Raw genomic sequence first — 56,670 nt, forward strand, 5'->3', positions numbered from 1 at the left:
TTTAGGGATCGATCCACGCACCTATCTCGAACCATCTTCCTCTAGTTCGACGGGTGATCCTTATTGTCCCCAAGGTTTTACTTATACCTTTGCAATGGAAGCGATGGAAGATCCCCAAACCCATCAAGTTCCCTCATTCTATGCCCAACACGAACCTTATTACAGTTACGAACTCCCTCGGTTAGCCAGTTTTAATCTTGTTTTTACCTATCGTCGCATCTGGAGTCCAAAAGACGGAGAAAAAGAAACTTTTGGCGGTATTACATACGATAAACCCACTGTTGGCGATATTTCGATGCAGAACTGGACATGGGGCAATGATTATCGCCCTGGTACGTCCCAAGATAATTTAATCTATACTCGTGGACAATTACAAGCAACTGGACAACTAGACCCCAGTGGTTGGATGGGTGGACTGCGAACTGATACCCTGCGTAAAGGGGAAGAACACGCTATCGGATATTTCTACTGGTTAGTCACAGGTACAACTGACTCCCAACTCGGTGACGGGGTGAAAAAACCTGAACCCAATTATCGGTATTTAACGGGGTTAGATTCACCGATGGGTACTGGTCACGGTTTATCGAAATACCCATATATGCGAGAAGGACGACGCATCATCGGAAGACCTTCTTTTGCCTATGAAGATGGCTTTATGATTTCTGAAATCGATATTTCTCGACAAAATTATAAAGATACGTTTTATCAAAATAATCTTTCACCTGATACTTATCGCCGTTTAATGGCAACACTATCGGGGTTAGAAGGGTTTAAAGTATTAGAAGGGACGATCGCACCAGAACAAGTCCAAAAACGCAAACGATCCACAATTTACCCTGATTCTGTGGGAATTGGACATTATGCGATCGATTTTCACCCTTGTATGACTCTATCACCCCCAGAAGCCCCAGGCAATACAGAACGCGCTGGCGAACGTCAAGGGGCAGGTAATGCGTATCCGTTCCAAATTCCCCTAAGAGCCTTAATTCCCCAAGAAATTGATAATCTTTTAGTAGCAGGTAAAAGTATTGCAGTAAGTCATATTGCTGCTGCTGCTTATCGGGTACATTCCTTTGAATGGTCTGCGGGTGCTGCTGCGGGTATTACGGCTGTTTTTGCCTTAAAAGAGAATATTCTACCTTATCAATTAGTTGACTCTGATTTGATTATTCAGGAGAAGAAATTATTGGATTTACGCCGTATTCTCGATGAAAGTGGCAATCCGACCGCTTTTCCTGATACATCTATTTTTAATGATAATTGGGACACTTGGAAGTAGTCGCAGAGCAATCTATTTCTGTGATGGGACAGTATGATTATGAGTGCCGATTAAATCTTAATGGTCAATAACGAATATGCTATCTCCAGAATTAATTACTCTTGGACGCTATCTTGCAGGAGAATTCGAGAATCAAAAACAAGCTTTTGCAGAACCTATCTGGTATGTTCATCTTCATCTCTGGTTACGTCCTGTTCCCTTGTTTCCTGAAGATAGTTTGACGATTTTTGCAGAACAGGCAAGTATTGTTAAGTTAGATCAGCCTTATCGTCCTCGTCTTCTAAGATTACGCCAAATTCAAACCAGTCCACTTAAAATTGAGGTTCAGCATTATATGTTTAATGATCTAAACTCAATTGTAGGCGCAGGACGTAACCCACAACGTTTACAAAATATCTCACTCGATGAAATTACTGTTTTACCAACTTGTCATCTAGCGGTTGATGTTCAACACCTAGAAGGCGATCGCTTTCATTATAAGGCTTTTCCGACTTCTGATACCCCTTGTCGCTTTACTTACCAAGAAAATACCTTTCAAGTCTCTTTAGGGTTTGAAGTCAATTGTGATGAGTTAAAAACCTATGATAAAGGAATCGATCCGCAAACGGGTCAAGCTATTTGGGGGGCGTTGATGGGGCCATATTGTTATACCAAGCGTCAGGATTTTTCTCATGAGTTAGTAACTTAAATATCTGAATGAGTATTCATATGTTATACTAAAAATATCTGAACAGTGATTCAGATGTTGTTGAAGCTCATTATTACTGGAGTAATTAAATTATGGATTCACTAACGGTAAACTTAATGAAATGTGCTTGCGAATCTTGTCTATGTGTCGTTGACACCACAAAAGCAATTCAAAAAGACGGAAAAAACTATTGTAGTGAGATTTGTGCCAATGGTCATCCCAATGGTGAAGGATGTTCTCATAGTGGCTGTCAATGTCATGCTTAAATTTTGGGGTTATAGGTTGATTCCTGTAACCCAATTTAATGAGGAATTGACTTTGATGGGTCATAATAATAATCTACATCTTTAGTAATTAAGGATGATGCTGCTAAAGGAATGATGAGTTCTACCGTTGTTCCTTTACCCAAACCTGGGCTAAATAATGTGATATCTCCACCCATTAAAGCCATCAGATTTTTAGAAATTGCTAAACCTAAACCCGTTCCACCAAATTTACGAGTCGTCGTACCATCAATCATGACAAAAGGACGGAATAATTTATGTTGTTGATTGGGTTCGATGCCAATTCCTGTATCTTGAACAGTAATATAAGCTATCGTTTCATCGGTACTGGTGCTAATCGTAATACTACCTGAATCGGTAAATTTAATGGCATTGCTTAAAACATTTAATAAAACTTGTTTAAATTTAGCTGCATCAGCATAAATGATTACATCTGGCTGCCAATTTGAAAGATTGAAAATTAGTTTTTTCTTTTGACTATGAACTAATTGTAAATTAACTACTTCTGTTAAAACAGTTTTTAAATCGAGTGGTTCAGGATTAATCGAAAGTTTGCCCGCTTCAATTTTAGCAATATCTAAAATATCATTAATAATCCCTAGTAAGTGAACCGCCGCATAATCAGCTTGTAATAATAATTCTTCCTGCTCTTGTAAATCATCACAATAACCATCTTTAATAATTCTCAGACAACCGATAATACCATTGAGGGGAGTTCGTAATTCATGGGATGTTGTAGCTAGAAACTCATTTTTTAACTGATTAGCATTTTGCGCTTCTCTCCAAGAGGAAATTACTTCATCACTCCAAGTTTTAAGAGATTCTAGCATTGCTTCAAGAGAAGTTGCTAATTGATCTAACTCTTTAATATAAAAGTTTCGTGGAATCGGTTCTTGAGAATGAATACTATCTTTATTTAAAGCATAATCTCGAAGTTTTTCAATTGGACGAGATAATTCACGAGCAATATATAAAATCGCTAAAATATTGCCAATCATTAAAGTTAAAACCATATTGGTTAAAACATTTTTGATATCTCTCAATGGTGCCAGAGCATAATCAAGTGGGCTAACCGCTAAAACAATCCATTTTTGATTTTTTTCAAGTGTAATCGGACTAGGAATGGAACTATAACCAGCAACAATTTCTACCCCATCTTTTTCAAATGAAAATAAATGCAGAAAATCTCGCCTTCCCTCAATTGCACTATTAATCAGATTTTGTAATCTGTTGTAATCTTCTTCTTGATTGATATTGAGACCGATTCGTTTATATAAAGGATGGGCTAAAATTGTTCCATTTTGACTAATAACCACTGGATTACCTGATAAAGAACCAGGAGCCATTTTTTCTCGGTTAATTAAACTTGTTTTAAGACTTAAAGCATACCTAAGCTTACCTTTTTGATCATACACTGGAGCCGAAAAAAGTAAATTAAGTTGATGAACTCTATTAGAAAACTGAGTCTCATCAACAGCAGGCATATTTTTAATATAAACGTCAGAAGGATGAGTCAAAACTTTATTTTTCTGACTTGGCCACGAATCAAGCTTGACTGCCTGAAACATCGGTTCATTGCAAGTATTAATCGTCAATTGATTTTTTTGTAGGTCAACCAACTGAACACAATTATTAGCCAAGGGAAATGTATAAGCTAATTGTTCTAAGAACGCTTTTTTTTCAATAGAGTCATCAAGCTTAAGAATGACACTATCACTAGCGGTTGCTAAATTAATTTTTAACGCTTGGATTGAATGTTCTATACTTTCTCCATTTCTAATAGCACTTTCAGTCAGATTTTGACGAGCAGTTTCTAGAAAAGCTGAACGCGCTTTACGATAAGTGATATAGACACCCATTAATAAAATAGGAACACTCACTAACAGTAAACGAGTCAAAATAATGCTGCGAAATGAAAATTGTTTCCAAGGCATATAGTTTGATTTTTGGCTCATTAGCTTTTTAAACTCAACACAATATTAACCTAGTTAATAGAAATCGTCATGAATAGACCACAAACCGTAGTGATTTTGGCAATGTCAATCGATGGTAAGATTGCTGATATTAAGCGATCGCCTGCCCGTTTTCCCTCAGTCGCGGATCGAAAACACCTAGAAAAACAACTCGCTGCAGTTGATGCGGCTCTGTTTGGGGCAGGAACTTTACGGGCTTATGGAACGACTTTACCCATTACTAGCCCTCATCTTCTCCAATGGCGACAAGAACAAAATAAACCACCGCAACCCATTCATATTGTTTGTTCTGCTTCTGGACAACTTGACCCTAATTTACGTTTTTTTCGTCAAAAAGTTCCGCGCTGGTTACTAACGACGAAGACAGCATCGCAATTGTGGCAAGCTGATCCAAATTACTTTGAACGCGTGCTAATTTTAGAAAACTGGTTAACCGTCTTAGAACAATTTAGTCAATCTGGAATAGAAAAACTGGCTATTCTAGGAGGTGGGGAATTAATCGCCTCACTGGTAGCAGAAGATTTAATAGATGAATTTTGGCTTACACTTTGTCCAGTGATTTTGGGGGGTGTTGATGCGCCATCTCCAGTCGAAGGAATCGGATTTATCGCCAGTGATGCCCCTTTTTGGGAGTTATGCAGCGTTGAACGGATCGAAAATGAACTTTTTCTTAATTATCGACGCGTCAAAGCTAGTGCATATGATACAGCAACCAATCTGAGTTAACTTGTATTAAATATTTATTAACCCAAGATTTACATTTTAGGTGTTGCAAGCAGACAAACATGAACGCATCCGAACAAGCCAAAGGATTAGAACTCGCCACTAAAATTGCTTCAGTCGTTAGCCTATTTAAGTTAGCCTTTCCCGATGCTAGAGCAGATCTTAAACCCTGGCATAATGATCCAGATACTCGTGAATGGATCGATCCCCATTCAATAGATATTGGCTTTCATTTACCCGGTTGGAGTCCTCGCTTCCAAAGTCGTAGTATTCTGGTGCAAATTCGCTTTCACCAAGATTTAGATACTCAACAAGAACGGCTAATTGGGGTGGAAATGGTGGCGTTTAATCATCAAGGACAGGCTTGGCGAATGTCAACGATCGAACACTGGCAATTAGTCGGATCATATCAACCTGCGGCCGATGTGATAGACAAGCTAAAGCAATTTTGCCGACAGGTTTTTGAGTTATTTAATGCCTAAGTACAGGCAGTTTATCGACAATCATCATCTTTATCCCCCTTACAGTCGCTATTATTGACGAGAGTCAGAGAATTGATTTGATCGGTAGAATGGTTGCTAGGTGTTGCCATGACTTTTAGAGCAGTACTAAAACTCATGCCCGTCACAAGCAACAGAGTTAACATAGTGTTCTTCATGAAAGTTCCGTTTAATGAATTTGACGATTTACTTTTACAATAACTGTTTCATTCAGGGATGTCAGTCCCATTATTAATTACCTCCATATCATAGTAAGCTGTTTTTGTCAAGGAGAAAAAAGTAGAAAATAATCGATTTAACTTTGTATTTTTGGCACACCATGAGGAAGATCGAAACTAACCGATTGTAGCGATCGTCCAGTGGTTTCCACACGAAACAAGTAAGTCATCACAGAAGCTAGAACACAGATGACAGCAAGGATCACAAGTAAAATCGGTGTGCCAAAATCAATTTGTAAAATCGGTAAAGCAAACGCCCCTAAAACTGCCCCTGCCTTCGCTACAGCCGCCGCAAAACCCGCCCCACTCGCACGAATGGATGTGGGAAAAACTTCACCCGATAACAGAAATGTCGTCGAATTTGGGCCAGCATTCATCATTAAATTAAACACAAAAAATCCCAAGAAAACTAAGGCAATATCAAAATGGCTTCCATCATCTAAAATATCGGATGCAGCTAGAATTAAAAGTCCGACAGCCATCCCCAAAAAGCCGACAATTTGTAATTTAATCCGTCCGACACGCTCAATTAAAATTACAGCAATAATAAAACCAATAATCAGAAAAATATCGACAAAAGCCGCCCCTCTAGCCGAAGCAAGTTCCTTATCTAAAAAATCGGACTGATTTGCAAAGGCTAACGCACCAATAATTGCAGGGGTAAAAATTCCGATGCCATAAGTTGCAATATCTTGTAAAAACCAGGGAATTGTCGTTAAAAGTGTTCTCCTCAGATAGCGAGGCGTGAACAAAGTCCCATATTCTAGACTCGGTTCACGTTCAGGGGGATCGGTTTCAGGGGTAATTTTAATCGGTTCATTGAGTAAGTCTGAGGCAGATTTTGTCGCTGCTTCATAGTCTCCTCTAGCAATAAAATAGCGGGGACTTTCATGGAGAAAGCTAAGACGTAAAAATCCCACCAAAATCGCTAAAATTAGTCCAACGCCAAGCATCCAACGCCAAGCATATTGAATTGCAGGTAAATCTGAATCGGGATAAAATCTTTGGAACAGGTGAATCACCACTAGCCCCGTAATTGCCCCTAGAAGCGCACCAAAGGCTTGAAAAGTAAAGGCCCCGATCACCATCCGTCCTCGGAGTCGAGAGGGGACATTCTCGGTAATATAAGCCACACTGATGGGATAATCTGCGCCTATTGCTACCCCAACCAGAAAACGAAACACAATCAAAGAAACTGCATTCCAAGCAAAAGCGGTTCCTGCGGTTGCAAACACAAACAGTGCAACATCCACTAATAGCATTAGCTGACGACCAATTTTATCAGTTAGTGGGCCTAGAGTGAGTGAACCCACCAATGAACCCGCTAAAGCAGCCACCGCAACGGCACCTATTTCAGTCGTACTGAGTCCAAAATCTCGTTGTAGAAATGGTAGTGCTAATCCAATAATAAATAAGTCAAACCCATCGAGTCCAATTAGTCCAGCCGATAAAGCCCAGAGTAACCACATGGTACGGGTAATATTAGACTCATCTAAACGTTGTTCAAAGGATAAGGGTTTAGCCGTTGCGGTTGTTGTCATCAGATTTCTACCCTAAATTTATTGTTTTTAGTTTATTTTGACGGAAATTAGTTGGATCGAGGGATTAAAGGGGTTGAAAAGTCACAATTTGATTGACTCTTGGTTTACCAAAACGTCGCCATGCACTTCCACCCCGTAAAAAGAGTTCCATCGAGATCATTTTTGTTCCGTCTTGTTTTGTCCATCCCGAACTCCCAGGGGCAAACGCAAGGGTTCCTTCAGGTACCTTAAAGCTACCATCAGAATAAATTGCATCGCTGACAAGATCTCCGACTCTAACAATAACTTTGGTTTGAGTGGGTAGATTAATCGAACTCGCAGGAATGGTTGTTTTTAGATTACCGTAACCATCAACCCATGCAATACGGTCTGAGGGTGGATCTGGAATTTGATGGGGTGCGATCGCATCGCCTAAAATACTATCATCTCCTTTCATAATTGCTGCGGCAGCTTGGGGAAAAACATCTCTTGAACGAAATTGTGATCCCCCGCGAGACACATTTAAGTTATAAATTGTTGTCGCCTCGTGTTTAATAAAAGAAAGGCTATATCCTGCCCAAACACCGACTATTTTTGTTCCATTAGGCAGCAAAGCATACGTTAACCCTTCTCCTTCATTATTAATTCGTCCTTCGGGGTTATCCTGACGTGGAGCGCAATTATGATAGACTAAACGATCACTAGGCCCAGTATTTAAACCCAGTTGAGCCACCCAAAAACCAGTAGCTAGGGTACTAAAAGGGGCAACCGAAAGACAATGTGGAGTCGCATTGGGGAGATAGGTTAACAACCGTTGAACGACTTCAGCAAAGGCGGGGTCATTGTTTCCGTAGTCAGCAATAATATGAATTAACATAGAGCAAACCTGAACAGGAGAGACATTCAAACTATATCGCACTCTCTCGCTAGGCAGGGATAGGAAAAAAGATGTTCAAAAATTGTTAGGATCAATAAGCTCACGATTTCTTTTGTTTAAAAAATGTCCTTGATCGCACTTAATCCTGGTATTGGAGACGATGTTTTATATTGGTTTCTCATCGCTGTCATGATGGTTGGTGTTCTGGGTGCGTTATTACCCGGTTTACCTAGTTCTATTTTTATTGTAGGTGCTATCCTTGTTTGGGGGGCGGTTAAAGGTTTTTCGGTTGTGACGATACCTCTGGTTGTGACTCTCATCGTTTTGTTGTTGAGTACGGGAGTTGAATTATTAGCGACTTATTGGGGTGTCAAAAAACTTGGTGCAAGTAATTGGAGTCAAATTGGGTCATTAATTGGCTTATTTGCGGGATTTTTTGGTTTATTACCCGCTTTACCCATTGGTGGGCCGTTGATTGGAATTTTATTTGGCCCTATTGTGGGTGCCTTTATTGGAGAATTTCTATATCGCAAAGAAATGGAACTCTCGGCACGTTTACAACTTTCTTTAAAAGTGTGTATCGGTATTGTCGTTGGTTCAATTGTCGGGAATGTCATTAAAACGATTTTAGCCTTAGCTGCAGTAGGTACCTTTATTTACGTGACTTGGCCTACACTTGGAACCTAGAGCGATCGTTAATCCGTCTTGAGGAAAAACGACGATATTATGATATACTGTATCAAAAATTTCCATGAAACGGCGTAAATTTGTTAAATATGCGGGTCTTAGTTCAGCTAGTTTAATTATTTCTAGTTGTGCGGGTGTTCAACTGCCAACACCAAACCAAGAAGAAGATTTTAAACTGGATTTAAGCAAACTAGAAAAGAAAAATTTATCTTTAGCTTATGTAGCGAGTACAGATGCAGCACCGATTATTATAGCCAAAGAAAAAGGCATTTTTGAGCGTTACGGTTTAGCGGTTGGACTGAGACGACAAAATAGCTGGAATGAAATCGAAAAAGGAATAATAGACTGGAAAGTTGATGCGGCACAAGGTCTATTTGCTATGCCGATGTTAGCACAACTCGGTAAGCAAAAAACACCTCTCGTTTCTCTGATGATGTTGAATTGGAACGGTAGCGCGATTACATTAGGTCAAAAAGCATGGAAAGGGGGAATACGTCCTGCATCTGAATATAAGAATTTTTTAGAGTTTTCTAATAACTTTCGAGACTACGCCAGAAATACGGGACAACTTAGTTTTGCTACTGAGTCACCTGCTTCGATGGATACCTATTTACTCCGTTACTGGTTGGGTTCAATGGGACTTAATCCAGAAAATGAAGTCAAATTTACATCGATTAATCCGTCGCAATTAATCTATAAATTACAAGCAGGTTCGATTGATGGTTTTTCCGTTGCAGAACCTTGGAATCAACAAGCAGTCGCTCAACAAATTGGTTTTATTCCTTATACTAGCAAAGAAATATGGCAAGGACATCCAGGAAAAATTTTAATCTCGATGCAGGGTTGGGTGGATAAATATCCTAATACATCAAGGGCTTTAGTTGCCGCTTTAATTGATGCTAGTCGTTTTTGTGATAATACAGAAAATCGTTTAGAAGTGGCTCAAATTCTCTCACAAAGTCAATATTTGAATGTACCGCAGCCCTTAATTGAAACGTCTTTAATTGATAAATATATGTATGAGAACTGGGAGAATTTTAATAATGAAACCTTCAAATTTACAGATTTTAATCTCTATCATTTTCAGAATACAGATTATTTGAAAAAGCCAGATCATGTTAATTATCCTTGGCAATCCCATGGAGTCTGGTTATTAACTCAGATGGTTCGGTGGAATGATTTGGGTTTAACTGAATATCCGAAAGATGCAGATCAAGTGTTAGATAAAATGTATCCCATTAAGGTTTATGAGGATGCAGCAGAAATCTTAAAACTAGATTTACCTAAAGAGAGAGATAAAAAAGAATTAAAAACCGCATTTATTGATCAAAGAGAATTTGATCCGAGTCAACCAATAGCTTACTTAAACCAGTTTGAAATTAGAGCCGTATAATCTTCTCTAACTAATTCTAAAACGAACAAAAATAATCCCCATCCCTAACACTAACAAAACCTTTGTTAACGAATCTCCAAAACGAACATATAAAGTTTGTGTATTTCGTCGATAAATTGTTGCAGAATGAATTTGATATTGATTAATTTCTGATATCCAAAGTGTTCTCCCATGTGGATCAATAAAAGCAGAATAACCTGTATTTGTTGCTCTAGCCAGAAAGCGATCGTTTTCAATTGCCCTGATTATATCTTGTGCGTGATGTTGTGCGGGCATTGCTTTACTATAATGAGCATTATTCGCAGCAGTAATAATAAATTCTCCTCCATTTTGGATTTGTTTGCGAAAGTGTTCAGCAAAAGCAGACTCATAACAAATACCAACAGAAGTTATACCAAATGGGGTCTTAAAAATTTGATTAGGTTTCCCTGGAACTAAATGAGCATCCAATGGAGATAAACGATTAATTATTTTGCCGAAAATGGGTTCAAATGGAATATATTCACCCAAGGGAACAAGTTTGACTTTATCGAAACGGCTGATAATCTCACCGTTTCCTGTTACTGTAAAAAGACTATTTGTATAATTGCTTCCTTGTACCCCAAATGCACCTAGCCAAACGGGAACTTTTTCTTGGAGTATTGATTGATAAAAAGAACTGTTTTGTACAATATCATTCCAAAAATACGGTAAAGCAGTTTCAGGAGTTAGAACCACATCAACACCCTGACTCGCTAATTTTTGATATCCTGTTGTATAACCTTCGATCGCTTTCCTAAATCCTTCGGGATATAATTTGATTTCATTGGGTATATTACCTTGAATAATGCCGACTTTTATCGCTTTATCTGGTGTTTCACTCAAAGGTTGCTGGAATAGATAAAAACCTAATCCATGGAATAAAACAAAAAAAGATACTGCTAGAGTAAGTAAAGTATAACTTTGAGAACGGTTTCTCGATAAATAATAATTACTTTCTGCCAGTAATCCATTAACTGCTACAATTGAAGCCGTTACTACAGAAAAACCCGATAATTTACTTAATTGCAAAATCCATAAATTATCAGGACTTTGGGTATAAGATAGAGAACTCCACCAAAGCGGGGTATTACTCCATAACCATTCTAAACCACACCACAAAGCGACCCCTAGAATTATTCTAAATAAACTATCTTTTAGAGTGTTAGTATTACAGAGTCGTTTCACAAAATTCATTCCGAAAGACCAAACGGCAACTAAAGCAGCACCCCAAAGCGTAATAAAAATCCAACAAAATAACGCAATTAAAAGACTCGCGAACCAAGGTACACCCATCCATGTCATCGGATGTATTCCCGTGATCCAAAATAAGGCTACTCCATGAAAACCAATTCCCCAAACTAAACCTAACAATATATTTTGTTTAAGAGAATTTTTAGAAAAAATAATGTTACTCCACAGTGGAATTAAAACCAGCCACGCTAAATAAAAAACCGAATTTGGTGCGGGAGATAACCCCATTAAAAGACCACCAAAAAAAGTTAGGATAATTTGGTTCATTTCGGGTAAACTAAAAATATAATGCCAGTGTTATGAGCAAAATCGGCTATTCTAACAAAGGGAATACAACAACAAGGAACGATAAATCGGTGTTAGACCTTAAGCAGATTCGAGAAAACCCCCAAACAGTACAAGAACTCCTCAACCGTCGTAATGCTGCCTATGATCTTACCGCGATCGTTGAACTAGATCAGCAACAACGAGAAATAGAACTCAAACGAACTCAGTTACAAGCGCGTAGTAACGAAATTGGTAAACTGGTTGGACAAAAAATTAAAAGTGGCAGTCAACCGAATAGTACAGAAATTCTATCCCTCAAAGAAGAAGGAAATAATATTAAATCCCAACTTGCAGACTTAGAACCTCAAGAAAAAGAAATTAAAACGCAAATAGACACTCTTGTTTTACAACTTCCGAATATTCCCAGTGACACCACTCCCATCGGCAAAGATGAAACCGATAACGTTGAGGTTAGACGCTGGGGTGATGAATATATCCCGACAAACCCGAATATTCTCCCACATTGGACTCTCGGCGAAAAATTGGGTATTATTGACTTTGAACGGGCGGTAAAAGTCGCGCAGAGCCGTTTTGTTAATCTAGTTGGGTTAGGCGCAGCTTTAGAACGTGCTTTAATTAATTTCATGCTTGATCAGCAAACAGTAGCAGGTTATACAGAAGTTTTACCCCCGATTCTAGTTAATAGTAATTCTCTCCAAGGAACAGGGCAACTTCCCAAATTCGCCGAAGAAAGTTTCAAATGTGCTGATGATGATTTGTGGTTAATTCCGACTGCTGAAGTTCCCGTCACTAATCTTTATCGTGACGAAATTTTAGAATTAGAACAACTTCCGATTAAACATTGTGCTTATACACCTTGTTTTCGTAGAGAAGCAGGAAGTTATGGGAGAGATACTAAAGGTTTAATTCGTTTGCACCAATTTAATAAAGTAGAACTTGTAAAAATCGTTCATCCAGACACATCAGAAGCAGAACATCAAAGCTTAGTCCAAAATGCTGAAGCGATTCTACAAGCGTTAAAATTACCATATCGGGTGATTGAACTGTGTACAGGTGATATCGGATTTGGTGCGGCGAAATGCTACGATTTAGAAGTATGGCTACCGTCTTCAAAACAATATCGAGAAATTTCGAGTTGTTCTAATTTTAAAGATTTCCAAGCAAGACGGGCGGGTATTCGTTTTAAAGAAAAAGGAAAAAAAGGTACTCAGTTTGTACATACGCTGAATGGTTCTGGTTTAGCCATTGGACGTACGATGTCTGCTATTCTAGAAAACTATCAACAAAGCGATGGTACCGTTAAAGTTCCAGAAGTGTTACAACCTTATTTAAAACGAGATGTCATTGGGTAATATAGTGATCACGAATGCTCAGAAATCTTAGACTGATTTGATGTATCTGTTATTCCTTTTAGTTTAAATGAAACAAAATTATAACAATACAATGATGACAGACGACGAAATTAAACAACTAATTGCAAAAAATGCTAAAGCGATTGAAGCACTTTCCTCCTCTCTAGCGGCTGAAAAACAAGAAAGACAACAAAAAATAATCCAATGGGAAAAGGATAGAAATCAACTCTATCAGTATTTAAGTAGAATTGCTGCTGCCCAAGCTTCTTTTTATGAAGTGCAAGCTGATTATTATCATCAGTTATCTATTTTAGGCGATCGTCAAACTCAGATCAATGAAAAACAAGCACAAATGCAAGCTCAAATTCTTCAAATTCTCCAACACATGAACTTACCAACTGATCCCAATATAGAAGAGTAGGCAAAAAAAATCCATATTGTATTAATCAATTTAGGATAGCTTGAATCAATACAAGTATACTAAATTTTGTTAAATTCTGTGCTTTCTTTTCTAAACTTTGGGCATACTAACAGCAAAACGCTGTGAGAACTTTGCCCTATGAAAGCAACCTATACTCTAAGTCAATCGTTAATTGCGGTAAATAGTCCTGCTACAGTAGACTTAATTGTAAATTTTCAAGCAAGAGAAGCCGAAAAAAATAAAACTCGTTGTCCTCTTAATTTAAGTATAGTTCTTGATCGCTCAGGTTCGATGGCGGGTACACCTCTGAAGTATGCCATCAAAGCAGCACAGAAATTAGTCGATTTTCTCACACCCGATGATCTTCTTTCAGTAGTAATCTATGATGATCACGTTGAAACCATTCTATCGCCTCAATACGTGATCGATCCTAATGAAATTAAATCCCTCATTGGTCGAATTCGTGCGGGAGGATGTACGAACTTAAGCGGAGGGTGGTTGATGGGATGCAACCATGTCAAAGCAAACCTTTCACCCAATAAACTGAACCGAGTATTATTATTAACCGATGGATTAGCCAATGTAGGGCAGACTGATCCAAATCTTCTCACAAAAACCGCAAGTGAGCAAGCCGAACACGGTATAACAACCACTACTCTAGGGTTTGGTACTTATTTTAATGAAGATTTATTGATAGGGATGGCGAATGCAGGTAAAGGGAATTTTTACTTTATTCAGTCTCCCGATGACACAACAGATGTGTTTGCGATAGAAATGGAAAGCTTAGTATCTGTTGTTGCACAAAACCTAACCGTTACTCTTGAACCTGCATCTGGAATAAAAATAGAAAGTTTAAATAGTTATCGTTTTAAACAAAATGGCGAAAAAATAGAGATTTTTTTAGGGGATGTCTATGGAGTAGAAAGTAAACCTCTTGCGTTAGCAGTTACACTTCCTGCAGTGTCGAAAACAGGAACATTACCCTTACTCAATCTCACATATCAGTATGACACAGTAGTCAATGATAGTATCGAGCATATTAGTCAAGAATTGCCCATTACTATTTCAATTGGGGAAAAAGATCAAGCAAGCAAAGTACAACTAGATAGTAAAGTTATCGAGCAAACCAGTCAACTTAGAATAGCACAAGTCAAAGATGAAGCGATCGCATTAGCTGACAAAGGGAACTATCAACAAGCAGCTACAACCCTGCGTCAAATGACAGAAGCATTAAAACAAAAAGCATTAGAAGAATTTTTTACTATTGCCGAAGAAATTAGCCAACTCGAATATTATGCCCAACAAATCGAAAATCGACAATATTTTGCGGATATTCGCAAAGAGATGCGAGATCAATCATATCAAAGTCGTAGACGAACCAGAGAAGATTTACATCTTAGGGGCGTTACATCAGGTTCAGCAGATAACTTAGAATATGTAGAAACTCCCGATGGTGGCATACTCGTTAAATGCGATCGTATTGGCGGTAAATTACGGATACGAGTGATTAGTAGCGGATATGATAGTGATCTAAATGTACAGTTTCCGCGCAGTATTCGAGAAGAAGGCATTACTTATGTTGTTGATGAAATCATTCCCTCTACCAATGGTTCATTTTATCGCGCATCAGGAAATATTAAACGACTCGGAAAAGCCCCCGTTAGAACTCAAAACAATGGAAAAAACACTCAATATCAAGCTGTTAAATCAAGTTTAACTTTAGCAGACTTAGAAACAACCGATCGCGTCGGCAATGGTATTTTAATTCAATGTGTGCAAGATGGCAAGAAATTAAGAGCCAGAGTTGTTTCTGATGGCTATGATCCTAATTTTAATGTCCGTTTTCCTCGTGGTGTTAGAGAAGAAGGAATTTTATTCGTCGTTGATGCAGTCAAGGAAACAGGGCAAGGTGGTTCTTATATTGCGATGGGCAAAGTGAAAAAATTAGTACAATAGTTTTAAAAAAATTCCCCCAACCCAAAACTTAAGACATAGAATTTAAACCTAACTCTAGACAGTATCTCCCACTAAGTCAACTTGTTATTTTAAAAATGACAGTGAACGAGAAAAGCTGAAATTTCTATGACTTCATTTGATTTTATTATTGTGGGTGGGGGAACAGCAGGTTGTGTTCTAGCCAATCGACTGTCAGAAAATCCTGATCTAAGTGTATTAGTATTAGAAGTAGGTGGGGAAGTAACACCCGATTCAGAAGATGTACAGCAATGGTGTGATCTCATCGGAAGCGACATCGACTGGAATTATCAAACCATAGAACAGCCGAGCTTAAACAATCGAAAGATTAAGCAACCGCGAGGTAAACTATTAGGGGGTACGAGTAGCCTTAATGGGATGTTATATACTCGTCCATTACGCCACAATTTTGAACAATGGGCATCCGAGGGTGCGATCGGATGGAATTACGAAAATATAGTACCCTATTTACAGAAACTAGAAGATTTTGACCAAAGCGGCGATCCCATCTTAGGACATCACGGAATACTACACCTAACAACGCAAGAAGTCAATACTGACAAGCATCATGTATACAAAAATATACTAGAAACCTGTCATCATTTAGGCTATCCCATCTATGACAATTTTAGTGCTTCTGAATTTATTGAAGGCTCTGAGGGATTAGGATGGTTTTCGGCTAATATTAAAGATAATAAAAGATATGGAGCGGCTCAAGCGTATCTAAAACCCGTGATGAACCGTAGTAATCTTACAGTCATCACCCATGCACAAGCGACTCGTATACTCATCGAAAACGATCGCGCGATCGGATTGAATATATGTACCAAGGGCAGCTAAGACAAGCCGAAGTTAAGCGAGAAGTCATATTAGCAGCAGGTAGTCTTGAATCTCCGAAACTCTTATTATTATCAGGGATCGGGGCAGAAAATGAATTAAAAAAACATAACATTCCGCTAAAACTTTCATTACCTGGAGTCGGTGAGAATTTTCACGATCATGTGACCGTTTCTAGCCATTTCGTCCTAAAATCAGACGTTGAAGAACCAGTTTGTAATTTATGTCGTGTCGCACTTTTCGCTAAGTCTGATCCCTCAATGCCTGTTAGCGACTTAGAATATTTAATGATGGTCACAACCCAACACGATGAAACAGAACAAGAAGCTAAAGCATTAACGATCCATGTCTCAATTCAAGTCCCAGTTTCCAGAGGATGGGTTAAATTAGCTAGTAATGATCCCTTAGCCGATCCCTTGATCCATCCTAATCTATTAGGTGAAAAAGCCGATCGCGATCGTTTAATCGCTGCTATCCAAAAAGCCCGCCAGCTAGTTAAAACAGAACCCCTAGCAGGAATCATCGAACGGGAACTAATCCCTGGTCAAAAGTATCCAACAGATGAAGCATTAGACACTTTTATCAGAGAACAGGCACAGTCTCAATGGCATATTTGCGGTTCTTGTAAAATGGGTATTGATGATATGGCTGTTGTTAACCCAGAACTGATAGTTAGGGGTTTAAATAATGTGCGTGTGGTCGATAGTAGTATTATGCCCTCAGTCGTCACAGGACACGCTCAATCAAGCATATTCGCCATTGCTGAAAAAGCCGCAGACCTTATTATGGCTAATCTTTACCAACTCCAAAATAGTTAGTAGGAGTACCTTTTATTGGAGTTTCTACAGCAAATAGATCCCCTGAAAAAATACTATCTTGAATATCTGCTTCACTCAAACCGATCGATGCAGTTGTAATATAAAGCGTTGTTAGATCCGTTCCACCAAAAGTACAACTACTTGGACGTGGCACAGGTAAAGACACCCGTAACATTTCTTTACCATTCGGGTCAAAACGGATGATGCACCAACCATCCCACATAGCAGACCAAAGACAACCCTCGCTATCAACAGTTAACCCATCAGGGGAAAAAGATTCTTCAGACAGATCAATGAATACTCGTCGGTTTTCGATATTACCTTGACTTAGATCAAAATCATAAGCATAGATAATTTTTGGTTTACTATCCGTAAGATAAAATGTTTGTTGATCCAGACTCCAACCCAAACCATTAGAAATCGTTAAACCCGTTTCCATCTCTTTGAGAGTCCCATCAGGATCATAACGGTAAAGAGATGCGTTTGCCCCAGAAGTACACAGCGTACCCACCCAGAAACGCCCCAAGCGATCGCACTTACCATCATTAAATCGAATGTCGGACGGTTTGTCTAACTTTAACAAACGTGTCACCGTACCATCTTGGATATCTAAAAAAGCAAGATGATGACGCAGCGCAATGATTATACGGTTATTAGATGCAGGTGCAAAACAAGTCACCACCTCACTCACATCGAAAAAGCGATCTTTTTTCGTTTTTGGCTCGAATTGATGCAAACGATGATTATAAATATCAACCCAGTAGAGACATTGAGCTTGAGCATCCCAACACGGTCTTTCACCTAGCCGCGCTCTCACTGTTAAAATAACTTCAGGAATCAATGAGTATGTATTCATTGAATGAATAGTTGTTAATTTTTAGTGACACATTAGCATTCTACGTGTCTCTTGTTAATCTATCTAACTAGAGATTTATTAAGATTGCCAGTCAATGAGTTTTCGATTTGATTGTTAAAGTCAGTTTTAACCGACTCACCCTATGATTTTTAGTCCATGAAAACAAACTATTTGGACTACTTACTATATAACTTCATTTTACGGTGTCTTAAAAAACTAGAATCACTGGATTAATTTATTAAGTTTCTAGACTGGACAATCATCATTAAAATAGCATTTCATAATTTTTCTAAATCAACAAGTGCATTAGATTGGAATCGAACGATTCGGGATGCGGTAAATCGATAAGATGCCCCTGTAAATACCAATAAAGTTATGTTTTTTAGTCCAGGCTCAAGAATATCTCTAACAGTACAGACTTGCATTTTAGTATTGAAATAAGCAAAAATGCGATCGCCGACTCGAATATCTACCGCTTGAATTTTCATATTAATTGAATACCGCTTAAAAAGTTAGTCATCAAACCTAGATAAACTTCAAGATGAAATTCTTAAAAGTCCATAGGATTTATCCAGAAAATTCAACTACTGTCAAAAATTTCAGTTGCTTTAACTTTAACACACAATAAGTATTATTACAACAAAATTAACTGAAGATAAAAGCTTTTGATATTAGCTACTTTAGTTATTCTGTGTTAAGGTTAGATTTTAAAGAGAGTAAATAACTTATATTCTTCTAAAAAATTAAATGGTTTAGATTTTAGCCTAATCAACGGCTAACAACTCAATCTGCTTATATTTAAAGAGAAACTTATTATGACTAAAGACAACAAAGGTAACCGAGAAGCTAAAAAGCCAAAAAAACTAACTGATGAAACAAAAAAGCCAAAAAAAGATGATAAAAGATATGACAGTCAATCATGATTTTCTTCATCTTTTTGTGCAGATCTGACCGATTTAGTTGAGTCGATTCTTAGCTAGGTTTTCTTCGCTAATAAGTACAACTTTTTTGGCTAAACCTAAACTTTGTAGAAGTTGAATTGTCCACCAAGTCATGTCAATTTCCCACCATTGTAACCCCGCTTTAGCAGCGTTGGGGAAAGCATGGTGATTGTTATGCCAGCCTTCTCCGTAGGTAAGAAGGGCAGCCCACCAAAGGTTACGGGAGTTGTCCTGCGAGTCGAAAGTGCGGTAACCTCTGACATGACTCGCTGAGTTAATTAACCAAGTGCTGTGCCAAATCAAAACTGTTCTAACAAACACACCATAAATTACAAACGACCAACCACCGAATAAGTAGAGCAATAACCCTAAAGGAATTTGCAGTAGCAAGAAATTGCGGTTTAACCAGCGATAATAAGCATCTCGTGCCAAGTCGGGAGCGTATTTTTTATAAGTTTCGTAATCGAAATAACCTCCTCGTGGATAAATCAGCCAGAGGAAATGACTCCACCAAAAGCCTCGTTTTGCAGAATAAGGATCTTTGTCAAAATCTTCAGTATACGCATGGTGCAATCGATGCCCTCCAACCCAAAAGATCGGGCCACCCTGCAAAGCTAATGTACCGATGCTCACTAAAATGTATTCTAGCCATTTAGGAACTTGGAAACTGCGGTGGCTCAGTAAACGGTGATAGGCTAAACAGATGCCAATACTACCGAAAAGCCAATGAAGAAATAATGTGATCCCAAGTGCAGACCACGAAAAAAACCAAGGTGCTAACAAAGCGAATGCGTGAATCGTGCCGAAAAATATCACACTGATCCAGCTAATCGGCAGCGATCGTTCTTCCTCTAGGGAAGTTTCAAAAGAATTAGAATTCATTAATATCCTTAATGTTGACAGGTTAGATCTCAACCAGTTGCTTAGTAAACTAACTGGTTGGCTCAACTTTATGTAATCTGGCTAAAACCTGCGATTGCCAATAAAGACAGCTACAATAGAAGGAGAGAATGCAAGTAACACTTACATCTTTTTTAATTATAATCATCATTTCTTTGTTTTGCAAGTACCACTTGCATTATTGTTCATGGTCTCCTCGCAAAATTCAACTAGAGCGCGTTTAATTGATGCGGCTCTTAAGTTATTCGCTACTCAAGGTGTTACTGCAACGACTACTAAACAGATCGCAGAATTAGCCCAAGTTAATGAAGTGACCCTTTTCCGTCATTTTGGTAGTAAGCATGGATTACTCTTAGCCGTTATCGAAGAATCAGAGATACTCACTCATCTAAGCCAAACGTTTTTAGAACAGTCTGCACCTCTAGTAGTCCTTGAGCAAGCGATCAAAAGTTATTCGACTTCCTTCTTACTCGCTTTAGAGCAATTTCCAGAGGTGGTACGTTCCCTAGTAGGAGAAGCAGGACAATATCCCGTCGAAAACCGAAAAGCACTCGGTAAGGAATTAAGCGAAGCGAATCGCTATGTAGCTAAATCGTTAGAAACAGCGATCGCTAATAGCTCAAAACATTCCTATCTGAGTCCAGAAAAATTAGCCAGTTTACTGAATGCCATGTTGTTAGGCTATGCTGCTATTGAATTAACAACAGAGCATCACGAACTTTGGCAGAATCGGGAGGATTTCTTAGAAACTTTAGTGATTTTATTCTTGTCTGGAACAGTAGCAGCACAGTCAGTCGAATTAGTTCCAGAAAAAGCGGCTGATTTACCTGCTCCTTTAGTACATTTACTTCTGCAACAGGCCAAAAAACAAGGTTCACAAGAATACGCTCTCATGTATGTCCTGTTTGGTTCTGGATTAACACCCGCAGAAATAAGTACCTTAGAACGATCGCACTATATCAATCATTCTAACGGTCAGTTCTTGCGGCTCACCCAAGGATCAGTACGAGAAGTTCCCCTGAATCAATGGATTTTAGGTAAGCGTTACGGTTCCTATACACGCAATCCTTTGACACGATGGCTGAAAAGCCGTAAGGACAGTCACTCAGCTTTATTGATCAGTCCCACTGGCGAACCTCTTTCAGAAACTCTGATCAGGCAACAATGGCAAGAAATTATAAATGCTTTACCTCCTCCTCAAAAATCCCCCACTATCGAGCAGGCACAAGTAACCTGGTGTGTTGAGATGCTAACTAGAGGACTATCTGTAACAGAATTGCATCTTCTGACAGGTTTGAATGTCTCAGTACTACAGTCCTACGCTCTTCGGGCCGAAAAACTAGCCACTTTAGAAAAAGCCATCCGTTACGATCGTGTATTGCCAGATTCAACTTAGTTGTAGTTGTTCAAACTGAGACTAATGTTTCATCAATCATTATCCCTAACAATTCATTAAGAGGTATTTCCGAAGCTTTTGCCATCGTAGAAATAACACTCTTGGATGCAAAAGAACAATACAACCCTGCTTCGATAAACCAAGGTTGTCCATATGGATCAATACGGAAATCAAAAAGACTATAATGACGACAGCCTAAAGCTTGATGACATTTTTTAGCTATTTCTTGAACTCGTTCGGTTGCAGGATCGCTCTTATCTACAATCCAAGATTTCTTATTATCTTTAGCCGCAAAACTTAATTCACCTTCGTCCGTAGCTTTGAGTTTATCAGCATAGGTGCGAATGGGGTTTTTATCGGGAATGACTAAATATTCCTCAAGGGGTAAACCGACTAATTTACCATCTTTAACAATAACACCGCCTCTGACTTCTCGACCGAGTTCGATAAACTCTTCTACAATGACCTCATTTGAATGTTCAAAGGCTTTTTTTAGAGCAGCATCATAGTCAGCACTATTGGTAACTAAAGTAACCCCTAAAGAATTGGCAGAAGACTCAGGTTTAACGACAACTGGAGGCTCAATAGTCGGAATATCACCTTTACGAAGTAATTCACTATGAGGAACCTTAACACCTGCTGCACTAACGATTGCTTTTGCTCTGGCTTTATGGAGTGCGATCGCCATCACATCTGGAGTATTACCGATATAAGGAATGCCAAGTAGGTCGAACAGTGCGCGGTAATAAGTCATTCCCGCAGTACAAAACATTTGTGGCAACACTAGATCAATATTTTTTGAAGTGATGAACTGTATCGCATCACAGAGGGACATCGGTTTAGCTGTATTGATATCTTCTTTATTAAGGGATGAAGGAAAACGCCACAGACCATCGGGTGTGATATATGCAATATAGAAATCATAACGCGATCGATCTGCCGTTGTGATTAGACAGTCTTGAGCGTAGAGACGTGATAGATCGCAGTAAAATTTATTTTGTGCAGACCCAACAACATGAAGGATACGAAGCACTGACATATATAAATCTCCTTAACTCAAATAATTAACTTTACTGTCATCTATCAAATTTGTTAGAAGTAGTTAGATTTTTACTAAAAATTACTATTTAGTAAGCCAAGTTTCTATCACTATATCATCTATCAAAAATTGATAAATAGCAAATAATTTTGTGATTTTTTTGTTAACTCAACTCATAAAATTATGTTTTATAAAATAAAAAACACAACTGTCCTAAGTCAGATATTTTAAATTATTCTTTAGTTAGATGCCAAATCAAACATAAACAAATAAGCTCGACTTAGTAAGCCAAGTTTCTATCACTATATCATCTATCAAAAATTGATAAATAGCAAATAATTTTGTGATTTTTTTGTTAACTCAACTCATAAAATTATGTTTTGTAAAATAAAAAACACAACTGTCCTAAGTCAGATATTTTAAATTATTCTTTAGTTAGATGCCAAATCAAACATAAACAAATAAGCTCGACAAAGAGACATTTTGTAACATCGTCACTTCATTAACTCAAAGCATCAATAAAGTTTAAAAAGGATCAAACATAGAATGTTGATAGTAAATAGCAGCCAAATTAGCCGCCAAGAAATTGAAAACTTTAAGCGAGACGGTGTGATCTGCCTTAAAAATGTTGTTGATCATCTTTGTGTAGAACGGATGCGAACAGCCGTTGATCGCAATTTATTAAATAGCAATGGAGTTCGAGGAAGAAAACTAAAAACAGGTGATGTTGTTCATGATTATGGACTTTGGCTCAAAGATGATGATTTCCGTGATTTAGTGTTTAAATCTCCTCTAGCGAGGGTTGCTGCTCAAATTATGGAATCAGAAAAAATAAACTTTTTATGTGACGGTTTTTTTGTGAAAAAAGCAAAAGCCGATAGTTATGTGGGATGGCACAATGATCTACCTTATTGGCCTGTTAAGGGATGGAAATGTTGTAAAATTTGGCTGGCCTTAGATCCAGTCAATAAAGAAAATGGACGATTAGAATATATTAAAGGCTCTCATTTATGGAATAAAGATTTACGAGAAAACTCTAATGTTTCTTGGTTTTCTGAGCCAGACTCATCTGAAATTTTATTTTGGGATATGGAGCCTGGTGATGTTTTAGTTCATCATTTCCAGACGATACATCATTCAATCGGTAATACAACTTCTATGTCAAGACGTGCCATTGTAACGAATTGGACTGGTGATGATGTTGTTTATGATTCTCGCCCGCAAACATGGCCGTTTCAACCAATTGAAGAAATTGGAATACCAGAATTTAAGTCAATAAAAACGCTTCAATCTGGTGAACCAATTGATTGTGAAATATTTCCTAAAATTGACCTATATTAATTAAATCAATAATGATTAAACCATTAATTGTTAGTAGCTATGATCCGATCGGTGGGGCGGGTGCTTCTCGTTCAGCTTATCGACTCCATCAAGGCTTTCTTAAGTTAGGAATTGATTCTAGAATGCTCATTCAAGATAAACGGATGGATGATCCGACTTTAGTGAGCGCACCGAATCAATTTGCTCAAAAAATCTGGAAAGCGCGTCGAGACTTGGATGCTTTACCTCTAAGAATTTATCAAAATAGACAAAAGGGTGCGGTACTTTTTCCGATTCAGTGGCTTCCAGACATCATTAACCCGCAAATTAATAAACTTGCTCCAGATGTTGTTAATTTACGCTGGATCTGTGATGGTTTTCTACCCATCGAAGCATTAACGAAAATTAAAAAACCGATCGTTTGGACATTTGCCGATTTATGGGCGTTTACGGGCGGTTGTTGCTATTCTCAAGGATGTGATGGCTATACAAGATCTTGTGGCAAGTGTCCGATCCTAAAAAGCGATCGCAGTTGGGATTTATCTCGCTTAACTTGGCAGCGCAAAGCTAGAGCATGGAATGATCTAAAGTTTACTATTGTTACTCCGAGTCATTGGCTGGCTGAATGTGCTAGATCGAGTTCACTATTTTGGAATAAAGATATTAGAGTCATTCATCATGGTTTAGATATTGAGCTTTATCATCCAACTGAGCAAAAAAACGCAAGAAATATACTAAACTTGCCACAAGATAAGCATTTAGTTCTATTTGGGGCAATTAACGCGATTAATAACCATCGAAAAGGATTTTCTCTCTTACAAGATGCGTTGCAAAAACTGAGTCATTCAGAATGGAAAAATAAAATTAATCTAATTGTTTTTGGGGCATCTCAACCCGAAAAACCAATAGAATTAGGTTTCCCAATTCATTATTTAGGTAAAATCGATGATGAACGTAAACTAGCTCTACTTTATTCATCGGCTGATGTAATGATTGTGCCATCGACTGAAGAAGTTTTTGGACAAACTGCATCTGAATCTTTAGCCTGTGGTACGCCTGTAGTTTGTTTTGATACAACGGGTTTAAAGGATCTAGTTGATCATCAACAGAATGGATACCGTGCAGAGTGTTTGAGTAGTGAAGATTTAGCGAATGGTATTGCTTGGGTGATCGAGAACCCAGAACGCTATCAGAAACTGAGTCTACAAGCACGTGAAAAAGCCGAACGCGAATTTAATTTATTAATACAAGCAGGTCGTTATTTATCTTTGTTTGAAGAATTGCTTCACTCTTGAGTGAGATGATTAAATCGCCAGATAAAGAGAACGGCAACGACGACAGTAGCGACTAATTGCCCAATCCACAAACCTACACCGCCTAAGTTTAAACCAAAACCCAGTCCATAACCCACCGATAGACCAATACCCCAATAGCCTAGTATATTCAGTAACATGGGAATTTGTGTATCTTGTAGTCCTTGTAATGCGCCATAGACTGCTTTTTGGAATCCATCTAGAACTTGAGCGATCGCAGCAATCAGCACCAGTGGTAAGGCAATAGCAACGATACCTGCATTGTCTGGATTCTGCACATCTAAATAAATCCCGATAATCTGCTTGGGGAATAGTAAAAAGGCGATCGATATACCAAGGGTAAAAAGTGTACTGATACTCATACTAACCCAAGCGGCTTGTTTAATTCTAGTGCGATCATTTCGTCCTAACCAGATACCAACACGCACCGTAGTCGCGTAAGAAATTCCTAACGGCACCATAAACACTACAATAATGGTCTGCAACACAAGTTGATGAGCCGCTAAAACCTCAGTTCCTAATGTTCCCATCCAAAACATGATCACCATGAAAAAACCCGTTTCTAAACCCGTAAATATTCCAATGGGTACACCAACCCAGACTAATTCCCAGAGAATTTGAGTTTTAACTTGGTGAAGTCGTTGGAAAATACGATAGTTTCTCAGGTTATGATTGATTAAGACATATAATGCTAAGGCGATAAACATTCCCCAGAGAGCCGATACACTTGCTATTGCTAATCCAGCTAATCCCAATTGCGGAAAGCCAAATTTACCAAACCCCAAGATATAATTTCCAATAATATTAAAAACCGTTCCTGTTACCACAATCATCATGATGGGACGCGCTTGAGAGAGAGCCGAAACAGTGGCACGCAGCGCAGCAAATCCTATAGCTGGTAATAAGCCCCACCGCATAATATTTAGATAGGTATTGACATATTGTAGGGTTATCTTAGACTGTCCAGTGTGGTTGAGCCAAATATCAAGATGTCCCGTAATAATAATAAGTGGTAGTGAAACTAATAATGTTAGCCAAATTCCCTGACGAGCAATTTGTTCAATTCGATTTTTTTGACCAGAACCAAAAGCTTCGGCAATTAGTGGACTCACACCCATGACAATGCCACTCGCAGTCGTGATAATTGAGAGGAAGATCATTGATGCTAGTCCACCTGCACCTAGGACATCGGCTCCCATGCGACCCATCATTACTGTATCAGCAAAACCGATCGCTGATTGAGCGACTTGTGCGCTCACTAGAGGAATGGCAAGTTTTAAAAATTCGCGGATTTCAGATTGGAGGTTAGATCGCAGTGAGGTAGAGGTCATGATTGTTTTTTTTCCGCGAGGAGTAGCTTTAATCGGGGATGAAAAAGAAAATTAGACTTATTATTCCTCGTCAAAGCATTGCATCTCAACTCTAGCTTGTCTAATCTCCCCCCATCTGAACTAACTTACCAATATTAAAATCGATCCGAATCCAATCTTTCCCCTGTCGTAAATTACCTAGCAACAGTAAGGGAATTTGCCACCCATGAACCATTAGAAAAGGTAGTGGATCATTCCAACTAAAAATAGCATCCTTACCTCCGAACAGAATACCAAGACGATAGGCAACCTCTTTAGGTGAACTTAAATGCGTTACCAGTCGCCAAAGTTCATGATATGTCCAATAGGTAGGATGAGCCGAGGACAACGGTTGTAGGGGTTCTGAGAAAGGTTCTGGATCGAGGTATGCTTTGGCTAAGTCGGGATGATTGTAGAATAGAGTGATCGCAGAGTGGGTACGGGGGTTACACTCGATCGCATATACTTCACCTGTTGGGGTACGGATGAAATCAAATGACATTTGTCCCGTTAGTTTCATTCCCTGTACAAACTGAGTTACCCATTGCTTGATCTCTGGTATATCTACAGCCTCGTAATTAACCTGAAAAGCTGAAGATTCACAGCAGCAATAGACCCGTAATTCACCATTCTTTACTGTACTATGAACACAGTACTCTTGACCTGTGATAAACTCCTGCATCACCCAAGGTTTGGTTTCTGAAATGGGTAGGGAATTGACAAACATTTCAGTATCTTGACGGGTTGCACAGGGTAGCTTAGTCAGGTTCAAACGATTAACTGAATCATAGGGAATGCTTTTAATAATATAAGGATGAATTTCTTTTGAGAAATCAAAATCGAGAACTTGTTGAGGATGAGTGATTTTAAAGGATTTGGGAACGGATAAACCTAAGTCTGTTGCTGCTTGAGCAAACTGATATTTATCATCTAGTTGTTGTACCGTTTTGGCATCCTCATGGAAAACCTCACACTGTTGAGCCAAAAATTCTTTAGCCAGAGCATCATAATAACTGGCTACAGGGCTACAAACTGGTACATATAGATCGATTTGTTCTTTTTGAGCAATATCGAGTAACCCTTGTAGATAGCCTTGGGTATCTTGCTTGGGGTCGGGTATAGTATAAAAGCGATCAACTGCCCATGAGTAGCGATGACCGACTAGCCAATACTTATGGGTTTCGACTAATACGACTCGATGCCCTGCCATATAAAACGATCGCGCTAACTGTAAGGCTTTCGTCATCTTTCCCCCACTAACCATTACAGTTTTAGGGTTAGATGCTATGACTCTTGGTCGAAATAGCCAACTAATCAGACTCCAAACTAAAGCCGCTAAAGTTAGTGCTAAATTGAATGGCAGCATCAATAATAACAATAACAGTGTCCCTAACGTTTTTAGTGATGACCCTTGGATCGAGCGCAACCATCCGAATTTTGGTGAGATAGAATCAGCCGATGAATTAAAAAGATTATCCATATTGACCTCAGACTCGTCTAATGATCGTTAAGCCATCGCGCAAGGGTAATAATACCTGTTCAACGCGGGGATCATCGGCGACGTGACGATTGAACTGTGCGATCGCTACACCATTAGGAGATTGTTTTTGACTTAGATAAGGTTCGCCTTGCAACAAGGTATTATCAACACAGATAATTCCCTGTGGTGCTAATAAATTCGCCTCTAACAGAAAGTTGAAGTAATCAATATAACTCCCTTTATCTGCATCGATGAACACCAAATCAAAGGACTCGCCATTATCAGATAATTGTCGCATTGTCAAGAGGGCTGGTGCTACTTTAACCTTGATTTTGTGACCATGAGGTGAATTGTCAAAACAGTGTTGAGCGAATTGAGCCACATAGGGATCGACTTCACAGGCTACTACTTGTCCATGCTCAGGTAATGCTTCTGCCATTGCTAACGCGGAATATCCAGTAAACATACCGATTTCTAAAATTCGGGTCGCCTGGGTCATCTTTACGAACATTTTTAGTGTTTGCCCTTCCACGTGTCCTGAGAGCATTTCCTGTTCTAGAGGAACTTCTGTAACCTGTTGTTGCCAGTTTTGGCTCCATTCTTCTTGCTGAGTTTTAGCACTAAGTAAGCGTAGTGGCTCCGAGTCGGGTGTCGTACAGTCTTCTAGATAGGGATCGAGTCCTGATGCAAGTTGATAGGCATACCATATCTCATCTTTTAAAACTGTATCCGTTGTATCAATTTTTTGAACAATCGACTCTAAGGTTTTTGCTAAAATCCCTAATGGTGTAACTGGACGAGGCATCAATATGTCTCCATCAAATTAGCGGATGGTTCTTTGATACTGATGTACATTTCTTCCCCATCGCCTTGACGTGGGTAATTCTGACAAATTGCCCTATGCAAGAGTAAAGAATTATCTAACTCTTCACGGGTGAGGTCATTCATGAAGATACAGGTACCGATGGGTTTTGGTGCAGCAGCGCGGAGTAAACCATCACGAGTACGGGTGATCGATTGGGTGGCTTTCCAGAGTAGTTCGCTGGTGAGATATTCGCTATCGAGTGCTAGACCAATACGACTCATGACCCCTAAAATACGATCGCGTTCTTCAACAGTAATATAACCCCGTTGTTGAGCAATAGTTGCGGAGATGGCCATATCAATATTGACCGCATGACCATGATACATAGGAATTTGAGGCGTAAGTTCTAGCGTTGGACTCCAAGTATGACCATAGGCGATCACTCGATCCAAGTCAAGTTCATGTAGGTTGGGTACTTCTAGTTCCAACATCGTCTTAATTGCATCGTAGGTGACCTGATGACCAATTTCTCGGAGTTCTGGAGTACCGTTCAGATAGCCGAAATGGGTATTTAGTAACTTTTCGCCGTACTTCTCTAGTGCTTGAAAAATTTCTGAATTAGAAACAACCGCAATTTTGATCAGTTCTGCCATACCATTGCGAATTTGAGCAATAGGTAGTGTTCGCAAAAACGAAAAATCTAAAATAACTTTTTGTGAAGCGTGATATGCTCCTAAACGGTTTTTTAGCTTACCATGATTAACTGCAACTTTGATCGCGACACTTGCATCGATCATTCCGATCAAAGTTGTGGGAATACGAATGTAGTTTGTTGCACGACGGTAAGTTGAACAAGCAAAACCAGCAACATCAGTAATTAAACCACCACCAACGACGAGTACAGGTTCTTTCCGTAGTAAACCAAAATCCGCAAATTGGTCAACGATCAATTCAAGAGTATCTAGAGTTTTATCTGTCTCTCTAATGGTAATTGGAAAAGCCGTTAATTCAATCTCATGGTAATCAAAATAATCTTGCATCTGTTCGCCATAGAGATTGTATACTGCTTGATCCACAATCATCAAACAGCGTCCTAATTTGCGATAGCTATCTGCGATCTCAGTATTCTCTTTTTTAAAAGCTCCATCTACATAGAGCAAGCTAAATTCGATTTTTTCGTAGCCTTCGACATGAAAAGCATTATCTGTTGCCGTAAAACTCGACTGAATGACACCCATAGTCTTTTTTAGTTCAATTATCGCTTCATATCTTAATTCACCTCTACTATTGGCTTTCCTCTGTCAAGAGATAGACATTGATACATTTGTCGTATATTTCTCAATAATCCGAAAAATTGTTCATTAAGGAGTGAAGTTTTTTTAGATCAAGATATCTTTTAACATCTCCAAATGCTTCGATACCGATGTGAGTGTATTTGCAGTAATCATGCCACTTGCGGCAACAGCAGGTAAACCAATTCCAGGGAATGTCGAATCACCACAACACCATAAACCTGAAATAGGAGTCTTTGAATCAGGGAAAAAGCTTTTACCTGCGGCAATTGCAGGGCCATATGAACCGCGATGACGACGTAAAAATCGTTCGTGAGTTAATGGTGTTCCGACTAAAGTTACTTGACAACGAGAACGTATATCGGGAATAACTCTTTCTAAAGCTTGCCACATTACCTCAGAGCGATTTACTTTTTGTTGTTGATATGCAATACTTTTACGATCCATTTCTTGCCAAAGTTGATAGGGTTCATTACCAGGGGTATAAACATGAATAGTATGTTTACCCTGTGGTGCCAGAGACGGATCTAAAATCGAAGGAATGGAGATTAGAATGACATTTTGTGGTGCAGTAATGCCCTTTTCCCAGTCATTGACAATAATATAATGACAAGCTAAATCTGAAGGTAAATGACTCGCATCAATTCCTAAATGAAGGTGCATAAAACTATCACACTCTGGTGTCGCTTCACGCTCTTGACGAAAACTATCTGATACTGAATTTTTGGGTAATAATTTTAGAGTATCCCATATAGACGCATTAGAAATAACCGCACGTTTAGCCTTGATGATTTCACCATTGCGTAACTTGATTCCTGTAGCGCGTCCAGATTGAATGATAATTTCTGTTACGTGTGCATTGAGGCGAACTGTTCCCCTTTTCTTTTCAATTCCTCTGACTAACGCATTGACGATCGCACTACTACCCCCTACAGGATAATCCAAAACCACCCCAGGACGGTACCAATCAGCGAACATAAAAGCCATTTCAGCCGCGCTAGTTCCATCCGCAGGTAAACCCGATAGCAAAAAACACAATAAATCTAGCCAATTACGGATAAATGGGTCGCTAATCACTTCATCACGAATTCGTCCGAAAGCACCCGTTAATTTAAACGTATTTCCTGCTTGTCGGGCAAGAGATGGCAGAAAACGCCCTGTAGTCAGAATCGCCCCTAAATCTAATCTAATTGCAGCAGGAGGAATCGCAACAGCAGCTTCAGCATAGGGTTTCATGACTTGTTGTAACTTTCGCCATTGTTTGACTGCTTCTTGTCCCCGTAGCCGTAACAAAACTTCACAAAATTGATCGGCTCCAACGGTCGTATTAAAATCGCCTTCAGGTAAACAACAACCCCAAGTATTATAGTTTACCCATTCTAAGTCTTCATCTATTGCATCGAGAACCTGTCGCAGTGGGTTAGCTGATGGACTATAGGATAAACCAGAATATAAAGATGGGCCAGAATCAAACAGAAATCCTTGATATTCAAATCCATGAGCGGCACCTCCAGCAATGCTATGACTCTCACAAACTGTCACGTCAAAGCCATAGCGGGCAAGCAACGCAGCACAACTTAATCCCCCGATGCCACTTCCAATGACAACAATATCTGTCGTTAAATCACTCATCTTTAGTCATCTTTCTCCTGTAACAAAGCTTAACATTAGCCTATGTAAATTTTGGGCGGCAAGTGGGAATACTGAGAAAAAATAACTCGCTTGATGAAAATTTTGCTATTCACTATTTTTAGTGTTTGCTATTCTTCATCATTTTATTTACTTATGAGTCGCGCCCAACTACTACAATTAGCCAAACAAGGAAACACGGAAGCCATTAGCACGCTTTTAAATCAGTGCCTTTTAGTTAGACGTGTGACTCTTGTCGAAGCTAACCTAAACGAAAACTGTTTAGAACTGAAATTAGTATCGCCCAAAGTTCCTAATCAGTACAAACTTATTCCTTTTTTGCGAGATGAAATCAGTAGTTTAGGAATAGATTTATTAACAACAGTTCAAATCCACGCCCTAACCGATATCAATAGTGCGCCTGCTTGGGAAACCTCTATTACACTCGAACAAGATTGGTCTACCTTGTCAAATCTAGCCGATGCGGTGGTTAAGGGAAAACGCTCAATTTGTGAAGAAAGCGAAGATGTAGAAAATGCGGGTACAGACGAAATTTTAGAAAATTCAGTAGAAGAAACAATCGCCAGCGAAGAGAATTCACCGATTATAGAAAATATTGAAGAACTAACAACACCGATTCAATCTCAACAAAAATCATCTCGATCGTTGCTTCCTCTTACTCTATCTTTTGTCATTGGGTTACTAACAGGTTTATCCATTGGCTACTTTTTGAGTCCCCAAAAAACCAGTATATCTGAACCAACGACTTACACGATTCCTCAACAGTGAAATTAGCAAAATAGAGACAATCTAGGTTAATCTGGGTTTTGGGAAAATTTGCCACCAAACAAGGAGACAATCGTGGAACGTACTTTTTTAATGATTAAACCCGATGGGGTGCAACGGAACTTAGTCGGTGAAGTGATTCGCCGTTTTGAAGCAAAAGGCTTTACTCTAGTAGGTCTTAAACTCATGAAAGTGTCTCGTACCCTAGCCGAGCAACATTATGATATTCATAAAGAACGACCTTTTTTTGGTAGCTTAGTTGATTTTATTACGTCGTCTCCAGTCGTAGCGATGGTGTGGGAAGGTGATGGAGTTGTCGCCTCGGCTAGAAAAATTATCGGTGCAACCAACCCGCTTACCTCCGAACCTGGTACGATTCGCGGTGATTATGGTGTTAGTATTGGTCGTAATTTAATTCATGGTTCTGATGCTACCGAAACCGCACAAAGAGAAATTAGTCTTTGGTTTACTGAAGAAGAACTGGTTAACTGGGAACCTCATTTGACACCTTGGTTATACGAGTAAATTATAGGGCTTGGCAATCAAGCCCTATATCAATTCAATGTATAAATATTTTTATTGGATCAAACCTTGTTTGTTTTGAGATCTCGGTGTACTCTGTAGAATGGGAAAACAGAAACAGAGCCAAATTAATGTATGACGTAGGTTTGATCAAATATGTTCCTATTTTGTTACCTAGGCCACAGTATTTTTGAGTAAAGATACTAGCGTAATAGAGAGAAAGGAAGCGTATTGATTGCTACAGATTGTTAAGTTAGTTTAAAAAGATACTAATAAAATCTTTCTCAAGACAGATTCTTTTTATCTAGGTACTCACTATGGCAGAGATGACAAAAGACCTCAATCTCAATCAAGTGGCTATCTTACTTAGCCGCTATCAATTCGAGATGAAAGAAAATAGCATCCCAGAATTGCTAGAGCAGTGGATACCATTATATCCGATTATATGGATTCGTCTAGCGGTAGTAGAAGCACTTTATCAAGGACGATATAAGGTTATTTCTGTTGAACAGATTTTGAATTTGTGGTTAAGACGAGGACATCCGACATTCCACTTTAACCGCGAATTTGAACGGATGATTTGTAATAATATGGTTGGTTCAATCAGCCACAACTATAGTAAGATAGCTCAACGTCGTCAAGCTCAAACGGCTTTACCTAGCTTTTATCAGATGGAACAATCTGCAAGTTTAGAAGCCGAAAATAATTCAGCAAGTAATGGTGAGGAAGCTACAGAATTATTATTAGAGACTGAAGTACAAAACGGTAATTTACCTGATGCTGAGGAAAACTTGGATTTAGAGACTGTTTTACTAGAAAATGAATCCGTTCTCCTATCCCAAACGCTGACTGAAACTCCAGTAACTCAATTAACGGATGTCAAAGAATTATTTGCTCAATTAATATCAGAAGGACATCTATCAGAAGCAACAATAGCCCCCGAAGAGCTTAAAGAAGAATCAGAACAAAAAACATTTGTAAATAATAGTATTCATGAATTTAAACCTCATGGCGATGATTCGGCTCTTTATTCCAAGCTTAAAGCAGTATTACAACAAACTCTATAAATTTGTTAACTGATGTTAGATGTTTTTTTGGGACAATATCTAACTTTAGAGAATTTTTGTACTTGTACGAAAACATATCAAAAATATTCTACTCAAATTAATCCTTATCCGAAAAATTCAGAAACTATTAAAGCTTTGCAGGAATTAAATCAATATATTATTGATCCAATTATTGATTATTTTGGCAAAGAGCAATTTAAGCTAACTTATGGTTTTTGTTCTGCTGACCTAAAAAAATTTCTCAATCAAAAAGATCCCATAACAAATATAAAAAACGGTCGTATTGATCCGAGTCGAGATCAGCATATGGCACATGAAATTAATAAAAATGATCAATATTTTTGTAAAAGACTAGGTGCTGCGTGTGACTTTTTAATTATTAATTATCCTAGTGATGAAGTGGTCAAATGGATTTTAAAACAAAAGTTACCCTTTGATTCTTTATATTTTTATAGTAAAAGCCAGCCTATCCATATTAGTTATGGCTTTCAACATAAACAAGATATTTGGACATTTACAGATACAGGCGTACCAACCAAAAAGGCGATCAAGCATTGGAACAAAAATTAAGCAACTTTAAGAAAGATCCCTGCTTTGAAACAAAACCTGATTACTAATCAATTAAAATATTTTCTTCCGTATTATCATCTTTATACTTCCATTCAATATTAGGCATAGCTTCAAATGCTTGTTGTACATATTCTTCCCAAAGTTTACGCATCTTGGCTAAATAAGGATCACCTAAACGTAATTCTAGGGTGTGACGAATGGTATAACTATCCGTTTCATACATCACTAAATTAATTGGCGGCCCTACTGAAATATTCGATTTCATCGTCGAATCAATAGAAAGTAAAGCACATTTCGCCATTGCTTCTAAAGGCGTATTATAAGTAATCGTGCGATCTAAAATCGGTTTACCGTATTTAGCTTCGCCAATTTGCATAAAAGGTGTTTCTTGTGTGGCTTTAATAAAATTACCTGGGGTATAAATAAGATAGAGTTGAGGTTCTTCTCCTTTGACCTGACCCCCCAATAAAAAATTACAATGAAAGTCTACATTGTCTTTTTCTAACCAAGTACGATCGCGCTCTTGAATTTGTCGGCTTTTACTGCCAATATAATAAGCAATATCATACAAACTAGACAAAGTGTAAAGAGTTTCACTTTCATGATTTTGGATATCACGATTAATTTGAGTAATCACCCCTTGAGTAATCGATAAATTACCCGATGTACAAATCATAATCGCACGTTCACCGGGGATCGAATATTCAAAAAGCTTTTTATAAGCAGAAATATAATCAACTCCAGCATTAGTTCGAGAGTCAGCCCCCATGACAATGCCAAAACGGTTGAGAATGCCTAAACAATACGTCATAACAATTACTGTTGAATTCTTTCTTTTACACCTGCACGGGGTTTAACTTGAGACGGGGGTATCCCTTGAATTGAGATTAACGCTTCCATAACCGATTTCACCATAGGTGCTGCCACCGTTGAACCAAATGTATTGGCTCCTTTGGGTTCATCTACTACCGCTAGGATAACATAACGCGGTGATTCTACTGGCAAAATTGCTACAAAACTGGTAATCTTGGCATTGGCTAAATAACCCCCTCTAGGGCTGGCTTTTTGGGCGGTTCCTGTTTTTCCTGCGATGCGATATTTATCAATTTTAGCCACTTCACCCGTACCATCTGAGACGACAGTTTCCATCATTTCTATCACTTTTTGGGTTGTTTGTGGGGTAAAAATAGCCTTGCTGGTGTAGTCGGGTTGCCAGTGTTTCTGACCATAATCATCGACTAAACCGCTTACAATATGAGGAGTGACTAAATGACCTCCATTAGCGAGGGCGGCGTGTAACTGAATGAGTTTAATCGGAGTTAGGGAAAAACCTTGACCAAATGATGCTGTAGCGGTTTCTATGGCTTGTCTGGTGAATTCTTCTTCAGATTTGAGGTGTCCAGCTACTTCCCCTGGTAAATCGATTTCTGTGGCTTGGCCGAGTCCTAATTCGGCTAATCGTCGATAGTAAACTTGACGGTTGAGACGTTGCATGATCTGAACCATCGCTACATTACTCGAAGTTTGTAAGACCCCTGCAATATCTAGCCTTCCGTTGGCTTTTCGGGACGCGTTTTTAATTGGCCAACGATCAACAGTAATTGCTCCAGTATCGTTGATGATGGTAGTAGGTGTAATGACTTTTTCTTCGAGAGCGATCGCAATATTAAGCGGTTTGAAAGTTGACCCAGGCTCATACAAATCCGAAACCGTCCAATTTTTGAACAAACTCACATCGGATTTATAATACTGATTAGGATTATAAGAAGGTTCAGCGACCAGAGATAAGATTGAGCCGTCCTTAGCATCCATGACAATAACGGCACCCCGTTTCGCTTTAAATTTTTGAAGTTGTTGTTTTAATGCGGCTCTAGCTGCCCGTTGTAAGCGAAGATCAAGGGTTAATTGCAGTTGTAGTTCATCAAAATTAAAGACATCTTTGGGTAAAAAGGCGGGCAAAACCACCCCTTCACCGTTTCTACGGGTATCAACGTTAAATAAATCCCGTTCTAATAGCTTACGTTGACTGAGTTCAAGCCCTGCTTGTCCTTGACGTTCTTGATCAACATATCCTAAAACATCAGCTGATAGATCATTTTGGGGATAGAAACGAGCATAGGATTCATTGATATCAACACCCTCTAATTTTAGAGTTTTAAAGGGATTAATCTCTGTCTCGTCTAAATTTTTGACTAAAAGAATTCCCGTTTCTTGTTTACTAAATTTATCAATGAGTGATTGTGGACTAACTTTAAGTAAAGGGGCTAACGTTTGTGCTACTTCTTCTGGCTTTTTCTTAAACAGTTTTGGATGAGCATAAACACTATAAATCAGTTTATCTGAAGCTAAAACATTTCCCTGACGATCGATGATGCTACGTCGAGGAATATAAGGACGAAGGCTAATGGTTTGTTGTCGTCGCGCTTTTGAGTGTAGCTCATCAAATTGAATGATTTGTAACTGATACAATCTCCATCCTAAGCCAAACATTCCAGCCACTAAAAAAAACCAAACTGTCATGAGTCGCCAAATTGAGGACGGACTAGATTTAGTTTTGATTCGAGTCGCTTTCTTTGATAAAGGCTTAGACTTTTTCTTCACTCGACCTTGAGATGAATGGCTTTTAAATTTTGGGCTTGTATCAGTCATTCGTCATTTATCCTAAGTCCTTTTTAGCAATTAGTAAGCAATTGCATCACTATTTGGAGATGAGATTTGATTCTTTGGTGTATTTTTGGGACGTGGGTTTGTTTCTGAGGTTGGGGTAAGAAAAATCGATTGAGTGGGATTTGGATTTGATAAACCCGTTTCTGGCTTTTCTGCTTGTTGAGCGAGTTGATTTTTCAAAGATTCATTTGTTGATATCAAATGACGTTCATAACGCTGTAAAGTTTCTAGCTTTTTATATTCATTATTCCACAGTCTCGGAAAATACACTGTCCAAGCATACAGCCCCAAAGTTGTCATCACCAAACAAAAGGTAATGAACGAAAAACCTTTTTGAATAAATAACAAAAATTGTAGTCTAGATGACAATTCGTGGTTTTGAACAGGCAACTTTTTTAGATTGTTTTTAGATGAGGGAGCTTTAACAAGTTTTCTTTGCGGTTGTGTAACAAGAGGTGAAACGGACATAGCGTTAGTAATACAAGTAAATTACAGTTATTCTAAGACAAAATCACTTTAAAAGTTAAAAATTTGGTAATTCTTGTCGTAAACGATGAATCACCGTTGCCGAATCAACTTGACTCAAAATTTGTTGAATCAGTGTACTCGGCCCCATCGAACCCCAACTACAGCCGTTTTCTAAATAAGCTTGAGCCGCTTTTCCAACGCTATAGGTTCCGTAACCCGCGATCGCAGCTTGAGCCGCAGCAGTGGTAGTATACAGGGTTAAAGCAGCAGGGCTTTCAAAAATACTAGAAATCGCCGCCGCACTTTTCCCAAAACCAACTAGGATATTACTGACAATCTCACCTAAAATCAAGGTTCCCGAACTGATTAAAATGGTACGCCATAATTGTCCCGCTTCATGACTGGTCATCGGTAAGCCGTATAATCGAGCTAAGGCACGAATTAAAGCCAGATCCGAAACCACTCCCCCAACGACATCGAGAAAGGCGATCGGATTCAGCCCAACAGCGATCGCTTTGTATTTAGCATATTGCCAAATCAGGGTTTCTGCCTCTTCAGCACGCAATTCTAAGGTTTTACGAGCGATGTTTTCTTCTGCTTCTTTAGCTTGAAAAAGAGCATTGAGGGCAATTAGCGATCGACCTTCGTCATTGAGAAGATTTAAGATTTTTTCTTGCAGTTCATCGATTTGTGGGGGAACATTTTCCCACTCTTGAGTAATTCGACCATCGGGCCATTCGACTCGTACTGGGATCGGTTGAGGTTCGGCAGCAACCATAACGATTTCATCAGTAGATAACACTTCTTGTAACGTATTTTGTGGTGTTCCTGTTCCCAGTTTTTGTAATTGTCTAAATATTTCTTGACGATCGGTTTCTGGATAGAGATCAATCTTATTAAACACTAAGATGATCGGTTTACCGCTTTTTCTCAGTTCACATAATGCCTGATATTCAGTTCGGGTAATATCTCCTGCGACAATAAATAATATCAGATCGGCTTGTCTAGCGATATCTCGTGCCATTGTGGCCCGTACTTGTCCGTCGATCTCGTCTAGTCCAGGAGTATCGATTAATTCGACTTGGATTTTACCACTAGGGGGTGTCCAACGTACCGATCGTGGCCACTGGGTAACACCATTAAGCGGGCCTGTCTCTAAAACTTTTTGACCGACTAAAGCATTAACTACGGCTGATTTTCCGCGACTGACTAACCCAAATGTTGCCAGACGGATGACTTTTTGATCCAATTTTTCGAGGGCGGCTTTTAAGGATTGTAAATCATTCTTGACAGCCGCTTGTAATTCTATATTAGGGGGATAGTTCCAATGACGACGAAAGCTGGCATACCAAGATAAGGCTTGCTGCAAACAGGCTTTTGCTTGATTGTAGTGGGTTTCTTGAGGGGATATGGTCTGCGTCACAGTTCGTCTCTTACTCTCAAACTAAATATCTCATCTTCTTATTTTAGGCTTAACGATGTTTAGTCTCCTATTGTTCCGTGTGGTGTATCTCCGTACTTAAAGAGTGTGAAATACCGCCAGAATTAAATAACACACATTAATCAATCTGTCAATAGTATTAATTCGGAAATTTTTAAACTTTAGCTGTTCATTACTAAGGAATGACACGAGGAGTAAAAGTTGTATGGTTAGGAATACGACATGAATGCAGACTTAATTAAATTAACAGCAACGCTTCATTAGTTGTATAAAGTTTTAAAAAATCAAGTCTTTGGTGTGGTAGAAAAGTTGAATCTCAAAGAGACACAGTGAGAAATATAGATTGTGTCCTTATTACTTTGTTTAAAAAAAGAGTCAAGCTTAACTGAGAGCTTTTACAGCCATTCTTTCAAGATTTCTTAAAGATTTCTCAGTGAGAACTCAGATTTAATCGACACAATAAAAGTTAGAAAACGCACCAACAGCTAACTAAAAATTATTCTGAGGCAATTATGAAACTCAATTCTTTAATTCTTCTTGGCACATCTTCCCTCTTAATTTCGACAATGGCTTTATCGGTTAATGCACTGAATAATCCCAAAACTGAACAGTCTTCTAATCCTCCTGTTACTCTAATCGCCCAAAATCAAACCGTTGCTTTAATGAGTGGAAATTTTATGAAAGCAGAAGCACCCACTACAGGAAAAGCGACTATTATTAGTGAAGGTGGACATAAATATTTAGTCTTAGACTCGGCTTTCAGTACCAGTAATCAAGGCCCAGATTTGCACGTTCTCCTCGATACAGATGCCAAACCTCCTCAAACTTATCAAAATATTAATCGTCCCCTCAATTTAGGTAAACTACATAGTGTGACGGGAACTCAACGCTATCCAATACCAGATTCTATCAATCCTGCCCAATATAAATCCGTCGTTATTTGGTGTCGGATGGCGAATGCAACCTTTGGTTATGCACCTCTTCAAACCGCCCGTAAATAATTTAGATGTAGGGGTTTGGCCTCCAAACCCTTTTATAATTTCTTAAAAGATTTGAATAATTTACCAACTATGATTAAATCAGGGCTTCTGCCAACTTTAAACGAAGAATTGGAGGGTTCTGCGATATGACGACAGCACATATTTTATTAGTCGAAGATGAGGTAAAACTCGCTCGTTTTGTTGAATTGGAGTTAAACAGCGAAGGTTATCAAGTCAGTGTGGCTAATGATGGGATCACGGGGTTAACACTGGTTCGAGAAACGTCTTTCGATTTATTGATTTTAGATTGGATGTTACCAGGGTTATCGGGGCCAGAATTATGTCGTCGTCTGCGGGCAACAGGTAATCAAGTTCCAGTAATATTATTAACAGCCAAAGATGAAATTGGCGATCGCGTTACGGGTTTAGATGCGGGTGCTGATGACTATGTGGTTAAACCCTTTAGTATAGAAGAACTACTTGCACGAATTCGCGCTCATCTCCGACGCACTCAAGAAACAAATACAGATGTATTACAATTTGAAGATTTACGATTAAACCGTTTGACACGAGAAGTTAAAAGAGGCGATCGCGCTATTGAGTTAACCGCTAAAGAATTCGATTTACTCGATTATCTCATGACTCACCCACGACAAGTCTGCACCCGCGATCAGATCTTAGAACGGGTTTGGGGTTATGATTTTTTGGGCGATTCTAATATTATTGAAGTCTACGTGCGTTATTTGCGCCTCAAACTCGAAGAAAATCAGGAAAAACGCTTAATTCATACCGTGCGTAGTGTAGGTTATGTCTTGAAAGAGTAATTTTACTGAAACGATTGGGTACTCTTAGATTGTCAATCGATTTTCGACAATTGAGATGAAACACGAACAACCACTAACGATTATTGAAGCAGATCAAGGCTGGCTACCGCTTAATATAGATGAAATTTGGGCTTATCGAGATTTATTGTACTTATTAGTGTGGCGCGATATTCGTAGTCGTTATCGACAAATGGCTTTAGGCCCTCTGTGGATTGTACTACAACCGTTGATGACGATCGCTATTTTTAGTATCGTGTTTGGTGGTTTTGCCAAAATTCCGTCTAATGGTATTCCTTATCCCATTTTTGCTTATGCTGCTTTATTACCCTGGCAATTATTCGCCACAGCTACGGTTAAAGCATCAGATAGTTTGGTTAGCAATGTTCATCTGATTTCAAAAGTTTATTTTCCTAGAATTATTGTTCCAATTGCTGCGGTTTTAGTCAGTTTGGCTGATTTCGCTGCTTCTTTTGGTGTGTTGCTATTAATGATGTTGTTTTACCGTATTTATCCGACTTTGGCTGTAATTACTTTGCCTTTGTATATTCTCTTAGCAGTCGGTACTGCTTGGGGTGTGGGTTTATGGTTAGCCTCTTTGTCGGTGAAATTTAGAGATGTAGCGATCGCTGTTACTTATTTAGTACAAATTTGGTTCTATGCAACGGCTGTTATTTATCCTACTAGCATCGTACCCGAAAAATGGCGAAATCTATTTTTACTAAATCCCATGACACAAGTTGCAGAAGGTTTTCGCTGGGCATTATTAGGCAATGGACAACCCCCGAATATTATTTCACTTATAGCCGTCAGTTTAGTAATTATTTTGTTGATTTCGGGTGCATTTTATTTTCGGCAAACCGAGGGAAGTATTGTCGATGAAATTTAAACTCAAGTTAAAATTTTATTGTAACCAATTCGTTTCTAACTTTCTTCATTATGATTACACTAAATCTAGAAAGTATTATTCATTTAAGTCCCGAACAATTTAAAAAACTTGCGTTTGCTAATCCTGATACTGTTTTAGAACTCACTGAACAAGGAGAATTAGTTGTTATGCCACCAACTGGCGGTGAAAGTGGTTATCGTAATCGTAGACTAACCCAAAGATTAGGTATTTGGACAGACAATGATGGGACTGGAGAATCTTTTGATTCAAGTACAATGTTTCAACTTCCAAGTGGTGCGTTTCGCTCTCCTGACGCTGCATGGATTAGTTTAGAAAGATGGAACGCATTAACAGCAGCACAAAAAGAAACTTTTCCCCCGATTTGTTCTGATTTTGTCATTGAGTTACGCTCAGAAAGTGACCGCCTTAAGAATTTACAAGACAAGATGCAAGAATATATTAATAATGGAACTCGTCTAGGATGGCTAATTGATCCAATAACAAAACAAGTTAAAATTTATCGACAAGGACAACCCAAAGAGGTTATTTTTAGTCCGACACAGCTAGATGGAGAAAACGTTTTACCCAATTTTGTTTTATCTTTAGATGGCATTATTTAGAGAAAAAGAACGCTCATTAATAATATTTGAAATCTTTCTTAAGTATGAGCAACACTTTATCTAAAAAAGATTTAGAATTTTCTCATAATCAATTCGCTTCTAGTCATCTGCACTATGATCACGCTAAACCTAGAAAGCATTATCCATTTAAGTTCCGAACAATTTAAAAAACTTGCATTTGCTAATCCTGATACTGTTTTAGAACTTACTGAACAAGGAGAATTAGTCGTTATGCCACCAACTGGCGGTGAAAGTGGTATACGCAAAATAAGCTTACCATGAGAGTAGGAATTTGGACAGAACAAGATGGAACAGGTGTAGCGTTTGATTCAAGCACAATGTTTCAACTTCCAAGTGGTGCGTTTCGCTCTCCTGACGCTGCATGGATTAGTTTAGAAAGATGGAACAGTTTAACCGAAGAACAAAAAGAAACTTTTCCCCCAATTTTTCCTGATTTTGTGATTGAGTTACGCTCAGAAAGTGACCGCCTTAAGAATTTACAAGACAAGATGCAAGAATATATTAATAATGGTACTCGTTTAGGTTGGTTGATCGACCCACTAACGAAACAAGTTGAAATTTATCGACAAGGACAACCCAAAGAAGTTATTTTTAGTCCAACACACTCAGATGGCGAAAATATTTTACCTAATTTTGTATTATCTCTCGATGGCATTATTTAGATTAATTTAGCTAAGAAGTTAGTAAAATAGAAGCATAAAAATTAAATAACTAAAAATAAAAGATTGTTATGAAAAATGTATCCGAAGACTTACTGAAAGAAAATTTATTGAGTTTTTTAGATTCAATTCAAGATGAACCAATTGCCATTGTTCAAAGTAATCAAAAAATTGCAGTTATTCTGTCTATACAAGAATATGAAAGATTAGTAAATGCTAATGTAGCTGACTTTCAGCAGTTTTGTGATCAAGTTGAGCAACAAGCAGAAGCTAAAGGCTTAACAGAAGAAAAACTACAAGAAATTTTAGCAGATAAATAAACCAAGATTTGTCTTTGATACATACAAATACTTTGGTGAGCCGCTTATTATTACCTAATTCAATTCTGGCTCAAGCGGTTAGATTAGCGATTGATTGTGGTATTATATTAATCTGTAATGATACACAACAAGAACTAGAATTGGTTTTAAATCGCAAAAAGTTTGATAAATATGTTTCTTTGGATGATAGACAAGAGTTTTTACGCAAATTAAATCAGATTGCTCAACCGATTCAACTTATTGAGCGTTTTCAAGTATGTCGTGATGAAAAAGATAATAAATTTCTTGAATTAGCAGTAAATGAAAAAGCTAACTTTATTGTGACAGGTGATCAAGATTTATTAATCCTTAATCCTTTTATGGAAATCCAAATTATTACACCTAAAAATTTTGTATCGCAAATGTCAACAAGTTAAGAAAAAAATTATTTTTTAGATAATCACAAGAGCAATATTAATTAAAGAGCTTGTATTCAGCCAGTAAATGAGTACTCTATGGATAACCATAAGGAGGTTTTGCACTCGTTCGACGAACGAAACAAGTTGAAATTTATCAGCAAGGGCAACCCAAAAAAGTTCTTGTTAGTCCAACACATTTAGATGGCGAAAACGTTTTAACCAATTTTAGATTATCTCTAGATGGTATTATTTGATGTGAGTTATCTGTAATTATTGTCGCCAATCCTCTATCACTAAGCCATCTATTCGCTGAAATTCACTAACATTCGAGGTAACAAGTTTGAAATGATGTGTTTTCGCTGTTGCTGCAATCAGTAAATCATAAGAACCGATTGGCGTACCCTGTGTTTTCAAAATGCTACGAATTAAAGCCGCTTCTTCCGCTTCTTTCTGAGCAAAAGGAATTATTGTAACTGAAATTAGAAAATCTTCAATAACTTGACGGATTTTTGCGACTCGTTGCGGGTTTATAGCCATTCCGTAGCGAATTTCCATTAAAGTTAGCACAGAAATTGAGACTAGAGAGGGAGAGACGCTTTTAAGACGAGAAAGTGTATTTGGTTCACCTTTAGCAAAGTCACTAACCGTACAAGTATCGAGAAGGTAAACCATCTAGAAAATGTCCTCATCAGTTTGCTCATTTAATTCATCTCGATAAGACTCAAACGAAACAATTTCGGCATCTCCTTTGAATTCTTGAATAGAATCAGGCCACTGGGAAAGGTTATATTGTGATAAACACATGAGAAGTGCTTCACGAATGAGTGTGTTACGTTTTTTTCCTGTTAACTGACAGATAGTCTCTAGTTTTTGACCTAATTCGTCATCTAAGTACACATTAAAGTTCATAGACTGCTTGTCTAATTTTATAACATATTATAACAGGTTATACTAACGGCACAATTCGCGGTCTAGCTGTGCGAGTGCGGGAGCATCGTATCTCAATCAATTCTCACCTGCTCGATATTTTTCTTTTAAAACGGCGTAACCTGTAAGAAGTCAATGCCATACATTGCCTAAAATATAAAATAAAGATATCAACTTATTGCTCAAATACCAATGATTACTCAAACATCTTTAGAAACACCCTCCGTCACACCTACCGATACCCTAATCGAAAAAATTCATCAGCTTTCACCGTCTCAACAGCAAGAAGCATTAACATTTATTGAGTTTTTGCTGCATCGAGATCAGCCTCGTCAAACCATTTGGGATAAGATTGAAGAACGGATTGCCAAGCTACCAGAAGATGTGATTGCTGAACTTCCGTCAGACTCTTCAGAAAAATTAGATCAATATCTATATGGAGTTTCTCAAGAGTGAGATCAGTTTTTGTGGATACACTGTATTAGGTAGCTCTAACTAATTCTAATGATCAATGGCATGAGAGAGCTAAAAACATTCAAGCAAGCTTAGTATCCTGCAATTTAATTACTACAGAAGCAGTGTTGATAGAGTATCTTAACTACTTCTCGTTATACAACTCATTCATGCGTCAGACTGTTGCAGGAATTACCAATGATATTTTAGAAGATTCCAATATTGAAGTGGTACCGATTACCCATGACCTTTTTTTGTCAAGTTTAGCTCTTTATGAACAACGTCCCGATAAAGGCTATAGCATGGTTGACTGTATTTCCATGATCGTTATGAGAAAGAGAAACATATCAGAAGTATTAACCCATGATAAACACTTCACCCAAGAGGGTTTTACAATTCTTCTGTAGCTGAGTATGGTTAAGAGCGATCGCCAAAATATCCGCTTCAGTAAATTTTCGCTCTTGGTGTTATTTCTCCGTTAAGAATGGGAACTCTATTAGTAAGCGCAGAGAATAAACCTGTAACTCTAACAGCGAGGGAGGAATGACAGACACCGTTATCAGCGTAGAAAACTTAAGTAAGCGTTATTTTATTGGCGCAAAAGAGGAGTTACCCAAAACCAAAGGGGAAGCCATTCGTAGTATTTTTGGCGCACCATTTAAGTATTTACACAGTAAAGTCAAAGAACCCAACCCAGAAGAAATATTTTGGGCGTTGAAAGATGTCTCTTTTGAGGTTAAACAGGGTGAGGTAGTTGGTTTAATTGGGCGTAATGGTGCAGGAAAAAGTACATTACTCAAGATTCTTTCACGAATTACTAAACCCTCTGGCGGTTGTGTAAAAATACGGGGGAGAGTCGGCAGTTTATTAGAAGTTGGCACAGGTTTTCATCCAGAGTTGACAGGGAGAGAGAATATCTATCTCAACGGCACAATTTTGGGGATGACGAAAAGGGAAATTGATAAGAAATTTGATGAAATAGTCGATTTTGCCGAAGTTGAAAAGTTTCTCGATACACCTGTTAAACGCTATTCATCTGGGATGTATGTACGGTTAGCCTTTGCCGTCGCTGCACATTTAGAAACTGAGATTTTAGTCGTTGATGAAGTTTTAGCGGTAGGGGATACGGAATTTCAGAAAAAGTGTTTAGGTAAAATGAGTGAGGTGGCTACAAAAGAAGGAAAAACAGTTTTATTTGTAAGTCATAATATGGAAGCAATAGCCAATTTATGTAATCAAGCAATTTTATTTAAACAAGGTCAACTTAAATTATTTTCTCGGGTCGACGCTGTCATCAACACATATTTAGAAAATAATATGGATTTAAGTTCAGAAAAAACTTGGAAAATCTATAATGCACCAGGAAATAATATTGTCAAATTGCTTAATATAAAAGCTCATAATAAAAATGGATTGATTGAAAATCATTATAAAATTTCAGAGCCAATTTATATCTCAATTACATATAAAGTTTTACAAGATGGTTACATATTAACACCTGGAATAAATTTTTTTAATGATAGAAATATAAATATATTTGATTTACATGATGTCAGTAATGAATGGCGACAAGAAAGAAAAAAAAGAGGTATTTATTGTTCTACTGTAGAAATACCTGCAAATTTTATGAGTGAAGGCTTAATTATAATTTGGGTAGCTATTCTTACACCCCAACCATTTGAAGTTCATTTTCATGAAAAGGATGTCATAGTATTAAATATCGTTGATGATTTTGCAGAAAATTCAGCAAGGGGAGATTTTCTAGGTCATTTTCCAGGAGTAGTACGTCCTTTAATGAAATGGAATACTCGTTCAATTAGTCAATCAAACAATAGTAAAATAGAATTAATAACTATTTAGGAGCTTGATTTATGAAATTTACAGGAGAAAGATATATACCCTCTGAAAATGGAATTATTTGTTATGAACATTTACATAGATATTTATGCTGTTTGAATTTTGCATCTGAAAAAAAAGTTTTAGATATTGCTTGTGGCGAAGGATATGGCTCTGCAATTTTATCTAGATTTGCTAAATCAGTTATTGGTGTAGATATTAGTACAGAATGTATAGCTCATGCTCAACAAAAATATTGTCAAGAAAATTTAAAGTTTGTATTAGGCTCTTGTGATAAAATTCCTGTAGAATCTCAATCAATTGATTTAATTATTTCTTTTGAAACTATTGAACATCATAGTCAACACATTGAAATGATTTCAGAAATAAAACGAGTTTTAAATAATGATGGTATTTTGATTATTTCTTCTCCAAATAGATTGTTACATTTTGATTTACATAAAGATATTAATCATTTTCATGTAAAAGAATTATATTATTATGAACTAAACAACCTACTAAAAGAATATTTTGAAAATATCTGTTTTTATGGACAAAAAATTATTGCTTCTTCTTTAGTAATGCCTATAGAAGAAGAAATTAATTCTTACAAAAACATGATTTTTTATCCTCAAGAAAAGCATTTGACATCTAGAACAAGTTACAAAATGGATAACCCTGCTTTCTATTTAGCAATTTGTTCAAACAAACCTATAAAAACAAATTTTGACTTGACATCAATGTATATTGATTCTCAAGAAAATCTTTATCAAGAAATTAAGGATATGCAAAAAATCATCAATCAGATTCAAGAAGAAAAAGCTAATATTTTAGAAGAATTAGAAGCTATTCAATTAAGTAATTTTGGTAAGCTTAGAAGATTTTGGTTACAGTTAAAATCGTTATTAAGAATTAATCATAAATTTAATTACTAAATTATTAAATAATGTATATTTGATTAAAATTAGATAAATTTATGTATAAAATTGCAGCATATATTACAGCTTATCAAGATCTTGAAGCAGTTAAAAAATGTTTAATTTCTTTAAGAAACCAGACTTATAATATTAATAAAATATTTGTGATTGATAATTCACCTGAAATGCTTAAATTTGATTTATTACTAGAACAAGATGTCATTTTAGAACATCATCCTGAAAATATTGGAATTGCAGCAGGAATAAAAATTGCATCTAAATGGGCTATTGAAGAAAATTATGATTTTTTATGGACTTTCGATCAAGATAGCGAACCTATTTCAGACACTTTAGAAAAACTTTTAGAAAATTATGAACGATTGATCCAACAAGGTTTATCAATAGGAATAGTTGCACCTTTAGTAATAGACTCTCAATCAAATCAGGAATTAGAAGGAGCTATTTTTCACAAATATAAATTTTTTCCTGCCTCCAATTTTGAAAATATTAATCCAAGAAAATTTTATAAAAAAGATTTTTATGAATGTGATATTGTCATTACATCAGGCTCTTTAGTTAACTTAGATGCTGCTAAAAATGTTGATTTTCCTAATGAAGAGCTTTTTATAGATGCAGTAGATTGGGCTTATTGTATGAATTTTAGAGAAAAACAATATCATGTAGTAGTTGTAACTACTGCCTTATTAAAACACAATTTTGGTAAATTTCAATCTACACAAAATATAGGAGTTACTAAAATACCCATTTATGCTTATTCAACTTTGCGATATTACTATACTTCTAGAAATCATACTTTTATTGAAAATCATCTAGCAAAAAAATCTAATTCTTTTCATCTGTCAATTTTATACAGATTACGCACACTTATCCAAAAGTCAATAAAAATTATGCTTTATGAACCTGATTATAAGCTACTTAAAATTTGGGCTTGTTTTAAAGGAACATATGATGGATTTTTGGGAAAACTAGGTAAAAATTGGTAGAGATAACTAATTAATAATTATTAACAATTTTTTGCCTAGTCTTTTAAATTAACCTATAACAATACGTTTGAGTTTATTATTAGCTTTTTCTACTAATGGCTGTAAAATTTTTTTATATTTTTCAGTAATTGGAATAGTAATGGAAGGACTACCTTCATCTAATAGATTATTGTGAATAAAATACCATTTTCCTTTATTCCACTTAGCACGATCAGGCATATCAGGACGCTTGATAAAGCTGAATAATGTGAAATTAATCCTTTTCTCATTAAATTAGGATTTTTAGCCAGTGAACCACGATGAGTTAAACGACCATGCCAGATCAAAACATCACCTTTTTTTGCTATAAATTGATGTATTTGTGAGCTATTACGCTGAATATAGTCTTCAAAAGCAGGCACACAAACACGCTCTGAAATTGTTGGCCAATCTGGTCTAATTGTTTCTTCTTGTTCCATTTGATTCCAAACTAATTCCCGTCTGAGTAATGGCTAACGATGTGATCCTGGTACATATTCAAATGGCCCTGAATCAGGATGAATATCATCTAAAGCCATCCATACCGCAGCATACCAAGAATTGACAAACGGCGGATTAAGATAATCGTCTTGGTGCCAATCACGTGTTGTAGAAACCCATCCAGTTAAGTTTAAGTGTAATCCCATTTCATCTCCAATCAAAGATTTCATCGTTTCCATCAATGGTGGATAAAGACAAATGTCTCTAATTTCTTTATAGTACATATATGGAGTTGGACAAGACCAACCATCAGAATGAGGGAATTTACTTCGTAGTTGACTATATTTTTCTATTAAATTATTTGGCAGAAATCTCTCTAGAATAACTAATCCATTTTTACGCCAGCTTTTTTGTATATCAGTTAACTGAGTTTCATCACAATTTGAATGGTCTAACGCTGGTAATAAAGATTCGTTGGGAATCTCTGATAATTCTTCAAAAGGGGTAAATTGCGGATTTTTGACAGTAACCATGATCCTTGTATATCATTAAGATTCATAGTTATTGTTCCCAGATAATAAAAAAAATTTATGCAGTTTACAAAATTTTTCATAAAATTCAAAATTTTCAACTTAATACTGACCACTTCGGCGGACATTTCAAATTCTATAACTTTATTAGCTTGAACAACTAAAACAGACAGGAAGATAAAATTATGGCTAAAAAACTAGCTCAAATCATGGAAAAAATTCCACTTGAACGTCGGAATAAAATTGAAGTACGAGCTAAAGAACTAATAGCAGAACTTGGAGAACAAATACCAGATGAGGAGATTAAAAAAGACAAGATTAATACATTTGATTCTACTCAAGAAACGATTGATATATAGTCAATTTATCTAAGTATCTTGCCTAAAACCTCAAATCCCCAACGCAACAAAATCCACTTCGGCGGACATTTCAAACCCTGTAGCTCTGGTAAGTTAAACAATTGCATTACCTGAGCCAATTCTTGCAGCTGTCTGCGTCGAAGTTTCCGAAATGCACCCGCTAAAATAAATTGATGGAAAAAAGTAGCTTTACAGTCTTCTAACTCATCTTTACTTAATACATCAACCTGAGCGAAAATCTTTAGTAAAGTTCTAATCGTTTTCTCATTAAAAACACTCATTGTTAACGCTTGGGAATGAACTGTATAAGCACACGTCACATCAGGAAGACACAATACACCATATCGACTAAATAACCGTATCCACATCTCTAAATCAGTCGGTTCACCCCATACAGGATTAAAATAACCGACCTCTTGAAACACTTGACGCTGAAAAATGATCGCAGGAAAACGCACAAAGGAAGAATTAGACAATAAACGGATTAACGCTTGCTTGGGTGGGAGATATTGCGAATCTTTGAATGTTTGTTGTTTTAACACTCGTTCTTGTTCATCAACAACATTAACTCCAAACAAAAAAACAGAATATTCATTCTGATATTGCTCAATTGTTTCTAAAATCACATTTAGCGAATTGGCTAACAAAAAATCATCATCATGCAAAACTAAAACATATTCACCTAAAGATAATTTAATCGAATGATTCCAATTTTCTGTCATTCCTAGTCTTGGTTGATTAGCTACATAATGCCATTGACCTAACCAATTTTCTAAAACCTCATTGATTACTTGATGACATTGGTTATTCGATGAGTCATCTGTAACAATAATCTCAATTTCACCTATGAGATCTTGAGTAATGATAGACTTTAATGCTCGTTTTAGCCATTGAGGTCTATTATAAGCAGGAATACAAATACTTAATTTTTTACTCATTTCCTCGCCTTAAATTGCTTCTCATCTTAACCACCTCATTACTAGAATAGATGAGACGAACAGAGCTTGATCACATCAATAAAGCGATCGCATAATCCAACCTTTCACAGTATAATTGTTCTATTCTAGCCATCATGAATACAATGAGCTATGACTCAAGCGTTAAATCAAACCGAACTTAATATCATTTGGGAAAAACTGCCCGACGATTATATTCTACCCGATGACCCTGTGGAGAGTATCTTACAACCTTTACTCGCATTCGCTTTATCAGAATCTCTCGATCTCGCAGGTTTAATCACATTCGTGATGCTTATTGCCTCCAATATGGGTATCTGTGCCAAAATCAACGGAAAAACCGTCATTAAAGCACCAGATTGGTTCTTTGTGCCTCAAGTTATACCATTGGACGAAGGTAAAATTCGTCGTAGCTATACCCCTTATACTGAGGGTGATGTTCCTGAAATCGTGATGGAATTTTTATCAGAAACCGATGCAGGGGAGTATTCCAACAGCAATATATATCCTTATGGCAAGCTATACTACTACGAACAAATCTTAAAAGTTCCTTTTTATATTATTTTTGATCCGAGTATTCCTTTGCTCGAAGTTCGTCAGTTGCAATCTGGAACGTATGTATTACTCAAGCCAAATCAACAAGGACGTTACTATATTCCTTGTTTTGATTTATTTTTAGGTATTTGGGCGGGAACGCGACAAAAAATAACAGCAAATTGGTTACGTTGGTGGGATGATTTAGGAAATCTCTTACTCTGGGGTTCTGAAGAAATTCTACTTACTCAACAAGCACTCGAACTTGAACGCCAACGGGTAGAACTTGAACACCAACGGGCGATTGACTTAGAAGCAGAATTAAAGCGCTATCGGGAACAATTCGGCGATTTACCCTAAGTTAAATGTTCTACTTGCTTATCTACAACCCCATCAAAATCCTTAATCTAGCCTCTACTTAAACCATTGTCTCGGCAGAAACCACACCTAAACGTTTAATCAGTCGGTCACTACTCAAAGAACGAACATCCTAACACTTAATAAAGCTCTTGACATTTAAACCACCTTCTGGTGGGATGAGGCTAACATGAAAAGGCATTTTTTTATCTTTAGAAGTAATGGGAAGACAAATTGCTAAAGCAGCCGCACTTTGATTAAATCGATCAACTGAAATGATCAAACTAGGTCTTATACCCGCTTGTTCTCGTCCTCTAACTGGGTTTAAATCTACTAACCAAACTTCTCCTCTCAAGATCTGAGCCATTTTTTAGTCGTGATTCCCATCGAGTAAGGTATTTTCCCAGAGTTGTCTTTCTGCTAATTCCTCTTGCCAAGCTTGCGGATCATTGCGTAAAGCGACAAAGGCTCTATCAGCCTCTTCTAAAAACTGTTGTACCTCTTTTTCCGAAGATAAAAGCGGTTTTTCTTCCCTTAAAATCTGGATTTGATAGCGTTTATTGGCTTCTAAATTTAATTGAGTTTCTGGATAAAAAGCCTCTCCATCAAAGATCACAGTTAAGGTTTGAGACATGGTTAATTTTCCTGTTTTATTTTTTATTCTATTACGATTAATTAGCGATCGGGTGACCTTTAACTCTGATACAAAAAACGAGCAAAATCAAGGACTTCTTGTTGACGTTCTTCTGGTAAATAAGTTACCAAGGTCGCTAATTTATCTGAAACAGATAACCATTGCTTAGTATTAGCCTTCCAAACAACTATAAACTGTTTAGACGACAAAACACACAAAGCTATTGTTTCTCCATCTTGATTGGTAAATTCTACCTCATATTGATCATCTGGGTAACATTCGACAATCGCTCCTTGAACCCCACGATAAAGACTATATTCAGGCAAATCTATCAATAACTCAATAATGTCAAATAGTTCTGCTTGAGTCATGCTCGTTTCCTTACATACAATGTTACTAATCTAGCTACATCACTATTAGTTTCCACGATCCAACCAGTCCGAACAATTTCTTTAGTCCTTCTTGAATACCTTTAATCTCTAAATCTACTTAATAAGGCTGTCCGTGCTGATCAGCTACTGTTGCAATAGCCTCTGATTCAGGAACTTGAGCGAGGATTTGTTCTAATAATAATGGATAATTATGTTTGGTGAATCCTAAATGACGCTGAAACATAATTGCCTTATCAAAACCTTTAGGATTATCAATATTAAGAGCATATTCTGTCAGTTTGCGTGAATCCACAACCTATTCACTGACAACGTCTTTTAATTTCATCCTAATTTTTGATAAATTATATCTTCATAGTAAAGCAAGATTTAAGCATAAAATATCAAGTTAAAACGCGAAAAAGCTATCTACAAGAGTTTTAAGTCTCAATTACTTAATCATCGGGATTAACTAAACGCCCTAATTTTTGCTTAATCTGATTGTCAAACGCTTCCCATTTCAGACGCGCATATTCAGCATTATCGTTAAAACCGCCTAAAAATCCGACTGGAATTTCAAAACCACCCGCCATATATCTCCCACCACCAAAAAAGCGTCCTTGACTATCTTGTCCAAAGGCTTCTTTAATAAATTCATCGGTATCTAAAGTTATTTTAGTTGTTCTGAGTGAACCAATCACCAGTTCTACATCATTGCTTTCATCATGCACCACACCGTAAACAACCGCAGTGTGTACGTTTTCTTCGGTGACTAAAAAATCGGCTGCTTGGGGAATAGCATCTCGATCCTCGTAGCGCAGATAACCAACCCCTGCAATGGTAAAATTATTTTTGATAATACGATTTTTTAGCGATCGTTCGATGACATCCATCACCCGTCGTGAACGAGAAGACTGTAACACCGAATTGAGTAACTGAGCATCATAATAACGACTCAAATATGCTGCAGCCAAAAAATCTTTTTCTTGTGCTTGCATTAACTGATTTGTGTCAGAGCGTAACCCGTGCATTAATGCTGTAGCACATTTAACATGAACAGGATTACCATTATCAAACTCTAACAAACCCGATTGAATATACTGAGTCATTATTGTTGCAGTTGCCCGCATTTGCAAACGTAAATCAATAAATTCTGCTTTTAGTTCGCCTTGTTTACTATGATGATCGATCACGACTACAAGTGGAATGTTAGCTTGTTGGATCAACGGAATTAACTGACAATTTGTTCCTTGACTATCGACTAAAACACAACCTTGATATACTGATAAATCTCGCTCTTTGAGGGTTTGTATACCCCATTTTCTCGCGGGCAAACCCGTTAATTTAACTAATGCAATATTTTCTTGATGAGAAAGCGTTCCAGCATAAACAATATCACACTGAATATTATAATGCTCGGCAATCAACTGATAAGCCCAAGCACTAGAAAGCGCATCGGGATCAGGAAAATCTTGTATTACAACGATTTGCCGTTCACCTTGATGTTTTTCTAAAGTCTGTCTCAATTTTTCAACGAGTTGTGCTAAAAATGAGTCACCATTCCCATTTGTAGTAGGTGGAACAGAATCTTTAGGCAGTTCGACAATTGTCCCATCTGAGACGGGTTGACTGTCTAACTTCGATTTAGGCTTAATCACAACCTCTGTAGTCATATAATGTGTGTGGGATTTCTAAAAAATGCCAGAAAAACTAAGGATTATAAATACTAAATTTTGACACTCAAAGAGCGCAAGTGCAAGAATTACATATTAAAGTCAAAAAGATTCTTAGATAATGCGCGATCAACATCTTCTACGGCTATTGTAGCAACATAATCGGGTGTGGGAAAAAAAGACCATAAACGCCATTGATTTACGACTTGTTCATCTCTAAAAATGCTTTTCAACCCCTGAACTTGTGTGGCTGCAATTGACACTTCTACTTGATCTAATCCTCCAGCTATCCCCTCACCCGTTGCTTTGAGATAAGCTTCTTTGGCTGTCCAGATGCCAAAAAAAGCTTTTTCTCTTTCTGGAGAAGATAATGTTTTGAGAATTGCTGCTTCACTGGGACAAAAAAAACGTTCTGCTATATGTTCTAGATCCTTAACAGTACGCACATACTCTAAGTCTACTCCAATTTTCTGAGATTGTGCAACCCCATACAACGCCAAATCCTGAGAATGAGAAACATTAAATTGTAATTCCCGATTTAAACTAGAACAGAGTAACGGTTTACCTTTAGCATTATATTCAAACTTCACATCTTGAGGAGCTAAGTTGAGATAATCACCCAAAATCTCCCGTAAACCGCCACGCGCCGCAATAAAACGCCGACGATGTTCCGCAAACCGAAAACGTATTGCTCTTTCTTTTTCGTCATCTGATAAAGTTTGTTCAAGAGTTTGGATCTGTTCAGGTGGAAGGTCTAGATTTTTAACCCAAATCTGTACATTAGTCAACTGCTTATACATTTCTTAACAGGAATTAAACAATAGATTACAGCATTGTACAGAGATTGCTAGAATCACAAATGACGACGCTTGTGGATCAGATCAACTTTTATGACTCGCCGACGTTCTCAGCCTTGGATACAACGCTATGCCCGTATCATTATGGGTATTTTAGCGGTTGTTGGAAGTCTTATTACATTCTATCTAACGATTAAAGCCTTTAGTGGTGGCTCGGTAGCTTGTCCGATTGGTGCAACTTCAGGCGTGTCAGGATGTGATACTGTCCTGAGTAGTCCCTATGCCAAAATTTTTGGGCTACCTCTTAGTTTATTCGGGTTACTCGCCTATTTAAGTATGTTGGTGTTTGCCCTGAGTCCTTTTGTCATTAGCTCGGAAAATAACAAACGGTTCCGTAATCAAATTGACCAATGGACATGGCAACTCTTACTTCTTGGTGGAACAGCAATGGCTATTTTTAGCGGTTACTTAATGTACATTGCTTTTTTTGTTCTGAAAGATTTTTGTTTGTATTGTATTGGTTCCGCGCTTTGTTCTGTAGGACTTTTTCTAATGGCGTTATTTGGTCGAGAATGGGAAGAAATGGGACAGATGTTCTTTTCGATTATTATTGCAGGAGTCGTGACCCTCGTCGGTGCATTAGGACTATATGCTAATGCAGGAAATATTGCATCAACTGGAGATGCAGGAAGAACAGCAATTCCTTTACCCACCGTAGCTGCACAACCCCCTAATGGATGGGACATTACCACAACATCGGGTGAATCTGAAATTGCTCTAGCTAAACATTTAAACTCAATTGGTGCCAAAGAATACGGGGCATTTTGGTGTCCTCATTGCTATGAACAAAAACAACTTTTTGGTAAAGAAGCCTTTAAAAGTTTAAATTATGTTGAATGTGATCCTCAAGGTAATAATCCTCAAACTCAAGTCTGTCGAGATGCAGGCATTAAAGGTTTTCCAACTTGGGAGATTAAAGGACAAATGATTTCAGGAACCCAAACCCTAGACAAATTGGCAGAACTCTCAGGATATACAGGGCCAAAAGATTTTAAATATCAGTTACCAAATCGGTAACACTGACTAATGTAGCAAACTGTAGGGGTTTGGTTATCAAACCCTGTAATGCAGTAATCAGTTAGAATCGAAGAAGAATCTATCTAAATATATATCCTGTGACATCGCTACAGAATCTTTCTATAGAATTTGACTC

Annotated in this window: 63 protein-coding genes and 2 pseudogenes (2 of these 65 cut by a window edge); 35 read left to right on the plus strand and 30 right to left on the minus strand. The window is 37.6% G+C overall.

Annotated features, from left to right (window positions below; translation table 11 throughout):
* The 3 genes from CFPU101_RS05055 to CFPU101_RS05065 all read left to right on the plus strand — a co-directional run.
* Positions 1-1,279: the 3' portion of an FAD-dependent oxidoreductase gene (locus tag CFPU101_RS05055; RefSeq protein ID WP_206814244.1), read on the plus strand. The gene continues 767 nt to the left of window position 1, outside the view; 1,279 of the gene's 2,046 nt are visible here — the last part of the coding sequence; its start codon lies beyond the left edge, outside the window; it ends in the stop codon at positions 1,277-1,279.
* Positions 1,280-1,355: 76 nt separating this feature from the next.
* Positions 1,356-1,967 carry a chromophore lyase CpcT/CpeT gene (locus CFPU101_RS05060; RefSeq protein WP_206814245.1) on the plus strand — a complete coding sequence of 204 codons (612 nt, stop codon included), beginning with the start codon at positions 1,356-1,358 and terminating at the stop codon, positions 1,965-1,967.
* A 92-nt stretch (positions 1,968-2,059) separates the two neighbouring features.
* Positions 2,060-2,233, plus strand: a complete 174-nt coding sequence (locus CFPU101_RS05065) for a metallothionein (RefSeq protein WP_206814246.1) — start codon at positions 2,060-2,062, stop codon at positions 2,231-2,233.
* Between the two features lie 35 nt (positions 2,234-2,268).
* Here CFPU101_RS05065 and CFPU101_RS05070 read toward each other — a convergent pair whose 3' ends face one another.
* Complete coding sequence (locus CFPU101_RS05070; protein ID WP_242577775.1) at positions 2,269-4,206, minus strand: ATP-binding protein; 1,938 nt, start codon at positions 4,204-4,206, stop codon at positions 2,269-2,271.
* A gap of 48 nt (positions 4,207-4,254) precedes the next feature.
* On the opposite strand from CFPU101_RS05070, the gene CFPU101_RS05075 reads away from it, so the two are divergent.
* Both CFPU101_RS05075 and CFPU101_RS05080 read left to right on the plus strand, forming a co-directional pair.
* Positions 4,255-4,950, plus strand: a complete 696-nt coding sequence (locus tag CFPU101_RS05075) for a RibD family protein (RefSeq protein WP_206814247.1) — start codon at positions 4,255-4,257, stop codon at positions 4,948-4,950.
* Positions 4,951-5,009: 59 nt separating this feature from the next.
* Positions 5,010-5,429: a hypothetical protein gene (locus tag CFPU101_RS05080; RefSeq protein WP_206814248.1), complete on the plus strand. Its 420-nt coding sequence runs from the start codon at positions 5,010-5,012 to the stop codon at positions 5,427-5,429.
* Positions 5,430-5,440: 11 nt separating this feature from the next.
* On the opposite strand, the gene CFPU101_RS05085 is transcribed toward CFPU101_RS05080, so the two are convergent.
* The 3 genes from CFPU101_RS05085 to CFPU101_RS05095 form a co-directional block, all read right to left on the minus strand.
* Positions 5,441-5,593, minus strand: coding sequence for a hypothetical protein (locus tag CFPU101_RS05085; RefSeq protein WP_206814249.1), 153 nt, complete (start codon positions 5,591-5,593; stop codon positions 5,441-5,443).
* 149 nt (positions 5,594-5,742) lie between these two features.
* Positions 5,743-7,206 (minus strand): MFS transporter, encoded by a 1,464-nt coding sequence (locus CFPU101_RS05090; RefSeq protein WP_206814250.1) that lies wholly within the window; start codon positions 7,204-7,206, stop codon positions 5,743-5,745.
* Between the two features lie 64 nt (positions 7,207-7,270).
* Entirely contained in the window at positions 7,271-8,062 is a 792-nt protein-coding gene (locus CFPU101_RS05095) for an S-adenosyl-l-methionine hydroxide adenosyltransferase family protein (RefSeq protein WP_206814251.1), read from the minus strand.
* Positions 8,063-8,185: 123 nt separating this feature from the next.
* Here CFPU101_RS05095 and CFPU101_RS05100 point away from each other — a divergent pair, with 123 nt between their 5' ends.
* On the plus strand, positions 8,186-8,749 hold the full coding sequence (locus tag CFPU101_RS05100) for a DUF456 domain-containing protein (RefSeq protein ID WP_242577776.1): 564 nt from the start codon (positions 8,186-8,188) through the stop codon (positions 8,747-8,749).
* A gap of 64 nt (positions 8,750-8,813) precedes the next feature.
* Positions 8,814-10,142 carry a CmpA/NrtA family ABC transporter substrate-binding protein gene (locus CFPU101_RS05105; RefSeq protein WP_206814252.1) on the plus strand — a complete coding sequence of 443 codons (1,329 nt, stop codon included), beginning with the start codon at positions 8,814-8,816 and terminating at the stop codon, positions 10,140-10,142.
* 6 nt (positions 10,143-10,148) lie between these two features.
* Here CFPU101_RS05105 and lnt read toward each other — a convergent pair whose 3' ends face one another.
* On the minus strand, positions 10,149-11,681 hold the full coding sequence (gene lnt, locus CFPU101_RS05110) for an apolipoprotein N-acyltransferase (protein ID WP_242577777.1): 1,533 nt from the start codon (positions 11,679-11,681) through the stop codon (positions 10,149-10,151).
* An 89-nt stretch (positions 11,682-11,770) separates the two neighbouring features.
* On the opposite strand from lnt, the gene serS reads away from it, so the two are divergent.
* The 5 genes from serS to CFPU101_RS25965 all read left to right on the plus strand — a co-directional run bounded on the left by serS (position 11,771) and on the right by CFPU101_RS25965 (position 17,104).
* A complete protein-coding gene (gene serS / locus CFPU101_RS05115) occupies positions 11,771-13,054 on the plus strand; it encodes a serine--tRNA ligase (protein WP_206814393.1) in 1,284 nt (427 codons plus the stop codon).
* Positions 13,055-13,145: 91 nt separating this feature from the next.
* A complete protein-coding gene (locus tag CFPU101_RS05120) occupies positions 13,146-13,475 on the plus strand; it encodes a hypothetical protein (RefSeq protein WP_242577778.1) in 330 nt (109 codons plus the stop codon).
* A 138-nt stretch (positions 13,476-13,613) separates the two neighbouring features.
* Complete coding sequence (locus CFPU101_RS05125) at positions 13,614-15,431, plus strand: VWA domain-containing protein (RefSeq protein ID WP_206814253.1); 1,818 nt, start codon at positions 13,614-13,616, stop codon at positions 15,429-15,431.
* 126 nt (positions 15,432-15,557) lie between these two features.
* Entirely contained in the window at positions 15,558-16,289 is a 732-nt protein-coding gene (locus CFPU101_RS05130; protein WP_206814254.1) for a GMC family oxidoreductase, read from the plus strand.
* Positions 16,271-17,104 carry a GMC family oxidoreductase gene (locus CFPU101_RS25965; RefSeq protein WP_206814255.1) on the plus strand — a complete coding sequence of 278 codons (834 nt, stop codon included), beginning with the start codon at positions 16,271-16,273 and terminating at the stop codon, positions 17,102-17,104. Before CFPU101_RS05130 ends, CFPU101_RS25965 begins: the two co-directional genes overlap by 19 nt.
* On the opposite strand, the gene CFPU101_RS05140 is transcribed toward CFPU101_RS25965, so the two are convergent.
* The 3 genes from CFPU101_RS05140 to CFPU101_RS05150 all read right to left on the minus strand — a co-directional run bounded on the left by CFPU101_RS05140 (position 17,076) and on the right by CFPU101_RS05150 (position 19,783).
* Complete coding sequence (locus CFPU101_RS05140) at positions 17,076-17,960, minus strand: SMP-30/gluconolactonase/LRE family protein (RefSeq protein ID WP_206814256.1); 885 nt, start codon at positions 17,958-17,960, stop codon at positions 17,076-17,078. The genes CFPU101_RS25965 and CFPU101_RS05140 overlap by 29 nt on opposite strands.
* 278 nt (positions 17,961-18,238) lie before the next feature.
* The gene (locus CFPU101_RS05145) at positions 18,239-18,448 is read right to left on the minus strand and encodes a hypothetical protein (protein WP_206814257.1); all 210 of its coding nucleotides are present in this window, start codon (positions 18,446-18,448) and stop codon (positions 18,239-18,241) included.
* A gap of 468 nt (positions 18,449-18,916) precedes the next feature.
* Positions 18,917-19,783 carry a fatty acid desaturase gene (locus tag CFPU101_RS05150; RefSeq protein WP_206814258.1) on the minus strand — a complete coding sequence of 289 codons (867 nt, stop codon included), beginning with the start codon at positions 19,781-19,783 and terminating at the stop codon, positions 18,917-18,919.
* A gap of 205 nt (positions 19,784-19,988) precedes the next feature.
* On the opposite strand from CFPU101_RS05150, the gene CFPU101_RS05155 reads away from it, so the two are divergent.
* Positions 19,989-21,197, plus strand: coding sequence for a TetR/AcrR family transcriptional regulator (locus tag CFPU101_RS05155; RefSeq protein WP_206814259.1), 1,209 nt, complete (start codon positions 19,989-19,991; stop codon positions 21,195-21,197).
* A gap of 10 nt (positions 21,198-21,207) precedes the next feature.
* Here the strand turns inward: CFPU101_RS05155 and CFPU101_RS05160 are convergent, their stop codons facing one another.
* On the minus strand, positions 21,208-22,236 hold the full coding sequence (locus CFPU101_RS05160) for a D-alanine--D-alanine ligase (RefSeq protein ID WP_206814260.1): 1,029 nt from the start codon (positions 22,234-22,236) through the stop codon (positions 21,208-21,210).
* 546 nt (positions 22,237-22,782) lie between these two features.
* Here CFPU101_RS05160 and CFPU101_RS05165 point away from each other — a divergent pair.
* Together CFPU101_RS05165 and CFPU101_RS05170 are read left to right on the plus strand one after the other, a co-directional pair.
* Positions 22,783-23,577, plus strand: a complete 795-nt coding sequence (locus CFPU101_RS05165) for a phytanoyl-CoA dioxygenase family protein (RefSeq protein ID WP_206814261.1) — start codon at positions 22,783-22,785, stop codon at positions 23,575-23,577.
* Positions 23,578-23,588: 11 nt separating this feature from the next.
* A complete protein-coding gene (locus tag CFPU101_RS05170) occupies positions 23,589-24,851 on the plus strand; it encodes a glycosyltransferase family 4 protein (RefSeq protein ID WP_242577779.1) in 1,263 nt (420 codons plus the stop codon).
* Here CFPU101_RS05170 and CFPU101_RS05175 read toward each other — a convergent pair.
* The 5 genes from CFPU101_RS05175 to CFPU101_RS05195 all read right to left on the minus strand — a co-directional run bounded on the left by CFPU101_RS05175 (position 24,842) and on the right by CFPU101_RS05195 (position 31,427).
* A complete protein-coding gene (locus CFPU101_RS05175) occupies positions 24,842-26,200 on the minus strand; it encodes an MATE family efflux transporter (protein ID WP_206814262.1) in 1,359 nt (452 codons plus the stop codon). The two genes, CFPU101_RS05170 and CFPU101_RS05175, sit on opposite strands and share 10 nt — an antisense overlap.
* A 100-nt stretch (positions 26,201-26,300) precedes the next feature.
* The gene (locus CFPU101_RS05180; protein ID WP_242577792.1) at positions 26,301-27,584 is read right to left on the minus strand and encodes an ATP-grasp domain-containing protein; all 1,284 of its coding nucleotides are present in this window, start codon (positions 27,582-27,584) and stop codon (positions 26,301-26,303) included.
* Positions 27,585-27,705: 121 nt separating this feature from the next.
* On the minus strand, positions 27,706-28,503 hold the full coding sequence (locus CFPU101_RS05185) for an O-methyltransferase (protein ID WP_206814264.1): 798 nt from the start codon (positions 28,501-28,503) through the stop codon (positions 27,706-27,708).
* Positions 28,503-29,741 (minus strand): sedoheptulose 7-phosphate cyclase, encoded by a 1,239-nt coding sequence (locus CFPU101_RS05190; RefSeq protein WP_206814265.1) that lies wholly within the window; start codon positions 29,739-29,741, stop codon positions 28,503-28,505. The genes CFPU101_RS05185 and CFPU101_RS05190 overlap by 1 nt, the downstream gene beginning before the upstream one ends.
* Before the next feature lie 141 nt (positions 29,742-29,882).
* Positions 29,883-31,427 carry an NAD(P)/FAD-dependent oxidoreductase gene (locus tag CFPU101_RS05195; protein WP_206814266.1) on the minus strand — a complete coding sequence of 515 codons (1,545 nt, stop codon included), beginning with the start codon at positions 31,425-31,427 and terminating at the stop codon, positions 29,883-29,885.
* 153 nt (positions 31,428-31,580) lie between these two features.
* Here CFPU101_RS05195 and CFPU101_RS05200 point away from each other — a divergent pair, with 153 nt between their 5' ends.
* The 4 genes from CFPU101_RS05200 (at position 31,581) to CFPU101_RS05215 (ending at position 34,369) form a co-directional block, all read left to right on the plus strand.
* The gene (locus CFPU101_RS05200) at positions 31,581-32,213 is read left to right on the plus strand and encodes a hypothetical protein (RefSeq protein WP_206814267.1); all 633 of its coding nucleotides are present in this window, start codon (positions 31,581-31,583) and stop codon (positions 32,211-32,213) included.
* 72 nt (positions 32,214-32,285) lie between these two features.
* On the plus strand, positions 32,286-32,735 hold the full coding sequence (gene ndk, locus CFPU101_RS05205; RefSeq protein WP_206814268.1) for a nucleoside-diphosphate kinase: 450 nt from the start codon (positions 32,286-32,288) through the stop codon (positions 32,733-32,735).
* A 314-nt stretch (positions 32,736-33,049) separates the two neighbouring features.
* Positions 33,050-33,799, plus strand: coding sequence for a hypothetical protein (locus CFPU101_RS05210; protein ID WP_206814269.1), 750 nt, complete (start codon positions 33,050-33,052; stop codon positions 33,797-33,799).
* Positions 33,800-33,811: 12 nt separating this feature from the next.
* The gene (locus CFPU101_RS05215; RefSeq protein ID WP_206814270.1) at positions 33,812-34,369 is read left to right on the plus strand and encodes a hypothetical protein; all 558 of its coding nucleotides are present in this window, start codon (positions 33,812-33,814) and stop codon (positions 34,367-34,369) included.
* Positions 34,370-34,412: 43 nt separating this feature from the next.
* Here CFPU101_RS05215 and CFPU101_RS05220 read toward each other — a convergent pair whose 3' ends face one another.
* Genes CFPU101_RS05220 through CFPU101_RS05235 form a run of 4 tightly spaced genes read right to left on the minus strand, consistent with a single transcriptional unit; the run spans position 34,413 to position 38,927 of the window.
* Positions 34,413-35,180 carry a peptidase gene (locus tag CFPU101_RS05220; RefSeq protein WP_206814271.1) on the minus strand — a complete coding sequence of 256 codons (768 nt, stop codon included), beginning with the start codon at positions 35,178-35,180 and terminating at the stop codon, positions 34,413-34,415.
* A gap of 5 nt (positions 35,181-35,185) precedes the next feature.
* The gene (locus tag CFPU101_RS05225) at positions 35,186-37,018 is read right to left on the minus strand and encodes a penicillin-binding protein 2 (protein ID WP_206814272.1); all 1,833 of its coding nucleotides are present in this window, start codon (positions 37,016-37,018) and stop codon (positions 35,186-35,188) included.
* A gap of 30 nt (positions 37,019-37,048) precedes the next feature.
* Entirely contained in the window at positions 37,049-37,504 is a 456-nt protein-coding gene (locus CFPU101_RS05230; RefSeq protein WP_206814273.1) for a hypothetical protein, read from the minus strand.
* A 55-nt stretch (positions 37,505-37,559) separates the two neighbouring features.
* On the minus strand, positions 37,560-38,927 hold the full coding sequence (locus tag CFPU101_RS05235; RefSeq protein WP_206814274.1) for a GTP-binding protein: 1,368 nt from the start codon (positions 38,925-38,927) through the stop codon (positions 37,560-37,562).
* A gap of 530 nt (positions 38,928-39,457) precedes the next feature.
* Here CFPU101_RS05235 and CFPU101_RS05240 point away from each other — a divergent pair.
* From CFPU101_RS05240 to CFPU101_RS05270, 7 genes and pseudogenes are all read left to right on the plus strand, one after another.
* Complete coding sequence (locus tag CFPU101_RS05240) at positions 39,458-39,946, plus strand: DM13 domain-containing protein (RefSeq protein ID WP_206814275.1); 489 nt, start codon at positions 39,458-39,460, stop codon at positions 39,944-39,946.
* Between the two features lie 125 nt (positions 39,947-40,071).
* On the plus strand, positions 40,072-40,749 hold the full coding sequence (locus tag CFPU101_RS05245; protein ID WP_206814276.1) for a response regulator transcription factor: 678 nt from the start codon (positions 40,072-40,074) through the stop codon (positions 40,747-40,749).
* A 55-nt stretch (positions 40,750-40,804) separates the two neighbouring features.
* Positions 40,805-41,635, plus strand: a complete 831-nt coding sequence (locus tag CFPU101_RS05250) for an ABC transporter permease (protein WP_206814277.1) — start codon at positions 40,805-40,807, stop codon at positions 41,633-41,635.
* 50 nt (positions 41,636-41,685) lie between these two features.
* Positions 41,686-42,255 carry a Uma2 family endonuclease gene (locus CFPU101_RS05255; RefSeq protein WP_206814278.1) on the plus strand — a complete coding sequence of 190 codons (570 nt, stop codon included), beginning with the start codon at positions 41,686-41,688 and terminating at the stop codon, positions 42,253-42,255.
* A gap of 114 nt (positions 42,256-42,369) precedes the next feature.
* Positions 42,370-42,938: pseudogene (locus CFPU101_RS05260) on the plus strand (Uma2 family endonuclease).
* Between the two features lie 68 nt (positions 42,939-43,006).
* A complete protein-coding gene (locus tag CFPU101_RS05265; RefSeq protein ID WP_206814279.1) occupies positions 43,007-43,255 on the plus strand; it encodes a type II toxin-antitoxin system Phd/YefM family antitoxin in 249 nt (82 codons plus the stop codon).
* 14 nt (positions 43,256-43,269) lie between these two features.
* Positions 43,270-43,671 (plus strand): putative toxin-antitoxin system toxin component, PIN family, encoded by a 402-nt coding sequence (locus tag CFPU101_RS05270; protein ID WP_206814280.1) that lies wholly within the window; start codon positions 43,270-43,272, stop codon positions 43,669-43,671.
* Positions 43,672-43,923: 252 nt separating this feature from the next.
* Here the strand turns inward: CFPU101_RS05270 and CFPU101_RS05275 are convergent, their stop codons facing one another.
* Together CFPU101_RS05275 and CFPU101_RS05280 are read right to left on the minus strand one after the other, a co-directional pair.
* A complete protein-coding gene (locus CFPU101_RS05275; protein ID WP_206814281.1) occupies positions 43,924-44,325 on the minus strand; it encodes a type II toxin-antitoxin system VapC family toxin in 402 nt (133 codons plus the stop codon).
* On the minus strand, positions 44,326-44,562 hold the full coding sequence (locus tag CFPU101_RS05280) for a CopG family transcriptional regulator (RefSeq protein ID WP_206814282.1): 237 nt from the start codon (positions 44,560-44,562) through the stop codon (positions 44,326-44,328).
* 210 nt (positions 44,563-44,772) lie between these two features.
* Between CFPU101_RS05280 and CFPU101_RS05285 the strand changes: the two genes are divergently transcribed.
* The 5 genes and pseudogenes from CFPU101_RS05285 (at position 44,773) to CFPU101_RS05305 (ending at position 48,790) form a co-directional block, all read left to right on the plus strand.
* A complete protein-coding gene (locus tag CFPU101_RS05285; RefSeq protein ID WP_206814283.1) occupies positions 44,773-45,036 on the plus strand; it encodes a DUF2281 domain-containing protein in 264 nt (87 codons plus the stop codon).
* Between the two features lie 50 nt (positions 45,037-45,086).
* Positions 45,087-45,440 (plus strand): annotated as a pseudogene (locus tag CFPU101_RS05290) (type II toxin-antitoxin system VapC family toxin); the annotation flags it as partial.
* A 136-nt stretch (positions 45,441-45,576) separates the two neighbouring features.
* A complete protein-coding gene (locus tag CFPU101_RS05295) occupies positions 45,577-46,893 on the plus strand; it encodes a polysaccharide ABC transporter ATP-binding protein (protein ID WP_206814284.1) in 1,317 nt (438 codons plus the stop codon).
* Between the two features lie 11 nt (positions 46,894-46,904).
* A complete protein-coding gene (locus CFPU101_RS05300; RefSeq protein WP_206814285.1) occupies positions 46,905-47,804 on the plus strand; it encodes a bifunctional 2-polyprenyl-6-hydroxyphenol methylase/3-demethylubiquinol 3-O-methyltransferase UbiG in 900 nt (299 codons plus the stop codon).
* Between the two features lie 41 nt (positions 47,805-47,845).
* Entirely contained in the window at positions 47,846-48,790 is a 945-nt protein-coding gene (locus CFPU101_RS05305; RefSeq protein WP_206814286.1) for a glycosyltransferase family 2 protein, read from the plus strand.
* Positions 48,791-48,948: 158 nt separating this feature from the next.
* Here the strand turns inward: CFPU101_RS05305 and CFPU101_RS05310 are convergent, their stop codons facing one another.
* Positions 48,949-49,248: a hypothetical protein gene (locus tag CFPU101_RS05310; RefSeq protein WP_206814287.1), complete on the minus strand. Its 300-nt coding sequence runs from the start codon at positions 49,246-49,248 to the stop codon at positions 48,949-48,951.
* 33 nt (positions 49,249-49,281) lie between these two features.
* Positions 49,282-49,782: a phytanoyl-CoA dioxygenase family protein gene (locus CFPU101_RS05315; RefSeq protein ID WP_206814288.1), complete on the minus strand. Its 501-nt coding sequence runs from the start codon at positions 49,780-49,782 to the stop codon at positions 49,282-49,284.
* Between the two features lie 182 nt (positions 49,783-49,964).
* Here CFPU101_RS05315 and CFPU101_RS05320 point away from each other — a divergent pair, with 182 nt between their 5' ends.
* Positions 49,965-50,138, plus strand: coding sequence for a hypothetical protein (locus CFPU101_RS05320; protein WP_206814290.1), 174 nt, complete (start codon positions 49,965-49,967; stop codon positions 50,136-50,138).
* Between the two features lie 5 nt (positions 50,139-50,143).
* Here the strand turns inward: CFPU101_RS05320 and CFPU101_RS05325 are convergent, their stop codons facing one another.
* Positions 50,144-51,076, minus strand: a complete 933-nt coding sequence (locus CFPU101_RS05325; protein ID WP_206814292.1) for a glycosyltransferase family 2 protein — start codon at positions 51,074-51,076, stop codon at positions 50,144-50,146.
* Positions 51,077-51,226: 150 nt separating this feature from the next.
* On the opposite strand from CFPU101_RS05325, the gene CFPU101_RS05330 reads away from it, so the two are divergent.
* Entirely contained in the window at positions 51,227-51,988 is a 762-nt protein-coding gene (locus tag CFPU101_RS05330; protein WP_206814293.1) for a Uma2 family endonuclease, read from the plus strand.
* Positions 51,989-52,118: 130 nt separating this feature from the next.
* Here the strand turns inward: CFPU101_RS05330 and CFPU101_RS05335 are convergent, their stop codons facing one another.
* The 7 genes from CFPU101_RS05335 to CFPU101_RS05360 all read right to left on the minus strand — a co-directional run bounded on the left by CFPU101_RS05335 (position 52,119) and on the right by CFPU101_RS05360 (position 55,460).
* Positions 52,119-52,352: a type II toxin-antitoxin system PemK/MazF family toxin gene (locus tag CFPU101_RS05335; protein WP_242577780.1), complete on the minus strand. Its 234-nt coding sequence runs from the start codon at positions 52,350-52,352 to the stop codon at positions 52,119-52,121.
* Between the two features lie 3 nt (positions 52,353-52,355).
* A complete protein-coding gene (locus tag CFPU101_RS05340; RefSeq protein WP_206814294.1) occupies positions 52,356-52,619 on the minus strand; it encodes a hypothetical protein in 264 nt (87 codons plus the stop codon).
* Positions 52,620-52,678: 59 nt separating this feature from the next.
* Entirely contained in the window at positions 52,679-52,990 is a 312-nt protein-coding gene (locus CFPU101_RS05345; protein ID WP_206814295.1) for a DUF4926 domain-containing protein, read from the minus strand.
* Positions 52,987-53,046 carry a hypothetical protein gene (locus CFPU101_RS26225; RefSeq protein WP_374191931.1) on the minus strand — a complete coding sequence of 20 codons (60 nt, stop codon included), beginning with the start codon at positions 53,044-53,046 and terminating at the stop codon, positions 52,987-52,989. The genes CFPU101_RS05345 and CFPU101_RS26225 overlap by 4 nt, the downstream gene beginning before the upstream one ends.
* A 62-nt stretch (positions 53,047-53,108) precedes the next feature.
* A complete protein-coding gene (locus CFPU101_RS25450) occupies positions 53,109-53,303 on the minus strand; it encodes a DUF6883 domain-containing protein (RefSeq protein WP_242577781.1) in 195 nt (64 codons plus the stop codon).
* 139 nt (positions 53,304-53,442) lie between these two features.
* Complete coding sequence (locus CFPU101_RS05355; RefSeq protein ID WP_206814296.1) at positions 53,443-54,660, minus strand: bifunctional oligoribonuclease/PAP phosphatase NrnA; 1,218 nt, start codon at positions 54,658-54,660, stop codon at positions 53,443-53,445.
* Between the two features lie 89 nt (positions 54,661-54,749).
* The gene (locus tag CFPU101_RS05360) at positions 54,750-55,460 is read right to left on the minus strand and encodes a 4'-phosphopantetheinyl transferase superfamily protein (protein WP_206814297.1); all 711 of its coding nucleotides are present in this window, start codon (positions 55,458-55,460) and stop codon (positions 54,750-54,752) included.
* A gap of 90 nt (positions 55,461-55,550) precedes the next feature.
* On the opposite strand from CFPU101_RS05360, the gene CFPU101_RS05365 reads away from it, so the two are divergent.
* On the plus strand, positions 55,551-56,534 hold the full coding sequence (locus CFPU101_RS05365) for a vitamin K epoxide reductase family protein (RefSeq protein WP_206814298.1): 984 nt from the start codon (positions 55,551-55,553) through the stop codon (positions 56,532-56,534).
* A gap of 98 nt (positions 56,535-56,632) precedes the next feature.
* Positions 56,633-56,670, plus strand: the 5' end (the start) of a protein-coding gene (ribBA, locus tag CFPU101_RS05370; protein ID WP_206814299.1) for a bifunctional 3,4-dihydroxy-2-butanone-4-phosphate synthase/GTP cyclohydrolase II. It continues 1,630 nt past the right edge of the window; the window shows 38 of its 1,668 coding nt (coding positions 1-38); the start codon lies at positions 56,633-56,635; the stop codon falls past the right edge of the window.

The organism is Chroococcus sp. FPU101 (genome assembly GCF_017312365.1).
GTDB lineage: Bacteria > Cyanobacteriota > Cyanobacteriia > Cyanobacteriales > Microcystaceae > Chroococcus.

Bases quoted from the DNA above. Each gene is read 5' to 3' on its own strand.
- CFPU101_RS05180 (WP_242577792.1), bottom strand. From the start codon at position 27,584: ATGCTGCCATTCAATTTAGCACTAACTTTAGCGGCTTTAGTTTGGAGT.
- CFPU101_RS05340 (WP_206814294.1), bottom strand. From the start codon at position 52,619: ATGTCTCAAACCTTAACTGTGATCTTTGATGGAGAGGCTTTTTATCCA.
- CFPU101_RS05070 (WP_242577775.1), bottom strand. From the start codon at position 4,206: ATGAGCCAAAAATCAAACTATATGCCTTGGAAACAATTTTCATTTCGC.
- CFPU101_RS05305 (WP_206814286.1), top strand. From the start codon at position 47,846: ATGTATAAAATTGCAGCATATATTACAGCTTATCAAGATCTTGAAGCA.
- CFPU101_RS05155 (WP_206814259.1), top strand. From the start codon at position 19,989: ATGGTCTCCTCGCAAAATTCAACTAGAGCGCGTTTAATTGATGCGGCT.
- CFPU101_RS05120 (WP_242577778.1), top strand. From the start codon at position 13,146: ATGATGACAGACGACGAAATTAAACAACTAATTGCAAAAAATGCTAAA.
- CFPU101_RS05250 (WP_206814277.1), top strand. From the start codon at position 40,805: ATGAAACACGAACAACCACTAACGATTATTGAAGCAGATCAAGGCTGG.
- CFPU101_RS05185 (WP_206814264.1), bottom strand. From the start codon at position 28,503: ATGCCTCGTCCAGTTACACCATTAGGGATTTTAGCAAAAACCTTAGAG.
- CFPU101_RS05330 (WP_206814293.1), top strand. From the start codon at position 51,227: ATGACTCAAGCGTTAAATCAAACCGAACTTAATATCATTTGGGAAAAA.
- CFPU101_RS25965 (WP_206814255.1), top strand. From the start codon at position 16,271: ATGTACCAAGGGCAGCTAAGACAAGCCGAAGTTAAGCGAGAAGTCATA.
- CFPU101_RS05295 (WP_206814284.1), top strand. From the start codon at position 45,577: ATGACAGACACCGTTATCAGCGTAGAAAACTTAAGTAAGCGTTATTTT.
- CFPU101_RS05210 (WP_206814269.1), top strand. From the start codon at position 33,050: ATGGCAGAGATGACAAAAGACCTCAATCTCAATCAAGTGGCTATCTTA.
- CFPU101_RS05360 (WP_206814297.1), bottom strand. From the start codon at position 55,460: ATGTATAAGCAGTTGACTAATGTACAGATTTGGGTTAAAAATCTAGAC.
- CFPU101_RS05355 (WP_206814296.1), bottom strand. From the start codon at position 54,660: ATGACTACAGAGGTTGTGATTAAGCCTAAATCGAAGTTAGACAGTCAA.
- CFPU101_RS05165 (WP_206814261.1), top strand. From the start codon at position 22,783: ATGTTGATAGTAAATAGCAGCCAAATTAGCCGCCAAGAAATTGAAAAC.
- CFPU101_RS05085 (WP_206814249.1), bottom strand. From the start codon at position 5,593: ATGTTAACTCTGTTGCTTGTGACGGGCATGAGTTTTAGTACTGCTCTA.
- CFPU101_RS05140 (WP_206814256.1), bottom strand. From the start codon at position 17,960: ATGAATACATACTCATTGATTCCTGAAGTTATTTTAACAGTGAGAGCG.
- CFPU101_RS05310 (WP_206814287.1), bottom strand. From the start codon at position 49,248: ATGGAACAAGAAGAAACAATTAGACCAGATTGGCCAACAATTTCAGAG.
- CFPU101_RS05175 (WP_206814262.1), bottom strand. From the start codon at position 26,200: ATGACCTCTACCTCACTGCGATCTAACCTCCAATCTGAAATCCGCGAA.
- CFPU101_RS05200 (WP_206814267.1), top strand. From the start codon at position 31,581: ATGAGTCGCGCCCAACTACTACAATTAGCCAAACAAGGAAACACGGAA.
- CFPU101_RS05080 (WP_206814248.1), top strand. From the start codon at position 5,010: ATGAACGCATCCGAACAAGCCAAAGGATTAGAACTCGCCACTAAAATT.
- CFPU101_RS05230 (WP_206814273.1), bottom strand. From the start codon at position 37,504: ATGTCCGTTTCACCTCTTGTTACACAACCGCAAAGAAAACTTGTTAAA.
- CFPU101_RS05225 (WP_206814272.1), bottom strand. From the start codon at position 37,018: ATGACTGATACAAGCCCAAAATTTAAAAGCCATTCATCTCAAGGTCGA.
- CFPU101_RS05245 (WP_206814276.1), top strand. From the start codon at position 40,072: ATGACGACAGCACATATTTTATTAGTCGAAGATGAGGTAAAACTCGCT.
- CFPU101_RS05280 (WP_206814282.1), bottom strand. From the start codon at position 44,562: ATGAACTTTAATGTGTACTTAGATGACGAATTAGGTCAAAAACTAGAG.
- CFPU101_RS05240 (WP_206814275.1), top strand. From the start codon at position 39,458: ATGAAACTCAATTCTTTAATTCTTCTTGGCACATCTTCCCTCTTAATT.
- CFPU101_RS05075 (WP_206814247.1), top strand. From the start codon at position 4,255: ATGAATAGACCACAAACCGTAGTGATTTTGGCAATGTCAATCGATGGT.
- CFPU101_RS05215 (WP_206814270.1), top strand. From the start codon at position 33,812: ATGTTAGATGTTTTTTTGGGACAATATCTAACTTTAGAGAATTTTTGT.
- CFPU101_RS05335 (WP_242577780.1), bottom strand. From the start codon at position 52,352: ATGGCTCAGATCTTGAGAGGAGAAGTTTGGTTAGTAGATTTAAACCCA.
- CFPU101_RS05100 (WP_242577776.1), top strand. From the start codon at position 8,186: ATGTCCTTGATCGCACTTAATCCTGGTATTGGAGACGATGTTTTATAT.
- CFPU101_RS05285 (WP_206814283.1), top strand. From the start codon at position 44,773: ATGATTACTCAAACATCTTTAGAAACACCCTCCGTCACACCTACCGAT.
- CFPU101_RS05170 (WP_242577779.1), top strand. From the start codon at position 23,589: ATGATTAAACCATTAATTGTTAGTAGCTATGATCCGATCGGTGGGGCG.
- CFPU101_RS05190 (WP_206814265.1), bottom strand. From the start codon at position 29,741: ATGGGTGTCATTCAGTCGAGTTTTACGGCAACAGATAATGCTTTTCAT.
- CFPU101_RS05275 (WP_206814281.1), bottom strand. From the start codon at position 44,325: ATGGTTTACCTTCTCGATACTTGTACGGTTAGTGACTTTGCTAAAGGT.
- CFPU101_RS05130 (WP_206814254.1), top strand. From the start codon at position 15,558: ATGACTTCATTTGATTTTATTATTGTGGGTGGGGGAACAGCAGGTTGT.
- CFPU101_RS05315 (WP_206814288.1), bottom strand. From the start codon at position 49,782: ATGGTTACTGTCAAAAATCCGCAATTTACCCCTTTTGAAGAATTATCA.
- CFPU101_RS05300 (WP_206814285.1), top strand. From the start codon at position 46,905: ATGAAATTTACAGGAGAAAGATATATACCCTCTGAAAATGGAATTATT.
- CFPU101_RS05195 (WP_206814266.1), bottom strand. From the start codon at position 31,427: ATGAGTGATTTAACGACAGATATTGTTGTCATTGGAAGTGGCATCGGG.
- CFPU101_RS05105 (WP_206814252.1), top strand. From the start codon at position 8,814: ATGAAACGGCGTAAATTTGTTAAATATGCGGGTCTTAGTTCAGCTAGT.
- CFPU101_RS05265 (WP_206814279.1), top strand. From the start codon at position 43,007: ATGAAAAATGTATCCGAAGACTTACTGAAAGAAAATTTATTGAGTTTT.
- CFPU101_RS05090 (WP_206814250.1), bottom strand. From the start codon at position 7,206: ATGACAACAACCGCAACGGCTAAACCCTTATCCTTTGAACAACGTTTA.
- CFPU101_RS05345 (WP_206814295.1), bottom strand. From the start codon at position 52,990: ATGACTCAAGCAGAACTATTTGACATTATTGAGTTATTGATAGATTTG.
- CFPU101_RS05325 (WP_206814292.1), bottom strand. From the start codon at position 51,076: ATGAGTAAAAAATTAAGTATTTGTATTCCTGCTTATAATAGACCTCAA.
- CFPU101_RS05095 (WP_206814251.1), bottom strand. From the start codon at position 8,062: ATGTTAATTCATATTATTGCTGACTACGGAAACAATGACCCCGCCTTT.
- CFPU101_RS05365 (WP_206814298.1), top strand. From the start codon at position 55,551: ATGACTCGCCGACGTTCTCAGCCTTGGATACAACGCTATGCCCGTATC.
- CFPU101_RS05125 (WP_206814253.1), top strand. From the start codon at position 13,614: ATGAAAGCAACCTATACTCTAAGTCAATCGTTAATTGCGGTAAATAGT.
- CFPU101_RS05320 (WP_206814290.1), top strand. From the start codon at position 49,965: ATGGCTAAAAAACTAGCTCAAATCATGGAAAAAATTCCACTTGAACGT.
- CFPU101_RS05145 (WP_206814257.1), bottom strand. From the start codon at position 18,448: ATGAAAATTCAAGCGGTAGATATTCGAGTCGGCGATCGCATTTTTGCT.
- CFPU101_RS05060 (WP_206814245.1), top strand. From the start codon at position 1,356: ATGCTATCTCCAGAATTAATTACTCTTGGACGCTATCTTGCAGGAGAA.
- CFPU101_RS05160 (WP_206814260.1), bottom strand. From the start codon at position 22,236: ATGTCAGTGCTTCGTATCCTTCATGTTGTTGGGTCTGCACAAAATAAA.
- CFPU101_RS05255 (WP_206814278.1), top strand. From the start codon at position 41,686: ATGATTACACTAAATCTAGAAAGTATTATTCATTTAAGTCCCGAACAA.
- CFPU101_RS05065 (WP_206814246.1), top strand. From the start codon at position 2,060: ATGGATTCACTAACGGTAAACTTAATGAAATGTGCTTGCGAATCTTGT.
- CFPU101_RS05220 (WP_206814271.1), bottom strand. From the start codon at position 35,180: ATGACGTATTGTTTAGGCATTCTCAACCGTTTTGGCATTGTCATGGGG.
- lnt (WP_242577777.1), bottom strand. From the start codon at position 11,681: ATGAACCAAATTATCCTAACTTTTTTTGGTGGTCTTTTAATGGGGTTA.
- CFPU101_RS05150 (WP_206814258.1), bottom strand. From the start codon at position 19,783: ATGAATTCTAATTCTTTTGAAACTTCCCTAGAGGAAGAACGATCGCTG.